The 57,671-nt window shown below is 34.2% G+C and carries 46 protein-coding genes, 14 pseudogenes and 3 riboswitches (2 of these 63 running past the window's edge); of the genes and pseudogenes, 15 read left to right on the forward strand and 45 right to left on the reverse strand.

All coding sequences use genetic code 11. The features are described 5' to 3' along the window. Both OEI98_RS13475 and thiF read left to right on the forward strand, forming a co-directional pair. Window positions 1-760 carry the 3' portion of an ATP-binding protein gene (locus tag OEI98_RS13475; RefSeq protein WP_003869725.1) on the forward strand. 143 nt of this gene lie to the left of the window's left edge, so the window shows 760 of its 903 coding nt (coding positions 144-903); its start codon lies off the left edge, out of view; it ends in the stop codon at window positions 758-760. A 112-nt stretch (window positions 761-872) separates the two neighbouring features. Next, window positions 873-1,477 (forward strand): annotated as a pseudogene (thiF, locus tag OEI98_RS13480) (sulfur carrier protein ThiS adenylyltransferase ThiF). A gap of 19 nt (window positions 1,478-1,496) precedes the next feature. Here the strand turns inward: thiF and OEI98_RS15405 are convergent. Further along, window positions 1,497-1,646: pseudogene (locus OEI98_RS15405) on the reverse strand (SHOCT domain-containing protein); the annotation flags it as partial. Continuing rightward, a pseudogene (locus OEI98_RS13485) lies at window positions 1,635-2,073 on the reverse strand (two-component sensor histidine kinase); the annotation flags it as partial. The pseudogenes OEI98_RS13485 and OEI98_RS15405, both read right to left, overlap by 12 nt. 195 nt (window positions 2,074-2,268) lie before the next feature. Between OEI98_RS13485 and OEI98_RS13490 the strand changes: the two are divergent. Then, on the forward strand, window positions 2,269-2,445 hold the full coding sequence (locus OEI98_RS13490) for a MarR family transcriptional regulator (RefSeq protein WP_003869722.1): 177 nt from the start codon (window positions 2,269-2,271) through the stop codon (window positions 2,443-2,445). Window positions 2,446-2,490: 45 nt separating this feature from the next. Here OEI98_RS13490 and OEI98_RS15410 read toward each other — a convergent pair. After that, window positions 2,491-2,648, reverse strand: a pseudogene (locus OEI98_RS15410) ([FeFe] hydrogenase H-cluster radical SAM maturase HydE); the annotation flags it as partial. A gap of 232 nt (window positions 2,649-2,880) precedes the next feature. Here OEI98_RS15410 and OEI98_RS13495 point away from each other — a divergent pair. Beyond that, a pseudogene (locus OEI98_RS13495) lies at window positions 2,881-4,094 on the forward strand (DUF438 domain-containing protein). Between the two features lie 57 nt (window positions 4,095-4,151). Here the strand turns inward: OEI98_RS13495 and OEI98_RS13505 are convergent. The 11 genes and pseudogenes from OEI98_RS13505 to OEI98_RS13560 all read right to left on the reverse strand — a co-directional run bounded on the left by OEI98_RS13505 (window position 4,152) and on the right by OEI98_RS13560 (window position 13,460). Beyond that, window positions 4,152-4,568 carry an FMN-binding protein gene (locus tag OEI98_RS13505; RefSeq protein WP_003869719.1) on the reverse strand — a complete coding sequence of 139 codons (417 nt, stop codon included), beginning with the start codon at window positions 4,566-4,568 and terminating at the stop codon, window positions 4,152-4,154. 123 nt (window positions 4,569-4,691) lie between these two features. Next, complete coding sequence (menA, locus tag OEI98_RS13510) at window positions 4,692-5,627, reverse strand: 1,4-dihydroxy-2-naphthoate octaprenyltransferase (protein WP_003869718.1); 936 nt, start codon at window positions 5,625-5,627, stop codon at window positions 4,692-4,694. A gap of 26 nt (window positions 5,628-5,653) precedes the next feature. Further along, window positions 5,654-6,691: an FAD:protein FMN transferase gene (locus OEI98_RS13515; protein ID WP_266038453.1), complete on the reverse strand. Its 1,038-nt coding sequence runs from the start codon at window positions 6,689-6,691 to the stop codon at window positions 5,654-5,656. Between the two features lie 33 nt (window positions 6,692-6,724). Further along, a complete protein-coding gene (locus OEI98_RS13520) occupies window positions 6,725-7,693 on the reverse strand; it encodes a polyprenyl synthetase family protein (protein WP_266038455.1) in 969 nt (322 codons plus the stop codon). A gap of 13 nt (window positions 7,694-7,706) precedes the next feature. After that, a complete protein-coding gene (locus OEI98_RS13525) occupies window positions 7,707-8,261 on the reverse strand; it encodes a Gx transporter family protein (RefSeq protein ID WP_050984240.1) in 555 nt (184 codons plus the stop codon). Next, the gene (locus OEI98_RS13530) at window positions 8,233-8,613 is read right to left on the reverse strand and encodes a NusG domain II-containing protein (RefSeq protein ID WP_003869714.1); all 381 of its coding nucleotides are present in this window, start codon (window positions 8,611-8,613) and stop codon (window positions 8,233-8,235) included. Before OEI98_RS13530 ends, OEI98_RS13525 begins: the two co-directional genes overlap by 29 nt. A 26-nt stretch (window positions 8,614-8,639) precedes the next feature. Continuing rightward, a pseudogene (locus tag OEI98_RS15185) lies at window positions 8,640-10,429 on the reverse strand (FAD-dependent oxidoreductase). Between the two features lie 242 nt (window positions 10,430-10,671). Then, the gene (locus OEI98_RS13545) at window positions 10,672-11,196 is read right to left on the reverse strand and encodes a ferritin (RefSeq protein ID WP_003869712.1); all 525 of its coding nucleotides are present in this window, start codon (window positions 11,194-11,196) and stop codon (window positions 10,672-10,674) included. A gap of 105 nt (window positions 11,197-11,301) precedes the next feature. Beyond that, a complete protein-coding gene (gene gpmA / locus OEI98_RS13550) occupies window positions 11,302-12,045 on the reverse strand; it encodes a 2,3-diphosphoglycerate-dependent phosphoglycerate mutase (RefSeq protein ID WP_003869711.1) in 744 nt (247 codons plus the stop codon). 289 nt (window positions 12,046-12,334) lie between these two features. Further along, entirely contained in the window at window positions 12,335-12,811 is a 477-nt protein-coding gene (locus OEI98_RS13555) for a GNAT family N-acetyltransferase (RefSeq protein ID WP_006569716.1), read from the reverse strand. 400 nt (window positions 12,812-13,211) lie between these two features. Continuing rightward, window positions 13,212-13,460, reverse strand: coding sequence for a hypothetical protein (locus OEI98_RS13560; RefSeq protein ID WP_050984239.1), 249 nt, complete (start codon window positions 13,458-13,460; stop codon window positions 13,212-13,214). Between the two features lie 161 nt (window positions 13,461-13,621). On the opposite strand from OEI98_RS13560, the gene OEI98_RS13565 reads away from it, so the two are divergent. Beyond that, window positions 13,622-13,822: a type II toxin-antitoxin system VapB family antitoxin gene (locus tag OEI98_RS13565; RefSeq protein ID WP_003869707.1), complete on the forward strand. Its 201-nt coding sequence runs from the start codon at window positions 13,622-13,624 to the stop codon at window positions 13,820-13,822. Further along, complete coding sequence (locus OEI98_RS13570; RefSeq protein WP_004398853.1) at window positions 13,819-14,217, forward strand: PIN domain nuclease; 399 nt, start codon at window positions 13,819-13,821, stop codon at window positions 14,215-14,217. Before OEI98_RS13565 ends, OEI98_RS13570 begins: the two co-directional genes overlap by 4 nt. A gap of 130 nt (window positions 14,218-14,347) precedes the next feature. On the opposite strand, the gene OEI98_RS13575 is transcribed toward OEI98_RS13570, so the two are convergent. Together OEI98_RS13575 and OEI98_RS15415 are read right to left on the reverse strand one after the other, a co-directional pair. Continuing rightward, a complete protein-coding gene (locus OEI98_RS13575; RefSeq protein WP_004398856.1) occupies window positions 14,348-15,850 on the reverse strand; it encodes a MutS-related protein in 1,503 nt (500 codons plus the stop codon). Beyond that, window positions 15,847-17,381: pseudogene (locus OEI98_RS15415) on the reverse strand (MutS-related protein). The gene OEI98_RS13575 and the pseudogene OEI98_RS15415 overlap by 4 nt, the downstream one beginning before the upstream one ends. Window positions 17,382-17,451: 70 nt before the next feature. Further along, a riboswitch (Fluoride riboswitch) is annotated at window positions 17,452-17,525 on the reverse strand. A gap of 244 nt (window positions 17,526-17,769) precedes the next feature. On the opposite strand from OEI98_RS15415, the gene OEI98_RS13590 reads away from it, so the two are divergent. Then, window positions 17,770-19,335, forward strand: coding sequence for a ClC family H(+)/Cl(-) exchange transporter (locus OEI98_RS13590; protein ID WP_004398861.1), 1,566 nt, complete (start codon window positions 17,770-17,772; stop codon window positions 19,333-19,335). A gap of 74 nt (window positions 19,336-19,409) precedes the next feature. Continuing rightward, window positions 19,410-19,547 (forward strand): annotated as a pseudogene (locus OEI98_RS13595) (twitching motility protein PilT); the annotation flags it as partial. 44 nt (window positions 19,548-19,591) lie between these two features. Here the strand turns inward: OEI98_RS13595 and OEI98_RS13600 are convergent. Next, window positions 19,592-20,461, reverse strand: a complete 870-nt coding sequence (locus tag OEI98_RS13600; RefSeq protein WP_004398869.1) for a copper amine oxidase N-terminal domain-containing protein — start codon at window positions 20,459-20,461, stop codon at window positions 19,592-19,594. 285 nt (window positions 20,462-20,746) lie between these two features. On the opposite strand from OEI98_RS13600, the gene OEI98_RS13605 reads away from it, so the two are divergent. Both OEI98_RS13605 and OEI98_RS13610 read left to right on the forward strand, forming a co-directional pair. Further along, window positions 20,747-21,280 (forward strand): sigma-70 family RNA polymerase sigma factor, encoded by a 534-nt coding sequence (locus tag OEI98_RS13605; protein WP_004398872.1) that lies wholly within the window; start codon window positions 20,747-20,749, stop codon window positions 21,278-21,280. Further along, window positions 21,264-22,352 carry a DUF4179 domain-containing protein gene (locus tag OEI98_RS13610; protein WP_228378944.1) on the forward strand — a complete coding sequence of 363 codons (1,089 nt, stop codon included), beginning with the start codon at window positions 21,264-21,266 and terminating at the stop codon, window positions 22,350-22,352. The genes OEI98_RS13605 and OEI98_RS13610 overlap by 17 nt, the downstream gene beginning before the upstream one ends. A 53-nt stretch (window positions 22,353-22,405) precedes the next feature. On the opposite strand, the gene OEI98_RS13615 is transcribed toward OEI98_RS13610, so the two are convergent. The 3 genes from OEI98_RS13615 to OEI98_RS13625 are packed head-to-tail and all read right to left on the reverse strand — an operon-like array spanning window position 22,406 to window position 24,294. Continuing rightward, window positions 22,406-23,056, reverse strand: coding sequence for an ABC-2 transporter permease (locus tag OEI98_RS13615; RefSeq protein ID WP_266038476.1), 651 nt, complete (start codon window positions 23,054-23,056; stop codon window positions 22,406-22,408). Further along, on the reverse strand, window positions 23,044-23,916 hold the full coding sequence (locus OEI98_RS13620; protein WP_004398877.1) for an ABC transporter ATP-binding protein: 873 nt from the start codon (window positions 23,914-23,916) through the stop codon (window positions 23,044-23,046). The genes OEI98_RS13615 and OEI98_RS13620 overlap by 13 nt, the downstream gene beginning before the upstream one ends. A gap of 3 nt (window positions 23,917-23,919) precedes the next feature. Then, a complete protein-coding gene (locus OEI98_RS13625; protein ID WP_004398880.1) occupies window positions 23,920-24,294 on the reverse strand; it encodes a GntR family transcriptional regulator in 375 nt (124 codons plus the stop codon). A 281-nt stretch (window positions 24,295-24,575) separates the two neighbouring features. On the opposite strand from OEI98_RS13625, the pseudogene OEI98_RS13635 reads away from it, so the two are divergent. Further along, window positions 24,576-26,338 (forward strand): annotated as a pseudogene (locus OEI98_RS13635) (M3 family oligoendopeptidase). A 77-nt stretch (window positions 26,339-26,415) separates the two neighbouring features. On the opposite strand, the gene argH reads toward OEI98_RS13635, so the two are convergent. The 8 genes and pseudogenes from argH to argC form a co-directional block, all read right to left on the reverse strand. Then, entirely contained in the window at window positions 26,416-27,732 is a 1,317-nt protein-coding gene (gene argH, locus OEI98_RS13640; RefSeq protein WP_004398882.1) for an argininosuccinate lyase, read from the reverse strand. Beyond that, window positions 27,713-28,944 (reverse strand): annotated as a pseudogene (locus tag OEI98_RS13645) (argininosuccinate synthase). The gene argH and the pseudogene OEI98_RS13645 overlap by 20 nt, the downstream one beginning before the upstream one ends. A gap of 13 nt (window positions 28,945-28,957) precedes the next feature. Further along, a complete protein-coding gene (gene carB, locus OEI98_RS13650; RefSeq protein ID WP_266038485.1) occupies window positions 28,958-32,176 on the reverse strand; it encodes a carbamoyl-phosphate synthase (glutamine-hydrolyzing) large subunit in 3,219 nt (1,072 codons plus the stop codon). Then, window positions 32,163-33,231 (reverse strand): annotated as a pseudogene (gene carA, locus OEI98_RS13655) (glutamine-hydrolyzing carbamoyl-phosphate synthase small subunit). The gene carB and the pseudogene carA overlap by 14 nt, the downstream one beginning before the upstream one ends. 1 nt (window position 33,232) lies before the next feature. Further along, window positions 33,233-34,416, reverse strand: a pseudogene (locus OEI98_RS13660) (acetylornithine transaminase). Next, the gene (gene argB / locus OEI98_RS13665) at window positions 34,403-35,302 is read right to left on the reverse strand and encodes an acetylglutamate kinase (RefSeq protein ID WP_004398895.1); all 900 of its coding nucleotides are present in this window, start codon (window positions 35,300-35,302) and stop codon (window positions 34,403-34,405) included. The pseudogene OEI98_RS13660 and the gene argB overlap by 14 nt, the downstream one beginning before the upstream one ends. Beyond that, window positions 35,299-36,518 (reverse strand): annotated as a pseudogene (gene argJ, locus OEI98_RS13670) (bifunctional glutamate N-acetyltransferase/amino-acid acetyltransferase ArgJ). The gene argB and the pseudogene argJ overlap by 4 nt, the downstream one beginning before the upstream one ends. Before the next feature lie 44 nt (window positions 36,519-36,562). Further along, window positions 36,563-37,597 carry an N-acetyl-gamma-glutamyl-phosphate reductase gene (gene argC / locus OEI98_RS13675; RefSeq protein WP_266038488.1) on the reverse strand — a complete coding sequence of 345 codons (1,035 nt, stop codon included), beginning with the start codon at window positions 37,595-37,597 and terminating at the stop codon, window positions 36,563-36,565. A gap of 361 nt (window positions 37,598-37,958) precedes the next feature. On the opposite strand from argC, the gene OEI98_RS13680 reads away from it, so the two are divergent. The 3 genes from OEI98_RS13680 (at window position 37,959) to gltA (ending at window position 41,475) form a co-directional block, all read left to right on the forward strand. Continuing rightward, window positions 37,959-39,017: an NADP-dependent isopropanol dehydrogenase gene (locus OEI98_RS13680; protein WP_003869686.1), complete on the forward strand. Its 1,059-nt coding sequence runs from the start codon at window positions 37,959-37,961 to the stop codon at window positions 39,015-39,017. 192 nt (window positions 39,018-39,209) lie between these two features. Next, the gene (locus OEI98_RS13685) at window positions 39,210-40,088 is read left to right on the forward strand and encodes a sulfide/dihydroorotate dehydrogenase-like FAD/NAD-binding protein (RefSeq protein WP_003869685.1); all 879 of its coding nucleotides are present in this window, start codon (window positions 39,210-39,212) and stop codon (window positions 40,086-40,088) included. Then, window positions 40,075-41,475 carry an NADPH-dependent glutamate synthase gene (gltA, locus tag OEI98_RS13690; RefSeq protein ID WP_266038492.1) on the forward strand — a complete coding sequence of 467 codons (1,401 nt, stop codon included), beginning with the start codon at window positions 40,075-40,077 and terminating at the stop codon, window positions 41,473-41,475. Before OEI98_RS13685 ends, gltA begins: the two co-directional genes overlap by 14 nt. Before the next feature lie 315 nt (window positions 41,476-41,790). Here gltA and OEI98_RS13695 read toward each other — a convergent pair. The 7 genes and pseudogenes from OEI98_RS13695 to sigY all read right to left on the reverse strand — a co-directional run. Next, window positions 41,791-42,636, reverse strand: a pseudogene (locus tag OEI98_RS13695) (helix-hairpin-helix domain-containing protein); the annotation flags it as partial. Window positions 42,637-42,799: 163 nt separating this feature from the next. After that, window positions 42,800-43,555, reverse strand: coding sequence for an ABC transporter permease (locus OEI98_RS13700; RefSeq protein WP_003869682.1), 756 nt, complete (start codon window positions 43,553-43,555; stop codon window positions 42,800-42,802). Further along, window positions 43,542-44,468: an ABC transporter ATP-binding protein gene (locus OEI98_RS13705; RefSeq protein ID WP_003869681.1), complete on the reverse strand. Its 927-nt coding sequence runs from the start codon at window positions 44,466-44,468 to the stop codon at window positions 43,542-43,544. Before OEI98_RS13705 ends, OEI98_RS13700 begins: the two co-directional genes overlap by 14 nt. A 1-nt stretch (window position 44,469) precedes the next feature. Beyond that, on the reverse strand, window positions 44,470-44,676 hold the full coding sequence (locus OEI98_RS13710; protein WP_003868125.1) for a PLDc N-terminal domain-containing protein: 207 nt from the start codon (window positions 44,674-44,676) through the stop codon (window positions 44,470-44,472). 19 nt (window positions 44,677-44,695) lie between these two features. Then, window positions 44,696-45,028: a zinc ribbon domain-containing protein gene (locus tag OEI98_RS13715; RefSeq protein WP_003868124.1), complete on the reverse strand. Its 333-nt coding sequence runs from the start codon at window positions 45,026-45,028 to the stop codon at window positions 44,696-44,698. A gap of 4 nt (window positions 45,029-45,032) precedes the next feature. Beyond that, the gene (locus OEI98_RS13720; protein WP_266038499.1) at window positions 45,033-45,296 is read right to left on the reverse strand and encodes a hypothetical protein; all 264 of its coding nucleotides are present in this window, start codon (window positions 45,294-45,296) and stop codon (window positions 45,033-45,035) included. Window positions 45,297-45,438: 142 nt separating this feature from the next. Then, window positions 45,439-45,969, reverse strand: coding sequence for an RNA polymerase sigma factor SigY (gene sigY, locus OEI98_RS13725; protein ID WP_003869679.1), 531 nt, complete (start codon window positions 45,967-45,969; stop codon window positions 45,439-45,441). Window positions 45,970-46,142: 173 nt separating this feature from the next. On the opposite strand from sigY, the gene OEI98_RS13730 reads away from it, so the two are divergent. After that, window positions 46,143-46,721, forward strand: a complete 579-nt coding sequence (locus OEI98_RS13730; RefSeq protein WP_003869678.1) for a YdcF family protein — start codon at window positions 46,143-46,145, stop codon at window positions 46,719-46,721. A 162-nt stretch (window positions 46,722-46,883) separates the two neighbouring features. Here the strand turns inward: OEI98_RS13730 and OEI98_RS13735 are convergent, their stop codons facing one another. The 10 genes from OEI98_RS13735 to OEI98_RS13780 all read right to left on the reverse strand — a co-directional run. Next, window positions 46,884-47,288: a hypothetical protein gene (locus tag OEI98_RS13735; RefSeq protein WP_003869677.1), complete on the reverse strand. Its 405-nt coding sequence runs from the start codon at window positions 47,286-47,288 to the stop codon at window positions 46,884-46,886. Window positions 47,289-47,304: 16 nt separating this feature from the next. Continuing rightward, a complete protein-coding gene (locus tag OEI98_RS13740) occupies window positions 47,305-47,769 on the reverse strand; it encodes a type II toxin-antitoxin system HicB family antitoxin (protein WP_003869676.1) in 465 nt (154 codons plus the stop codon). A 2-nt stretch (window positions 47,770-47,771) separates the two neighbouring features. Next, window positions 47,772-48,038 carry a type II toxin-antitoxin system HicA family toxin gene (locus tag OEI98_RS13745; protein WP_003869675.1) on the reverse strand — a complete coding sequence of 89 codons (267 nt, stop codon included), beginning with the start codon at window positions 48,036-48,038 and terminating at the stop codon, window positions 47,772-47,774. Window positions 48,039-48,178: 140 nt separating this feature from the next. Further along, entirely contained in the window at window positions 48,179-48,397 is a 219-nt protein-coding gene (locus OEI98_RS13750) for a hypothetical protein (RefSeq protein WP_266038506.1), read from the reverse strand. A gap of 28 nt (window positions 48,398-48,425) precedes the next feature. Next, entirely contained in the window at window positions 48,426-49,055 is a 630-nt protein-coding gene (locus OEI98_RS13755) for a hypothetical protein (protein WP_003869674.1), read from the reverse strand. A gap of 302 nt (window positions 49,056-49,357) precedes the next feature. Next, window positions 49,358-52,045 (reverse strand): magnesium-translocating P-type ATPase, encoded by a 2,688-nt coding sequence (gene mgtA / locus OEI98_RS13760; protein WP_004398941.1) that lies wholly within the window; start codon window positions 52,043-52,045, stop codon window positions 49,358-49,360. A gap of 369 nt (window positions 52,046-52,414) precedes the next feature. Next, window positions 52,415-52,577, reverse strand: a riboswitch (M-box (ykoK) riboswitch). A gap of 63 nt (window positions 52,578-52,640) precedes the next feature. After that, entirely contained in the window at window positions 52,641-53,177 is a 537-nt protein-coding gene (locus tag OEI98_RS13765) for a phosphatase PAP2 family protein (RefSeq protein ID WP_003869672.1), read from the reverse strand. 430 nt (window positions 53,178-53,607) lie between these two features. Beyond that, window positions 53,608-54,246: an energy-coupled thiamine transporter ThiT gene (gene thiT, locus OEI98_RS13770; protein ID WP_003869671.1), complete on the reverse strand. Its 639-nt coding sequence runs from the start codon at window positions 54,244-54,246 to the stop codon at window positions 53,608-53,610. 62 nt (window positions 54,247-54,308) lie between these two features. Then, a riboswitch (TPP riboswitch) is annotated at window positions 54,309-54,411 on the reverse strand. Between the two features lie 122 nt (window positions 54,412-54,533). Continuing rightward, window positions 54,534-56,417 carry an ABC transporter ATP-binding protein gene (locus OEI98_RS13775; protein ID WP_003869670.1) on the reverse strand — a complete coding sequence of 628 codons (1,884 nt, stop codon included), beginning with the start codon at window positions 56,415-56,417 and terminating at the stop codon, window positions 54,534-54,536. After that, window positions 56,414-57,671 carry the 3' portion of an ABC transporter ATP-binding protein gene (locus OEI98_RS13780; protein ID WP_003869669.1) on the reverse strand. The gene runs 968 nt beyond the window's last position, so the window shows 1,258 of its 2,226 coding nt (coding positions 969-2,226); its start codon lies beyond the right edge, outside the window — the gene reads right to left on this strand; it ends in the stop codon at window positions 56,414-56,416. Before OEI98_RS13780 ends, OEI98_RS13775 begins: the two co-directional genes overlap by 4 nt.

Raw genomic sequence — 57,671 nt, forward strand, 5'->3', positions numbered from 1 at the left:
TAGAGTTTTAGTGGTAGTATCTGGCGGCAAAGATAGTATGGCTCTGTGGGACGTTCTAGCCAAGGAAGGTTATAACGTTGTCGCAATGTATATAAACCTTGGAATTGGAGAGTATTCAAACAGGTCTCAAGAGGTGGTTGAAAATTTTGCAAAGAAAAATAATCTCCCACTCATTGTAAAAAATATTAAAGAAGAATTCGGGCTTGATATATACAAGCTTTCAAAGACTTTAAAACGAAGCCCCTGTTCCGTATGTGGAACAATTAAAAGATACTTGTTTAACAAAGTAGCTTACGACAATGGATTTTCAGTTATTGCAACAGGCCATAATTTAGATGACGAAGTAGCAACACTTTTAGGCAATATTTTGAATTGGGGAGAAAGCTATCTTGCAAGACAGGGACCAGTTTTACCTCAAACTCATCCGAAACTTATAAAAAAAGTAAAGCCTCTTTATACTTTAACAGAAAAAGAAAACATGTATTACGTACTTTTAAACAAAATTGAATTTTTACATGAAGAGTGTCCTTATTCAGTTGGAGCTCGTTCAATTCTTTATAAAGAATTGCTAAATGAACTGGAAGAAAAAAGTCCTGGCACAAAACAGCGTTTTTTGATTGGCTTCCTTGAAAAGGGCAAAAAACATTTTAAAGAGGTAGAAAATATTGAATTGAAGGAATGCAAAACTTGTGGCCATGTCACAACAACGGAAGAATGTTCTTTTTGCAGACTTACAAAAGTTTCTAATACCGTTGGCTAGTGTAGAGATTGTACCTAAGGCTGGTAGTATAAAAAATTTTTAAAACCAGCCTTTTTCTTACACAAAAGTCAACATTTAAAATTACAAACAAAGTAAGGAGAGTGAAAAATGCATGAATCTTTTTGATGTAATGCTTAAAAATTATTTTGATGAAAAGATGCTTGACAAGCTTTCAAGAGTAAAAATTCTTCTCATTGGCTGTGGTGGACTTGGTTCAAATGTTGCAGTAATGCTTATAAGAAGTGGCATTAAAAACCTCACAATAGTTGATTTTGATGAGGTAGACATCTTAAATCTCAACCGACAAAATTACTTTTTACACCATGTAGGAGAAAAAAGGTATTAGCCCTTAAAGATACTCTCTTTAAAATCAACCCCCACGCAAACATAGCAGCCAAAAATATAAAAATTGATGAGTCAAATTTAGATGAGTTAATCCCTCAACATGATATAGTTGTGGAAGCTGTTGACAATGAATTTACCAAAACGCTGATTTTTAAAAAAGCCCAAAAACATAATAAAAAAGTGGTTTTGGCTTCAGGTGTCGCAGGATTTGGTGATTGCGAAAATATTAAAATAAAACGGGGTAAAAACTTTTCAATTGTGGGTGATTTTGTTACATCGATTAATGAAAAGAAACCTTTGGCACCCAAAGTCATGGCAGTCGCCGCAATACAAGCAGATGAAGTATTAAGGATGATAAACGAGCTGGAGTAAAAATGATAATATAATTATTTTTTTTCAAGTATTTTTTTCTTTCAAGATATTCCTCTTCGCTTATTTCCCCTCTTGCATATCTTTCTTTTAAAATTTCTATCGCATCCCTCTCTTTGTTTCTATTTTTTGTGCCTCGAAATAATGATATAATAAAGTATATTGCAGCTGTGAGCTTAAATAGCTCTTCTTCTTTAGGTATATCATATACCTTTGCAGTAAAATCACCTTTTTCAAGCTTTTTAGCAACTTCCGTAATATTAACTAACGGTCTTGTAATATAATTTGACACATAAATACTTATAATCAATGCTATAAAAATAGCTATCACCGTTGCTATAACATTATATCTGCTAATGTCATATAAAAACTTAAAATCCAAGTCACTCATCATCATCGGCTCATAATAAATTATATCCACATATCCCACTGTTTTTTTCATCTACAATGATGGGAAGAGTTTTTTCAGAAATATTTTTCTTATTCCATTTTCCCATCATATTCATCATATATGACATTGAAGAAAAATCCCATATAATCTTGCCATCTTTATCTCTAAGTCTTAATCCATATCCTTCCATCATAGCTGCATGACCAATTAGAATAAAAAAAGAAAATAAAGAACTATACCCTTTGTTGAAAAGCTACAAAAGCAGTAGTTGGAGAAGCCAGTGAAGTCTTAATTTTATCGTTAAAAAATTATTTTAGAAGTTCTTGTCAAAAATAAGAATTGACATTATAATGGAATCGTAATCAATATAAAATTGTAATGTGTATTAAGGAGGAAAAATAAAATGGATGCCAAAGAGATAGTATTAAAAACTTTAAGAGAATCTTCAAAGCCTCTGCGTCCTAGTGATATTGTAGAAAAATCCGGCCTTGACAAAAAAGAAGTTGAAAAGGCTATTAAAGAATTAAAAAAAGAAGATTTAATAATGTCTCCTAAAAGATGCTATTACTCTGCAAAATAATTTGTAAAAAAAGAGAGTGCAGGTTTTACACTCTCTGATTTTTTATTACCTTTTTCTATAGCCAAAACTTTTTGAAACTACTCTTCCAATACTATTTATTCTGGCAGTTATACAAAAGCAATGAGTCGGAGTATCAGCAACACAATTTTCCTCGGATAGAATGCATACAATTTTCTGTATTCTCCCTCTGTCATATTGGGTAGACTCCTCACAAAATTCACCCGCCCTAATGTTCATTACTGCTTTTTCTAATTATGATTTTATTTTAAGATATCACAATCTCAGCAGATTTTCAACAGTTTAACAACTCTTTATAAGGCCTTTTAGATACAAAAATTCATAAAAATTATTTAAATTTGTGATATACGTTACAGTAAAATTTTCAATACAGGGTAAAATATAATCAGGTATGTTAGAGAAAAGGAGGTATTTCCCATGAGTGAACTTATTAATAATAGGGAATACAGAAGGAAACTTTTAAAAGAAGTTATAAAAGAACTTCATAGGGGTAAAAGCGTTGCGGAAGTTAAGGAAAAATTTAAAGATGTCATAAATGGAATAACTTCTACAGAATTGCCAGCAATAGAACAAGAACTAATAAACGAGGGACTAGACGTAAAAGAAGTACAGAGGCTATGTGATGTCCATGCTGAAGTGTTTAGAGATTCATTAGAACAACTAAAAAAGCCCGAAACAATTCCGGGGCATCCAGTGCACACCTTTAAAGAAGAAAATAGAGCAATAGAAAAGCACATTAATGAAAATATAAAACCTACTCTTGAAAAGTTGAAAAACAGCGGAAGTTTTGAAGACGCTCAAAAGCTTTTAGAGCATATTAATCTTTTAATGGACATAGACAAGCATTATTCGAGAAAAGAAAACCTGCTTTTTCCGTACCTTGAAAAATACGGTATAACGGGACCTCCCTCTGTCATGTGGGGTGTTGATGATGAAATAAGGAAAATGCTCAAAGACTTGAGAACAAGCCTTATTAATTACGATAATTCGAAAAAAGAAGAAATATTACAACATGCCAATGCTACATTAAACAAAATATTAGACATGATTTTTAAAGAAGAAAATATACTTTTGCCTATGGCATTAGACACCTTCACAGAAGATGAATGGATAAGTATAATGGAAGAAAGTGATGAAATAGGATATTGCCTTATTGAACCAGAGATAAAATGGCACCCAGAACGTGTCAATGTTGAAAAAAAGAAAAATTTAGTAATAAAGCATTCCTTGGTTATATAAAATTTGACACAGGTATTTTAAAACCAGAAGAAATAAGTGCCATATTTGATAATCTCCCTTTTGACATAACCTTTGTAGACAAAGATGACATAGTAAAATATTTTTCCAACACAAAAGACAGAATATTTGCAAGGACAAAATCCGTCATTGGCAGAAAAGTTCAATATTGTCACCCACCTACAAGTGTCCATATTGTTGAACAGCTGCTTCAGGACTTCAAGTCAGGCAAAAAAAGTCATGAAGACTTCTGGATAAAGTTGGGTGACAAATATGTATTTATAAGATATTTTGCTTTAAGGGACAAAAATGGTGAATATATAGGTACTTTAGAGGTAACACAGGATATCGCTCCTATAAAAGCAATAGAAGGAGAAAAGAGGCTTATGTCTTAATAAATTTTAAAGGGGTCAGCTTTAAAAACTGTCCCCTTTATTTTCTCTACTCAAAAATTACTTTGCACTCTTTAAAGCCTCTGTAGCTAATTCTTTAAAAGTTTTCGAAGTTTCTGTAGCCCCTGTTACTGTATCTACTTTAGCAGGATCTTGCTTTTCTATTAGTTGTTGCTCTAACTTTTCATCTGCTTCTTTTGGAGTAATATTAGTTTTTTCTTTCATCTTTTCGGCATATTGTTGATCATTTCTCTTAAATTGCCCATCTTTGTTAACTTCATTATAGGTTACAGATGCTATTTTGCCATCCTTTACAGTTATTTCTATTTGTCCCTTCCAGCCATGACTGTCAAAATTAGGCTGTTCTGCTTTGTAAGTACCATCTTTGTAACCACCGCTTGCTGTTTTTGAAGAACAGCCACTCAGTACAAACAAAGCAAACACCCCTACCAACATAAGAACCAAAATCCTTTTCATACAATTACACCTCTCCTCAATATAAATTTTTATTTAAGAATATTATACCATTACGTTAAAATAATATCAAGATATATAAATTAAAAACGTTTCCTTTACAAAAAACTCCATCAATTTGTCTCACTAAAATTTTGTTTTGGACAGCAATGAAGCTAAAATCATCATAATTCCTGTAATTTGATATATCTTCACAGTATTAGCATTCGCTTTTACTAACTGTGGTATATTGTCATAATATTTACGAGCAATATTTACAGATTGTACTGCTAATGGAATTGTTATAAAAGATAATAACCATAGTAAGTTTTTGGTAACAACAGCTATTACAATGAAAGAGAGATATGCTGCTCCATAAAGGGCTGCATATACCTTTACTCCTTTTTCTTTGCCTATCCTTACTAATAAATTGTATTTATGGCCTTTAAGGTCAGCCTCATAATCGGGATATTGATTAATCCAAAGAACATTGGTTATTAAAAAGCCTATAGGCAAGGAAATCAGTAAAACATCTATACTTACGCGATGTGTCATCACCAAATACATCCCCATCACTATTAAAGGTCCAAATGTCACTCCCACAGCTATTTCTCCAAGTCCATTATAACTAAATTTAAAAGGAGGTAAACTATAAAAAATTGACATCAAAACTCCTAATAATCCTACAATTAACACCAAAGGTTCCCTAAAGATTACAATAACCAATCCTATGATACAAGCGGCAAGCATTGTTATAATTGCAATAAGTATTGTCTCTTCAACTGTGAGTTTACCTTCGACTATGGTCTTTTTTCCACCGCTAAAAGGAGTCCTTTTATCTGGAGTTACAAAAGTATCTACTCCAGACTTATAATCAATAAATTCATTAACTGCATTTTTGCCAATTTCAATAAAATAAATACCTATCAAAGATATAACAAACCATAAAAAGTTAAATTCTCCAGTTTTGCCATATGCATAGGCAGCTGCAACAAACATAGGTACAGTAGATGCTACCCATATCTTAGGATCTGCCAATTGCCAAAATCCCTTCCAAGCCCTCAAAAATTCTGATTTGTTCATAAAATTTCTCCCCTCCAAAGCCAAAATTATCTAGTCATTAAACTATACTCAGGGTCAGTGATTTTGAAATTGCCTTTTAATCCGGAAGTTATATATACTTTTTTGTCATCTGTGACAAAAATAGCTTGTACTCCTGGTAAACTTTCTGCAAGTTTTAAACCTTCTTCTAATCCCATAACAAAAATTTTTGAAAGCGCATCGCCATCAATAGAAGTGTCTGTTATTATTGTCACACTGTAGAGATGGTTATCTGCAGGATACCCTGTAAAAGGATTCAATATATGATGATATAATTTTCCATCTTTTTCAAAGTATCTTTCATAAACTCCAGAAGTAACAACTGCTTTATTTGAAACTTCTACTATACCTAAATATTCGCCTCTCGGTTTAAAAGGAGTTTGAATACCTATACGCCAGTTGCGACCATCAGGTTTTGTTCCGATTGTAAGAACATCACCTCCTAAATTTATTATGGCATGTTTTACACCTTCTTTTTTTAAAACTTGTGCAACTTTATCTGCCGCATATCCTTTGGCAATACCTCCTAAATCTATGCTCATACCTTTGTTTTTTAACATAATAGTCATATTTTTTTCATCCAGTATTATATTTTTATAACTTACAAGAGGAAGTTTAGCTTTTATTTCTTCAGGTGAAGGTACTCTGGCTTTATCAGTGCCTATATTCCAAAGTTTTACTATAGGTCCTACTGTAATATCAAAATACCCCTTTTCAACATTAGAAAAATGTACCGCTTTTTTTATCACATAAAAGGTGTCAGGTGAAACCTTAACAGGTCTAACACCTGCATTCTCATTAATTTGATTCACTTCACTGCCTTTGATGGCAACACTCATCTTGTCCTCTACATCTCTTATAGCTTTAAATCCATCATCTAATACTTTTTTCGGAGCTTTATCGTATATGGTTATTGTGCAATAAGTATCTAAAGCAAATTGGGTATCAGATATAGGCTGTGAATTTTTATTTGAACATCCAGATAGTATAATGGCGGCATTAAATATTAGAAAAAAAATTACAAAAGAAGTTATGGATTTTTTCATATAATCTCCTCCAAAAATAGCTTTACATATTTTTTAATAATTCCTATATAAAAGCTTACCCGTAACTTCAATTAAAATTTGTTTAGGTGGAGAGTCTTTCAACATAGATATTTTATCAAAGGCTTTTTTAGTATATTTTTCTGCCAGCATTTTTGACCGGTCTACACCACCATTTTCCTGAACGAATTCAACTATGCGTTTTATGTCTTCCTCACAATAACTCTCTTTTTTAAGTAATGCTATCATTTTTTCGTCTTTATTCTTTTCTAAAGAATATATTAAAGGCAGTGTAAAAACTCCTTGTCTTATATCATTGCACAAAGGTTTGCCAACCACATTTTCTTCTCCAGTATAGTCCAGAACATCGTCTATAATTTGAAAAGCCATGCCAATATTGTATCCTATACTTCCCAATATTTTAGCCAACTTTTCTCCACAGTTGCTTTCATAAGCTCCCACGTAAAAACTTAAGGCAAAAAGTGCAGCAGTTTTTGCAGCTATCCGCTTCAAATAATCATTTATTGTGATATCTATATTGTATCGGCTTTCAAATTGTCCAATTTCACCTTTGCATATTCTAGACACCACTTTTGACACTTTCTTAAGATTTTCAATAGTAATGTTATCGGATAAAAGCAAAAAGCATTCAGAAAAAAGAAAATCCCCTATAAATACCGCATAATTTTTCCCATATTCTGCTTGGATAGTAGGTTTACTGCGTCTTATTAAAGCATTGTCAATTATATCATCGTGTACTAAAGTTGCCATGTGGAGCATCTCAACAGCAGCAGCTAAAGGTAATATCCTTTTTCTATCGTATTCTCCAAATTTCCCAGACAAGATTACAAAAGCAGGCCTAAGCATCTTTCCGCTGTTACGAATCATATCTAACAATATATTTCTAATTGACCTATTGGAGTTTTTTATACGTTTTTCCATTATTTTTATAACTTCATCAAGCTCATTTTTTATTTCTAAATTATTATTCCAAAACTTATCCATCTGACCACCTTAATCAATGTAAATTTAGATTTTTTAATTTCTTCCAATGCTTTAGAATAAATTTTGAAGACAATCCCACAAAAATGCCAGTCCCAACTCCAGCTATCATTAATACAGGTATATAAACCATTATATTGATATTTTGCACTATAAGAGAAGCTACCAGCATCTGACCAATGTTGTGAAATACAGCACCTATAACACTGACCCCAACTTCAGTTATATTTTCTTTGCCTACTTTTTTTGCGAAAAACATGGCAAAAAGGCTTAATAAACCTCCGCCTATGCTATAAAAAAAGGAAGATGGCGAGGAAGCAAAAAATGTTGCTAGCAATATCCTTACAGCAAGCACAATAAATGTATCAAAAAAGCCAAACAAATACAAAGATACGACTGTGATTATGTTAGCAAGTCCTAACTTAGCACCGGGAGCAATAAAAGGGACAGGTAATATTCCTTCTATAATGTATAAGACTAAAGAATTAGCAACTAATATAGCCAGAAAAACCATTCTCTGAGTCTTTGACATAGTTGTATGCTCAATAGACGACTTGGTCAACTTTGTCATTTTTAACACCCCGTATTTCTACAACTATCCTAAACGGCAAACATATTATACTTTGCCCCGGTTTATCAATAAATCCTTCTTTTATACAAATTTTATCTGGGCACTCAGCGTAAATAACCTTTACCCCACCATCTTCAACCAGCAATACATCTTTCCCATATTTTGTAACTATAGGTATCTCTTCTCGATAATTAACATCATCTAAGGACACCTCTTTATATATCTTACCGTCTACCATTATTGCCGCATATTTGTGGGGATAATGTTGGGTTGTTGATACTTTGTAAAATATCAACAACCCGATAGACAAAATCGCCACAAAAAGTACTATGAGGATATCACCTTTTTTCACTATAAATAACCCTCTTTCATATTACATCAGCTAACATAAAGATACGTTCTTCTGGCAAAAGAAGTCTTTTTCCACCAATTTTTTATCCACGGTATCACATAATAATCCAGTCCAAAAGCTCTCCCCGCTCCTCCCATAAGAGCTATAGCTGAAAAAATATACCACAATATAGACTTATCTGCCATCGCAGATAATATGAAGTTCAGTGCCAAGAATATAGAACCAGCTGATGCTAAGGCGGTAAACAAACCTGCTATTAAAGCCAGACCTATCGCTACTTCTGCAAGCACTACCATTGCTTGGAATAAGAAGGCATGTGGTGCTACAAAAGTATCCATAAACCATTTGTAGAAAGCTGGAGGCTCTTTTAACAATGGCTGCAAGGCCTGCGCTGCAGTTGCAGCTTCGCCAGCTTTAGCTGTAGCACCGGATACATCAGAGGTAGTTATAATAAATATTTTTGAAGGGTCAAGCCATCCTTGCTGTATCTTATTTATGCCTTCTATAAGCCACAATGCACCCACATATATTCTTAAAAGAACAAGCCAAAAGATAGGAATATGCGCGGCAATATGTCCTCCCAATATTGAGCGATTGCTTTTAACTTCAAAGAACTCATGGTAAATGTATGATAACACGGCATCAACGCCTGCTACTCCAAAAAGGTAATGCATATTTACAAGGTGCTTCATAGCCATTGCTAAAAAGCCTGTCAAAGACACACCCATAAGTTCTGCTACTGCATATCTACTTCCTATAGAAACCATAAAACCATGGTATCTAGGTTTAAAAGGCTTTTTTCTTCTCCTTTTATATCAGCCACTATATTGTGTACTGCAGTTTCAGCTGACTGTAGTGCTGTCTCTACAACTTGAGGAATAGGTTTTCCATCTAACTCATAGTATGCTAAATCGCCTATTACATAGATATTTTCTTTGCCTACTGCTTGCATGTATTCATTTGTCTGGACTCTACATCTTCTACCTAACTCTAAGCCAAAATTCTCAACGCATTTGTTACCTTGAACTCCACAGGTCCATATAAGCGTTTTTGTTTCAATCTTTCTTTCATCTTTTAAAACTATATAATCCTTTGCTACTTCCACTATAGGAGCATTAGTCAAAACTTCTACTCCTTTTCTGTTCAAAAACTTTTGAGCTTTGGCAGCTAATCTTGCATTTAAGTTGGGAAGTATGGTATTCAGCGCTTCTACCACCATAATTTTAACATCATTGCGATCTAAATGATATTTGTCACACAAGCTTTTTGTCCATTCCATTAATTCGCCTGCAGTTTCAATTCCCGTAAACCCTGCGCCAGCTACCACAAAGGTAAGCATTTTTCTTTTCTTTTCTGCATTACTTTCAACACTCGCTTTTCTAAACATCTCCTCAATATGTTCCCTTGTCTTAATAGCAGCTTCTAACGTTCCTACCGTAAACCCATACTCAAACACACCGGGTATGCCAAAATCACATGGTTCACTTCCAATCCCTAAAATCAAATAATCATAGTTATACTCCCCATCTTTTCCAATTACGCTTTGCTTTTCATAATCAATCTTTTCCACTTCATCTGTTATGACTTTTACTTTTTTGTTTGCGAAAATTTTGTGTAAGTACACACGAACGCTATCAGGTTCTATTCTGGAACCAGCCACTTCATGTAAATCTGTTAACAATGTATGATAGGGTTTTTTGTCAATAAGAGTTATTTCTACAGTGCTATCATTTTTAAATTTTTTGTTTAATAGTTTGGCGGCGTGTACGCCCCCATACCCGGCCCCAATGATAACAATTCTTTTATGACTACTCATAAAAAACACCTCTTATTTGATATAATTATAACAGTATTCCTTACATAAATTTTACTATATAAATTACGCTTTGTCTATAGTTTAACAACGAAAACCTTATCTTATATTTTTTAAAAAAATTCATGGGGATATACCTTATCAAAAAAGCATACCCCCATACTGTATTTCCGCGATTTCGTTAAGTTTCCATAAGCAGAGTCATCGTTTTAAAAATGCCTAAATTTAAACAAACAACGAACCGTTTATTGCTGTCCTTGCGCAAGTGGAGCAGGTAATACAAATGTCCTTTGAGCCAATTCAGCATTCAGCATGAATATAGGCTGTATGTTATCTCCTATAAGCTCTAACTTGTCAACAAGCCTCTGGAAGCTCTCTTCTTCTTCTACCTGCTCATTAACAAACCACTGCAAAAATGCATTTGTGGCATGGTCTTTATCCTCAATTGCTATATCAACAAGCTTGTAAATCCTTTCAGTTACAGTTTTTTCATGACTCAAAGCCTTTTTAAAAAGGTCTAAAATACTTTCAAAGTTTCCCTCTGGTTTTTCTATCGGGTACAGAGTCACTTTCCCACCCATGCGATATATGTACTCGTAAAAAATTCTCGCATGTGCAAGTTCTTCTTGTGTCTGAACCTTGAAGAAATTAGCAAAACCTTCTAAGTTTTTCTCTTGAAAATAATTTTCCATTGCTACATATAGATATGCAGAATAAATTTCGTAATTCAACTGTTTATTTAATCCTTCCAACATTTTGTTGCTTAACATACAAAACCCACCTTTCAATCTAGAACTTCCTTATATTTCTATTGTACACTTTTAAAAGCCAAAAAACAAGTAAAAATAAGACAAACCAGTATTTTAAGAATTTCCTTAAATCTTTCCTTGGTTTTCTACTAATTTCTTTTTCTCTTTTACTTTCTCTTCATCGGCAAGATAATAATGCCTTATAGGCTTTAAATCATCATCAAGCTCATAAACTAAGGGAATTCCTGTAGGGATGTTTAGCTCCATTATCTCCTCATTTGAAAGATTGTCAAGGTATTTTATCAGCCCTCTTAAACTGTTTCCATGGGCAACTATGAGGACTTTTTTACCGGATTTTATCGTCGGCGCAATTGTTGATTTCCAATACGGAATAACCCTATTAATTGTGTCAATCAAGTTTTCAGTGAGGGGAATTTCATCTTCAGAAAGGTCAGCATATCTGGGGTCAAAACCGGGGTATCTTGGGTCATCTTTTGTCAATGCAGGAGGCCTTACATCAGCAGACCTTCTCCATATTTTTACCTGCTCTTCTCCGTATTTCTTGGCAGTCTCAGCTTTATTGAGCCCTTGAAGTGCTCCGTAATGTCTTTCATTGAGCCTCCATGATTTGTAAACCGGTATCCACATCCTGTCCAATTCATCAAGAACAATCCACAAAGTCCTTATAGCCCTTTTAAGTACAGAAGTAAAAGCACAATCAAAAGTGTATCCTTCTGCCTTTAAAGTCTTGCCACTCTCTCTTGCCTCTTCAATACCTCTCGGTGACAGATCCACATCCGTCCAGCCAGTAAATCTATTTTCCATATTCCACAGGCTTTCTCCATGCCGCAGTAAAACAACCTTATGCATACTTTTTCCCACCTTTCACATATTATATATCAAAAATTTATACAAAGATTTTCTGTCTTTTCATACTCTATCCTGTTTTCTTAATTATATCTCACTTAAAACTTAAATACAATAGTATTGATAATTATTCTTATTTAAGATTTATATGTATCCGAAAATCTATATTTATAAAATACTATTTATTTACGCAATTTTTTGCAAAATAATGGGTATTGCCAGATTATTTTACTTTGACAATGCCATCTCCCGGTTTATCAACCATTATAACAAGCAAATAGATTTATTTAAATTATAGTTTTATTTCAAATTCAATTTCATGCAATATCGGTATATTATCATATCCATATAAAGGAATTTCGGGTTTTATCTTTCGTGCTTCCTGAACTGCATTTACATAAAGTGCAACCATATTGAATCCTCTTTTTTGGTAAAAACGAATCGCTCTTATATTATCATTGGTTGTAATAAGCCAAATTCTTTTACATTCTTGCTCCTTTGCTTTATGTATTACACGCTCTAACAATTTACTACCGATACCTTGATTTTCAATTAAACTATCAAGGGATACTATTTCACATTCCTCATTATCAATATTATAGGTTATTAAACCTTTTATATCATTATTTACAATAGCCACATACCCTGGTAATTTGTCCATTGAATGAACTTTACCTTTTGAAACCATTATTGGCGAACCCCAATTGCGTATTATAAAATCTATTACTTTTTTCTTTAACTTTTCATCAATTGGCTTAATAACAAGCATGACATTTCACCTCTACTATCTTCTTGAATCTTTTCATCGGAAAATTATATCTTTTTTGCGCTATTAATTTCAACTGTTGCTTCCTTTCTCTCGCATTTTCACTATTACTAATTCTCAACACATAGTCTCTGCTTACTATACCCTATCCTGTTTTCTAAATTATATCTCAATTATTCTCCTGATTCCAACAATATTGATAATTATTCTTATTAGGTGAATTTATAATGAGAAAAGCCAATTTTAAGGAATGTATTGATAAAATTGATAAAATAAAATCAAAAAAAGAAATAATTTTTAAAAACATTTAAATTCTAAAGGAAAACGTCTTTTTTCTACATATCCATACCCTTTTTCAGCAGTATATTTTCTTCTAAAAGTTAATTCCTTTAATGCTGTAACTTTATTCTGATTCTGTATTCTCGACATATCTAAATAGGGGGGTTATATCTATATACTCCATTTTCAAGTAAGCTTTATACTGTGTATCGTAAAATCTCTCAATTGTATTTTTGATTAAATCCTTATCATCTTTAAGAATATAAGAACAACCAGATAGCAAATTAATTAAGACAAATAGAATAACTGCCAATTTGAAAAATTTTTCAAGCCAACTCATCTTTTCCCTCCCATCTCCTTCTTCCTTTTCCATTATAACTTCTTAAATGTTAAAATTTATTAAAAAACTATTAAGTTTTGATTACAAAATGGTTACAGTATAAATTTTTATTTTTATTTAAGAAATATAAAATTCCATTCTCCCTTGACTTAAAAGATTAAGTGTATTACAATACACATTAGGAGGTGTATGTGATGAGAACAAATATAGTCATAGATGAAAATCTCATCAAAGAAGCGTTAAAAATCTCAGGATTAAAAACTAAAAAAGAAGTTGTCAATTTGGCTTTAAAAGAATTTGTAGAAAATCGCAGAAGAAAAAATTTAATGGAGATAAAAGGAAAAATACAGTTTGATGAAAATTATGATTACAAAAAAATGAGGGAAGGCAAATGATTTTGGTAGATACATCTGTTCTAATATCTTTTCTGAAAGGCATAGAAAATAAAAAAGTAAAAAAATTTGAAGAAATAATACAGAATAATATCCCCTTTGGAATAAACAATTTTATCTATCAAGAATTATTACAAGGAGCAAAAACTGAAAATGAATTTAACTTAATTAAAGAATATTTAAGCACACAAAAATTCTATGACCTAAAATATGGCACCAAATCTTATGAAAACGCTGCAAAATTGTATTTCAAGTGTAAGAAAAAAGGAATCACTATTCGCAGCACCATAGATTTACTCATAGCAGAAACAGCCATTGAAAATAATTTATATTTGTTACACGATGATAAAGATTTTTCTTTAATTGCACAAGTTGATGAAAGATTAAAAGAGTATTGATTAAGGGCTGTCTTTTTTATTGACAGCCCATTTTTCTTCAAACTATTGTTTATTACACACCCAAGCATAAAAGCAAAAGACTTTAAATTACTCACAAAAAGGTTTGTCAACAACCTGTTCCTAAATAAATTTAATAGCTTTCTCCAAAAATCTTTTTATACAAATCTTCACCATAGCTTGTTTGAAGTGGTTTGCCTTCGGTTATTTTAAAAGTACGTTTTCCGTCGTTTCGTCTTTCGGCTCGTAGAAAAATGACATTCTCCAGTTTTTTATTATAAAAACTATAGGCAAATTCAAACAAATGTGTCACAAAGAAAACTTTGATGCGTTTTTCAATCAATGCAGTAATTATTTGCCTTGCAATTTCCGAACCTTCTCTTTCATTTGTCGCAGCAAATGATTCATTAAACAGTACCATGGAATTTGGCTTTATATTGTCTACTATATCACTCATCCTGCTAAGCTCTTCATCAAGCTTTCCACTTTTCATGGTAGCATCTTCTTTCCGTTTATAGTGGGTAAAAATCCCATCACATATGTTAGCAGAAAAATACTCGGCTGGCACAAACATACCACATTGCATCATCAACTGAGCCAAACCTATGCTTCGCAAAAAGGTAGATTTACCCCCTTGGTTGGCACCTGTAATTATTGCCAGATCTTTATTATCAGCATTTAAATCGTTGCCCACGATTTTTTGTTTCATTGTCAAAGCCAAACAGACATCGTATAATCCTTTAAAAGAATGCCTACGTTCACTGGATGCTACCGGAATAGGAAAAGACACCGGCTCTCCAATTTGGGCAAGTTTCTCATATAAATTCAAACAGCCAATGTAAAAAGCCAATTCAGTCCGCAATATGTTAAAAAAACTGAGAATATGATCAGCAGACTGAGCAAGTGCATTTGCCACGAGGTTGATTCCTCTGTCTTTTAAGTCAGATAAAGCTCTTGCCCCGCTTTCATCGCGCTCACTTATATAAAAAGTATAAGCATCCGGTCTTTTTGAAAAAATCCTGTCTATTAGACTTTGTTTTTTATCCTCCTGTTTGCGGAGGATATAATTGACGCCTTTATTGCCTTTACCCAACTCAGCACTGATCAAAATTCCATCGCGAAATTCCAGTTCTTTTAAATGATTTTGGATACTTTCAAAATATTCATCATCAAGTTCTTTTTTGAGCATTGCAAAAAACCTTTTAAAGCCCTCTGATTCGAATTTATCAGCATGTTGGTCGGCAATACTCTTTAGTTTTTTCAGCATTTCCATAAACATATGCAATACATCCATTGAGCTATGAAGTATAGCTGCAGGGTACCTGGTGAAAATGCTAAAATAATACTTTTTCTCGTTTTCAATTGCTTCTACTGCTATATTATAGATATTCCTAACAATGGAAGAATTTTTTAGAGAATCCTTCAGAACATCTTGGCGATATAATATTGTAGCCAGATCACTATACACGCTGGATAAAACAGATTTTTTGGCTACTTCAAATAAAAAATTATCACCAAGGGACATAGCATTGAACAAAGTGTTTAATTCTAAATCCTGTATCAATGCTTCTTCGTTCGAGGGCAATTTTTGTTGCAGGTCAAAATCATGATCTCTATACATAAGTAAAACTTTCATGATTTTATCCTCTCCTTTAAGCAGTTATACGTAAGCCTATATTTTTCAGCAATTGATATGGCGTATGAAAGCCCATCAGGAGGTCTTCTAACAATTTTATATGTGCGCAATGCCGGATTCTCAGGAACTACCGTACTGACCATACTTACAATTTTTTCGCTTAAGAATGCCAATTCATCTATAAATGTTACCCAGACGCACAGCACATCTAATTGTATTATTTTTTCCATTATCTTCTTACTTAAAAATAATGCGTCTTTTGCTGTGGTAGATGTAAAAATTTCATTCATTATTATAATACTGTTTGATGTGGCCTGGGCAAGAATATTGTAAATTCTAAGCAATTCATCTTCCAGTTTTCCACGAAGATCTTTAATATTTTCTTCCTTTTCAAAATGTGTAAATAGTTTATCAAAAAGAAAGAGTTGCGCTTCCTTTCCGGGAACAGGGCAGCCTATACTGGCCAAATAATGCAATTGTCCGAAAGTGCGTGCAAATGTTGTTTTGCCTCCCTGGTTCGGACCGGTAATTACAAATATACGCTCTTTACCTTTTAAATAAAAATCATTACAAACAACAGCCGAATTTTCGTTGATGAGTTTATAAGCCAGAGCTAAATCAAATCCTTCGTAATTATAAACTTCCTTGCATTTACTAGATATTTGTGGATAACAAAATTTTAGTCCAGGCGCTTGAATAGTGCCATATATTCCAAATAAGCAATATAAAATTGTACTTCCCTATCAAAAGTAGCTATTGTCTCATCTAAATAATCACTATTTTTCATACAATAATTATCAAGATTAGAAAATATATCATGATATAACTGAGCTACTAAATCCAATATTTTTGCTTCGACATGGTTCATATCTGGCCAATCAGAAAATTTGACTTTATAATCCTTTGCTGCTTCCTGTTTGAATTTTTCAAACGTTTTTTCTACTTCTATACTGTAATCAATTTCAGATTCATATTTACGGACCGTCACACGGTTACCTTTTATTAACAAGCAATATTTTACTGTAGACAAATCAGCTTTAAGTTTTTTCGTTTCACTCAGTAGCAGCTGAAAACGGTCAGAATTGATATAATCCATCAAATATTGACGAAATGCTAAAAAACCACGAGATTTTAACTCTACAGAAGACAAGTCTTCTACTAAATCAGTAATTGCATCACAGTAGATTTCTACAGCATCCAAAAACCATCTTTCTTTCTGGTATTTGTAGTAAAGTTTGTCTGCTTGAGCAAGGTGTTTGCGCATTTCTTGCATTTTTTCCGCAAATGATTTTATATCCTCAAGCAAAACTTCATTTTCAAGATCTTGCATTATTTCATGGCGATACTTGATAGTATCAATATCGTTTAAAGGAGTGTAAAAAAACAGTTTTAAATTATATTCTTCTTTGCCTCTTGTTATGACATCTATAATTTGATCAAGATTTAAGTCAACAAAAAAATCAGGCGCTTCGAATGTTTCTTTTTTTACTCCATCTTCGTTTTTTTCAAATAATATGCTATGGAAAGGCATAAGAAAGTACCTCCCTTTCAAAGTTGTAGGCAAATGCACTAAATATAAAAAAGCTGACAACCCCTACGTTTTTACCGTAGAAGCCATCAGCTGTTTATCAGCAGTTCGGATTTTCCAAAAGGGGGCTTCATCCCTTTTTGAATATTATATCACTTTTTTATGAAGCCTGCAAGAATATGTGAAAATTTACTTCAAAGCATAATGTTTATGTTTATTTGTTTAAAATAAAAAAATTTTTGTATTGTTTTATATCCAAATTTTGTAATACTGCTTATTATTCTATAAGTAAACTTAACAATATAAAATACTTGATATCATTATTTTGTAGTATAATGATAATATGAGAAAAATAAATATTCATTCATTTTATGTTTTGGGAGGGATCTTATTGAATAAAGGTAAAAGTATAACATTCAATACTTTAATACATTGGGAAGAATTTCGCAAGCGTATTATAGTTGAAGGCATTATAACAGGTTTCTTTGTTGGATTGATTATTGCTATTTTAAGATATATTCTTGAAAAAACAAATATTCTTGTAATAAGTGTATACAAAATTCTTCATACAAATCCTTACTTGTTAATTGGCTGGATAATTTTCCTTTCTCTAATAGGCTTATTATTGGGTATAATAGTGAAAAAAGAACCTATGATAAGCGGTAGCGGTATACCTCAAGTTGAAGGCATGATTATCGGTTATATAAAAGTTAATTGGTTACGAGTTTTATTGTTAAAGCTCATAGGTACTATTTTAGCGATAGGTGCAGGACTTTCTTTAGGGCGCGAAGGTCCATGTGTGCAAATTGGTTCTTCAATCGGACAAGGAATAAGTAGGTTGTTTGGTAGATTTAGAGTTGAAGAAAAATACCTTCTTACATGCGGAGCTAGTGCAGGGCTTGCAGCAGCTTTTAATGCACCACTTGCAGGAGTTATTTTTGCTCTTGAAGAACTGCATAAAAATTTCTCACCATTGGTACTTGTATCTAGTATGGTTTCATCACTTACATCAACTTTTGTAGCTGGTGAACTATTAGGAATCAAACCTATTTTTAATCTGAAAAATCTAGCAGTAATGCCGCTTAATAATTATCTTTATCTTATTTTACTTGGAATTATCGTTGGGTTATGTGGAATTGTATTTAATAAAACTCTTTTAAAAACTCAAGATATATACAACATGTTAAAAATAAAATCACATATGAAGCCAATAATACCTCTTATTATATCTGTTGCAGTTGGACTATGGATACCTATGGCACTTGGCGGCGGTGAAAGTCTTGTCGATACATTAAGTAAAGATAGTTTTAGTTTAAAATTTTTAATTTTGCTATTGATTGTTAAATTTTTATTTACTATGGTAAGCTATGGCTCAGGTGTACCAGGAGGTATTTTTATGCCCCTCCTTATAATAGGTTCACTGATTGGCAACATATACGGAACTGTAATAATTAAAATAATGCATATAAACCCTATTTATATCAAAAATTTTATTGTATTTGCTATGGCAGGATATTTTGCTGCTATAGTTAGGGCACCGATAACAGGTAGTTTGCTCGTAACTGAAATGACCGGTTCATTTTCTCATTTGTTGGCCCTAAGCACTGTCTCTATAACGGCATACCTTTCATCAGATTTGTTCTCAAATATGCCGATTTATGAATCTTTGTTAGAACGTCTGCCAATAAAGAAAGGACAAAAATCTATTACCGCCAATAAAAAAAGAAAGACGATTTTCGAAATGCCTGTTTGTGTAGGCTCAAGTTTAGATGGCAAAAAATTAAAGGATATTAGTTTGCCCCAAAGTTGCTTACTTGTTGGCATAAAGAGGGGAACGCATGAATTAATACCAAAGGGAAATACGAAAATTCTAGCCGGCGATTATCTAGTAGTCCTTGCAGATGAAGATAAAGCTACAGAAATTAGAGAAATTTTGTTGAATATGACACAGAAGTGAACAAATCTTAAATAGACACGGGGACGGTTTCTTTGTCCGAGTCGGACAAAGAAACCGTCCCCGTATCTATTGGGAAAAAGGGAATCACCATTCGCAGCACTATAGATTTACTCATAGCACAAACAGCCATTGAAAACAATTTATATTTGTTGCACGATGATAAAGATTTTTCCTTAATTGCACAAGTTGATGAAAGATTAAAAGAGTACTAAAAAGAAGTCTGTATAAAAAAGTGGCAGCCTTTTTTATTATGTATTTATTGCACTGGAAGAACTTCAGCAGCACGTTCCAATTCGTAACCTTCCGGAGTAACCATTCGAAAAAGCATTATTCGGCTCTTTGTTTCTTTATCCACCATTATCCCAGCATCACTATAGTTTATCCTCACCGTTTGGTAACCTTGAAGTTGAGGTTCAACTACCACCAACCATTCATCATCCAATCGGTAGATTTCTTTAACCTTATGAGATAATAGCCATAGTTCAAAAGAATGTGATGAATTAAAAGAACTGCCGACTGGTTTTTCCCAGTCTTCTGAAAATCCAATCATGTAATACAACCCTGCTCCTTCAGAAAGTCCTCCGGTATAAATGAAAAAGTTGCGTTGAGCACAACTAATAAGTTGTGTTATGTCACTATATTTTCCTCCCATAAAGGTACTATGCCAGGCTTTAGAGTAAATAGGTCGAATCCAGCTATCATCTTCGCTGGTAATTTCAAAAGGAACTTTACAACCAAGCGAACGGATATCTTGAATAGAATGAATCGTATTTTGTTCTAAGAACTGTTTAATTTGTTCTCTGTTCCAATCGTTCACTATTGTGTTAGGTTGTTCTGGCTCAATGGCATGTAACCTCTCCAACAGCTTTGAAGTTATTTTTACTGTATAACCTTCACTGCTCTGTTCCAACTGGACATCAGCACCTAATGATTCAGCAATCCACTTTACAGGGACCATAGTTCTTCCGTTAATAATTTGCGGTGGAACGTCTGGTTTGATTTCTTGGCCGTTAACAATGATCTTAATATAATTAGAGATCTTAATATGATTAGATGCGAAAGCACCTGCAGCAAAGGCTAGTATTAACATGACAACACCTGTAACTACTGACCACTTCTTCCTCACAGGTAAAATCCCCCTGCTTGTATTTTTTATTTCATTATACCACTTTAAATGTTAAAATTTATTAAAAAATTATTAAGTTTTGGTTACAAAATGGTTACAGAGTAAATTGTTCCTTCCCTAGTATCCTTAGTATAAAGTACATAGGTATACTTGTATCCTTCTAAAAACAATCACTTATCCAACAAGATATAATCTTATCCGAGAACCAAACTCCTTCCACAATCATCTATAAAGTGAGAAGGTCATCCGGATGACTCATCTCATCGCAAAATAGGAGGTGTAAGATTGGAAATCATACAAGAAGTAAAGAAAGCCAAGCAAGGAGACAAGTCTTCCTTTGCAAAACTCATATACCATTTTGAAAAAGACATGTATATAGTGGCAAAAAGCATATTGCAGGACGACAATGACTGTGCTGATGCCGTATCTGAAACTGTACTAAAAGCTTATGAGTCTATTTCTCAATTAAAACATCCAAAGTATTTTAAAACATGGCTTATGAAAATTTTAGTAAACAATTGCTACCAAATAAAACGCCTCCAGAAAAGAGTAATAACAGTAGATGACTTCCATGATATTCCTGTACCCCAGGAAGAATACAACAACACAGAATTGTATCAAGTGTTAAACAAATTAGAAGATGATTTAAAAGTAATAGTGGTAATGTATTATTTACAAGACATGTCAGTTAAAGAAATTTCTAAAATATTGGATATTCCGGCGGGTACTGTAAAGTCACGACTTTCAAGGGCACGAAAGCGAATGAGAGAAATATTAAGTTTGGAGGGAGGTAATGTATCCTATGAACCGAAAATTTGACAGACAAATACGTGACCTTTTACAAAAGAGCAATATTGAAGTGCCTGAAAACTTTCATAAAAGAATAGAAAATACCTTAAATATGATAAAAGAAAGGAAAGGAGACAACAAAGTGCCAAAAAATAATAATTCTAAAAAAATCACCTTAGGAGCACTTTTAAAAGTAGCTTCCCTTTTAATCGTAGCAATACTGACAGTAGGAATAATAGACCCTGCTATAGGGAAAAATATTCCTATAATCAATTCTGTATTTGAATATCTATCAAATAAAGGTATAGAAAAGGCTGAGTATCAAAAATACGCTGTAGGAATAGGGGCTTCGCAAATCTCTAAAGGTGTTGAAGTGACACTGAATGAAGCAGCTTTTGATGGATCCAGATTGGTGGTGGGATATATAATAAAAGATAACCATCTCCCAAAAAAAATAGAAAAAGATAAAATTTTTGTTGATAGCAGTGCTGAAACAACAATAAATAATGAAAATTTATCTGCTGGCAGTAACACTGTTTCAGGAATTTTAACTAATGACAATACTTTTATAGCATCGGCAAAATATGAACTTGTAAGAGGATATCTCGATAAAATCCCCTCTTCTATAGATGTAAAAATCAATATAAGAGAAATAACTTTTTATGAAGGAACAAATAGACACACTATTAAAGGCAATTGGAATTTTAATTTTACAATTCCTGCCTCCAAAACTAAAGTAGATTTAAAAATACTCGAACCAAAAATTGTAATCAATGACAAGTTAGGTGAAATCAAATTTAATAAAATAATTCTTTCACCCTTTTCCACCAGCATAGAAATTGAAGCTCCACAAGACCCTGTAGTAGGTTGGTACGAATACACAGACGAATATCAATATATGCAGCCAAGTCTATGGACTGTAACTGATGATAAAGGCAATATCCTAAAGTGGGAAGCAGAGTATAATCTTTTTGATATAAATGGCAAAGTAAAAAAAGACAAAGCCTATCCAAGGTTAATAAAATTCTCACCTGTAAGTCCTGATATTGCATATATAAATATCAAATCCAGTAAATTTGAAGTAAAATTGCCTGTAAAATAACACTTAAATAGGAGGCCGGTTCTTTTAACAAAGAACTGCCCCTATCTATATTATTAAAACTCCCTATTTTTATAAAACTTAACAGATAATAAACATGAAACCGTCAGTATAATAAGCGCTAAAGCAGTTATAAACAACATTTTCACTGTATCTGATTGATTCATTATAAAAGATACAATATTTTGAAACCAATCATAATTTACAAGTTTTTCAAAAAGTCTTATAACATAAGATATGCCATAAGAAAATCCAAAAATCAAAATAATGTACATAATCCCAGAAAAACCATGTCCAAATTTAAACATTAAAGGAAGGTATATGGCATTTAGAAAACTCACCGCCAGTATGCCGTAAATTACAGCTTTAAAATTGATAGGATATACATAAATAGGAAAGCCTAGTACTTTTGTAGCTGCTGCAACTAACAAATAAATAGCTATGCCTATTGCTGAATAGACAAATATAGACAGGTATTTTGCCAATACAATTTCATGCCTTCTTAGAGGCAAACTATTTAACAAAATATCAGCTTTGTTTGTCTCATCAGCTGAGCTTGTTACTATCAGCCCCATGTATGCCATACCCACCATTATTACTACCGCTGCGAAATTTCGGAAAGTCGGCATCCATACTATAAGAAAAGCAGCAGTAAGCAATAAAATTTTTTTGCTTATTAGTATATCTTTTAAAATCAAACTGAACATTTAAATTCCTCCTTTGTAAAATATAACATCACGTCTTCTAAAGTAGGTTTCTCAACAATGACAGTATCTTTTAAAAGCTTTTTTATTTGCTTTTTATCCTTCACTAATCCTTCAAATCCAAACTTATTTTCCTTGATTCCCACAAAATATTTTTTAATATTCTCATCCAAAATGTCTTTGCTCCCCTTGACAATCCCGTAATTTTCTATAATTTCATCTTTTGTGCTACTAAATATTATTTCACCTCTATTAATCAAAGTGATGTAATCAGCAATTTTATCCAAATCAGAGGTTATATGAGTTGAAAAGAAAATACTTTTGTTTTCATCTTGTATTAAAGAAGAAAAAATGTCCAAAAGCTCACTTCTTATCAAAGGATCCAGCCCTGAAGTCGGCTCATCCATAATGAGAAGTTCAGCCCTATGGGACAACGCTATGGCAAGGGCAAATTTTATTTTCATTCCCCTGGATAAACTCTTTATTTTTCTTTTAGCTGGCAAATCAAATTCTTTTAAATACTTCATAAAAGCTTCCTCATCCCAGCTTTTATACAGGTGGGCTATAACTCTTTTCATTTCAGAAATAGTTAAGTCCCCATAAAAATAACTCTCTTCATATACAAAACCAATTTTCTCCTTTATTTCCCTTTCATGTTTTATATTATCCAACCCAAAAACTTTGATTTCCCCTCCATCTCTTTTTAGCAAATTCATAATAAGCTTAATAGTCGTACTTTTCCCTGCCCCATTAGGTCCAATGAAGCCCATAATAAACCCTCTTGGCAATGAAAAACTGACATCTTTTAATGTAAACCCTCTAAAATTCTTCCTTAAATTCTTAACCTCCAAAATTGGCTCCACCTTTTAGACCTCCTTATACAAAATCTCTAACATCTCTTTTATCTCTTCTAAGGATAAGTTTACTGCTTTTGCAGCTATAATCGCTTCTACTAATTTTTCTTCTACAATTTTTAGCCGTTTCTCACGCATTAATTCCTTGTTTTGCGCTGCTACGTAAGTACCCTTTCCCGGAATTGTAGTAATGAATCCTTCTTTTTCCAATTCGTCATAAGCCCTTTTTGCAGTAATCACGCTAATCTGCAACTCTTTTGCTAGGTTTCTAATAGAAGGAAGCAATTCCTCCTCTTCCAACTCCCCTTTCAAAATTGCTTCTTTGATTTGCCTGACAATTTGCTCATATATAGGCTCTTCCGCAGAATTTGAAATGATAATGTTCATCTATTACAACCATCCCCTTTGTGTTATTACTGTATATTAACATTATATACAGTAATAACGGTTTTGTCAATACTTTATTGTGAAAATTTACCTCAGAGCGTGATACAGCAGCTATTAAAAATAAAATAGCATATTCTTTAAAAAGAGGAACATAATAAAACGCTCAAAAATCCTTAAAAAAGCAATATTGACCAGTTTGTTAATCTTACAATTTGACTTCTTTTTTGAATTGGTTTACAATCAAATTGATAAAAATTATATAAAAATGGGGGAAAAGTAAAATGAGATGGTCGTTAGAAAAGCTTTATACCTCCTTTGACAGCGAAGAATTTAAAAAAGACAACGAAAAGATACTTTCATCAATTGAACACATAAAAAAGTGGTGCGAGAAAAACCTCCAAACAGATGAAAATGCAAAAGAAAAGCTTGAGTACTACATAAAGTTTAAAAATGAACTGGGAGACCTTTTAGTAAAAGTGAGGGGCTTTTCTTTGCTCTCTTTAAGTGTAGATGTTAAAAATGAAAAAGCCCTCAAAGCAGTTGAAACCCTTGAAAATGTTACAACAATGCTGGCAGAGCCTGAAACAAAATTCAAAAGGTGGCTTTTAAACCTCAAAAACGTAGATGAAATAATAGAATCCTCTTCATACCTCAAATCTCATGAGTTTTACGTAAAAGAAACAATAAAGGAAGCCGAACACCTCCTATCAGAAAAAGAAGAAATAATACTGGCAAAAATGAAAAACACGGGTTCAGAAGCATGGGCAAAGTTACATGAGTTTTTAACCTCCACACTACTTGTAGATATAAACATAAATGGAGAAGAAAAAAACTGCCTCTTTCAGTTGTCAGAAACATGGCTTATGACAAGGACCCTTACATAAGGAAGACTGCCTACTTTGCAGAGTTAAATTCCTACAAAAAGATAGAAGAAGCCTCAGCCGCCTGTCTAAACGGAATAAAAGGTGAAGTCCTCACTGTAACAGAATTGAGAAAATACTCTTCTCCCCTCGAAATGACGTTACAGCGCTCTCGTATGAATTTTGAAACCTTTGATGCAATGTTAAAAGCCATAGAAGAATATTTACCAGTATTTAGAAAGTATTTAAAAGAAAAAGCAAAGCTTTTAGGTCACAAAGAAGGACTTCCTTTCTATGACCTCTTTGCCCCTGTAGGAAAACTGGACAAAAAACTTACCTTTGAAGAGGCTAGAGAATTCATTGTAGAAAACTTCAAGTCTTTCAGTGAAGACCTGGCAGAATTTGCAGATAACGCTTTTAGAAATAATTGGATTGATGCAGAACCTAGAGAAGGCAAGAGAGGAGGAGCCTTTTGCTTTAACCTGCATCCAATAAAAGAAAGCAGAATTCTCGCAAACTTTGATGGAAATTTTTCTAATGTTTTGACATTAGCCCACGAATTAGGACATGGATACCACGGCCATCTACTGGCAGATGAAACATTAATCAACTCAAGGTACCCTATGCCCATAGCTGAAACTGCCTCTATCTTTAATGAGCACATAATAGTAAACTCCGCATTAAAAACGGCAACTAATGAAGAAAAACTGTCAATTATAGAAAATTCTCTCCAGCGCTCCACTCAAACCATAGTCGATATTTACTCAAGATTTTTATTTGAAAATGAACTCCTAAAAAGGCGAAAAGACCATTCCTTATCTGTGGAAGAACTAAAACAAATGATGATAGATGCTCAGAAAAAAACTTATGGAGATGGACTTGACCAAAATTATATGCACCCTTACATGTGGATAAATAAACCCCACTATTACGATGCTGACTTAAACTATTACAATTTCCCTTACGCTTTTGGTGAACTATTTGTAAAAGGCCTAATTTGCAAGTACAATCAAGAAGGAGAAAAATTCGTAGAGGAGTACAAAGAACTTTTATCCCAAACAGGCAAGAAAAATCTTTACGAATTAGGAAAAATCGTGGGATTTGACATACATTCTATCGACTTCTGGAGAAAATCTCTCGATGTCATAAAAGAAGAAATAGAACAATTTATTTCACTGATATGACCCCAAACCCAAACAAAAGGGGTGGTTCCTTTTGTTTGGGTTCTGAACTGTCCCCTTTGTTTGGGAGGGCTAAGTTTTTATATCTTTGGTGCACCTATAGTTTTTCTTTTCTTCAATATATTTTTAAGATCTATCGCCCCATATATATCTTTTTCTATTACATCGCTGAATTTTTTAAGTTCTTCAAGTGATAACTCTTCAATTGGTAAGTTTCGTTCTATCGCATATAAGACAACTTTGCCTGCAATTTCATGGGCGGTCCTAAAAGGAATACCTTTTTGTACAAGATAGTCTGCAAAATCTGTAGCATTCATGTAACCATATTTTGCGGCCTTTCCCATGTTGTCAGTCTTTACTTTAATTGTCTTTATCATTTCTGTAAAAACTCTTAAAGACATTTTTAAAGTGTCTATTCCATCAAACAAAGCCTCTTTATCCTCCTGCATGTCTTTGTTATATGCAAGAGGGAGTCCTTTCATCACAGTAAGTATTGTAATCAAATCGCCGTAAACCCTGCCGGTTTTGCCCCTTATTAGTTCTGCTGCATCGGGGTTTTTCTTTTGTGGCATCATACTGCTTCCTGTTGAAAATCTGTCGTCCATCTCAATAAAATCAAATTCTTTGGTGGACCACAAAATTAATTCCTCACAGAATCTGCTCAAATGCATCATTGTTATAGAGGCAAAGCTTAAAAATTCTATTACAAAGTCTCTATCGCTTACACCATCCATGCTGTTTAAAGTTATATCATCGAACCCTAAAAGAGATGCCACGTATTTTCTATCAATATCAAAGGTGGTACCAGCAAGTGCACCAGAGCCCAAAGGCATCACATTGACTCTTTTTTTCATATCTAAAAGCCTTGATAAATCTCTTTTAAACATTTCAACATAGGCAAGAAGATAATGGCCAAAAGTCACAGGCTGTGCCCTTTGCAGATGCGTATATCCCGGCATAATCGCTTCTTTATAAGTTTCAGCCATTTCTTTTAATGTATCTATAAGTTTTATTAAATCCTCTTTTATTTTGTCTATCTCATCTCTTAAATAAAGCCTTTCATCTGTCGCAACTTGGTCGTTTCGACTTCTTCCTGTGTGAAGTTTGCGCCCTGTATCGCCTATTTTCTCAGTTAAAAGCCTTTCAACATAAGAATGAACATCTTCATCATTTGGTATCTCTCCAACATTGGTTTCATCAAGAATTTCCTTTAACCCTTTTTCTATTAAATTGAGTTCATCTTCTGTCAGCACTCCAGCTTTATAAAGTCCTTTTGCATGGGCAATTGAGCCTAATATGTCATGCTTTAAAAGCCTAATATCAAAAGAAATGGAGGAATTAAACTCCTCCATTAGTTTGTCCGTCTCGCTTTTAAACCTACCTCCCCACAGCTTCATCCATATCCTTCCTCTCCATTTCCCTCAACGCCTTAATTTTTAAAGAAAGTCCAAAGAGATTTATGAATCCTTCTGCATCTTTTTGATTATAAACCTCATCTTTACCAAAAGTTACAAATTCTTCATTGTAAAGAGAATAAGGAGATTTTGCACCAGCGTTTATGACATTTCCTTTATAAAGCTTTAGCCTCACAACACCAGTTACATTTTTTTGGGTCTCCTCAACGAAGGCATCCAGAGCCGTTTTAAGTGGTGAAAACCACAAACCGTTGTAAACAAGGTCTGCATATTTTTGTGAAACCAAATCCTTAAACCTCATTGTTTCCTTATCAAGCACAAGATATTCAAGTTCTTTGTGAGCAGCGTGAAGCAGTGTCCCTGCAGGAGTTTCATAAACACCGCGAGATTTCATCCCTACAAGCCTATTTTCAACAATGTCGGCTATCCCCACACCGTTTCTTCCTGCAATTACGTTTAATTCTTCTATTAATTTGACAGGTTCTAAAGCTTTGCCGTTTACTTTCACAGGTATGCCCTTTTCAAATTCTATAACTACATATTCCGGCTTATCTGGGGCTTTGTCAGGTGGGGTGGTTATATCGTAAAGGTCGCTTTTAGGCTCATTCCAGGGGTCTTCAAGGTCGCCACCTTCATGGCTTATATGCCACAAGTTATTATCGACACTGTATATTTTTTCTTTAGTAACAGGGATTGGAATCCCTTTCTTTTTCGCATAGTCTATTTCATCTTCCCTTGATTTTAAATCCCATATCCTCCACGGGGCTATGATTTTTATTGAAGGGTCAAGAGCATGTATTGATACCTCAAACCTCACCTGGTCATTGCCTTTGCCTGTCGCACCATGAGCTATTGCCTTTGCACCTCTTTGTGGGCAATCTCCACAAGTTTTTTGGCAATTAAAGGTCTCGCCATTGAAGTGCCTAAAAGGTATTTCCCTTCGTAAACAGCACCAGCCTTTAAAGTAGGAAATATATAATCTTTGACAAATTCTTCTTTTACGTCTTCAATATATACTTTACTGGCACCACTCGCTAAAGCCTTGTCTTTTATATGTTTAAGTTCTTCTCCCTGTCCTACATCAATGCAAGCCGCTATTATCTCACATTCATAGTTTTCTTTAAGCCATGGTATAATTACTGATGTGTCAAGTCCTCCTGAATAAGCAAGTACCACTTTTTCGCCTTTTAACATTTTTAAACACTCCTTACAAAACCAAATTTTTGACATTATCCTTTTGTATTTCTTGATATTCATTTACAGATAAAATGGACAAGCCGTTTATATTTACTTTTGACACAGCATTTAATGCCGCTTTTATAGTATCTATAGATGTAAAAAGAGGAATTCTATATTCTACTGATGTTCTTCTTAACTTAAATCCCGTATTATCAGGTTTTTTACCTTTTGTCGGTGTATTTACTACAGCGTCAAAATATCCATCCTTCAGCAATTTTATTGCATTGTCAAGAGACATAATATTTACATGAATACCCATCAAACTCAAATACTTACCTGTCCTGTATGTGGCATATATTTCATAACTTAAGCCCTGCAATTTTTCTACTAAAGATACTGCTTCTTGAAAATCTCTTTCCGCTATTGAAAGAAGAATCTTACCTTTTTTAGGTATTTTAAGGCCTGCTCCTTCTAAAGCTTTGTAAAGTGCTCCTTCATAGCTTAAATCTATACCCATTATTTCTCCAGTTGATTTCATTTCAGGACTTAGTGAAACTTCAACATCTGTCAATTTTTCCATAGAAAATACGGGAGCTTTTACAACCGTATATGGGGTCTGCGGCCATAAACCGCCTTTATAACTTAACTCTTTTAGCCTTTTGCCTAAGGCCACTTCTACTGCGAGTTTTACCATAGGTATACCCGTTGCTTTGCTCATAATAGGTACAGTACGTGAAGCTCTGGGATTTACTTCTAACACGTATACAGTGCCTTCTTTTACAGCAAATTGAATATTTATAAGTCCTTTTACATTTAAAGCTTTTGAAATCTTCTCTGTGTATTCGATAATAGTGTTTATCTCCCGTTCAGACAAATTTCTTGCAGGATATATTGAGAAACTATCTCCTGAATGCACTCCAGCTCTTTCTATGTGCTCCATTATTCCGGGTATTAATACACACTCACCATCTGAAACTGCATCAACTTCTACTTCTCTTCCATCTATATATTTATCTATTAAAACAGGTTTGCCTGGAGATACTTGGGTTGCATTTGAAACATAGTCGATTATCTCTTGAAGTGTGTTAACTTTTTCCATGGATTGACCGCCTATAACATAGGATGGCCTTACAAGAAGTGGAAAACCAAGTTTTAAGGCTATATCTTTTGCATCTCCTACTGTTAATGCATATTCGCCTTTAGGTTGATTGATGTTTAGCTCTTTTAAAAGTTTTGAGAATTTTTCCCTGTCTTCACTTATGTCAATACTTTCATGCGATGTGCCTAATATTTTCACTCCGTTTTTGACTAACTCTTCTGTAAGATTTATCGCTGTCTGGCCGCCAAACATTACCATTACACCAAGTGGTTTTTCTTTTTCATATATGTTTAAAACATCCTCCAATGTAATAGGCTCAAAGTACAACCTGTCTCCCGTGTCAAAGTCTGTGCTGACAGTTTCAGGATTGTTGTTTATTATGATAGATTTAATTCCAGCATCTCTTAAAGCCCACAAGGCTTTAACAGAACAGTAATCAAACTCAATTCCCTGACCAATTCTTATAGGACCAGAACCTATTACAATTACCTTTGGTATATCATGGGTCTCAACTTCGTCTTCCTCACAATAAGTTGAATATATATATTGTGTAATTGATTCAAACTCTGCTGCACAGGTATCTACCATTTTATAAGAAGGATATATACCATATTTTTTCCTCAATGTTCTCACATCTTCTTCTTTAATTCCCTTTATCGTTGCAATCTCTCTATCTGAAAAGCCCATTCTCTTTGCTTTTTTAAGAATCTCTTCCCTTAACTCATTTTTCTCTATTTCCCTTTCCATATTTATAATATTTAAAAGCTTATTTAAAAACCATTTGTCTATTTTTGTAACGTCATTTATATAATCAATGTCTATATCGCGGCGAAGAGCTTCTGCTATATAAAATAGCCTCATGTCATTAGGAACTGATATGCCTTTTAGTATTTCTTCTGTTTTCATGCCTTTTATATTGTTTAATCGAAGGCCGTAAGCTTTTATCTCTAATGACCTTACGGCCTTCAAGAGGGAGGCTTCAAAAGACCTTTCTATTGCCATTACTTCTCCTGTCGCCTTCATCTGTGTACCTATTTTTCTATCAGTAGTATAAAATTTGTCAAAAGGCCATCTCGGTATTTTTGTCACAACATAATCCAGTGCAGGTTCAAAAAATGCAGTTGTTTTACCTGTTACAGGATTTTTTATTTCATCAAGTCTAAGCCCTATTGCAATTTTTGCAGCAACCTTTGCAATAGGATAACCTGTCGCTTTTGATGCCAGTGCGCTTGAACGACTAACCCTTGGGTTTACTTCTATAACGTAGTATTTGTGGCTTTGGGGATCTAAAGCAAATTGGATATTACATCCTCCCTCAATTTTTAAAGCCTTGATTATTTTAATACTTGCACTTCTTAACATTTGATATTCGTAATCTGACAAAGTCTGCACTGGCGCTACAACTATACTATCTCCTGTATGAACTCCTACAGGATCAAAATTTTCCATGCTACAGATGGTAATACAATTATCAGCAGCATCTCTCATTACTTCAAACTCTATTTCTTTCCATCCATACAGAGATTTTTCAACAAGTACTTCTTGAGCCATGCTTTTTTTAAGACCTAAATCCACAATCGATATAAGTTCTTCGTCATTGTGGGCTATACCACCGCCTGTACCTCCGAGTGTATATGCAGGCCTTATTATCAAAGGATAACCGTAATTTTTAGCAAATTTAAGTGCATCCTCTACATTTGTGACTGTGATACTTTCAGCAACTGGCTCTCTTATTTCCTGCATTTTTCTTTTAAAAAGTTCTCTATCTTCTGCAGTTTTTATTGACTCAAAAGAAGTTCCTAAAAGTTTTACATTATATTTATCTAAAATTCCTTCTTCTTTAAGTTTGACAGCAAGATTAAGCCCTGTCTGTCCTCCTAAGGTAGCAAGAATTCCATCGGGTTTTTCTTTAGCTATTATTTTTTCAACTACAGAAACAGTAGGATTTTCAATATAAACAATATCTGCTATATCAGTATCAGTCATTATGGTAGCTGGATTGTTGTTTACCAGAACGACTTGTACCCCTTCTTCTTTTAAGGATTTACAGGCTTGGGTTCCTGAATAATCAAACTCCGCTGCTTGCCCTATTATAATAGGGCCTGAGCCTATTACCAGAACCTTACTAATATCCTTATACTTCGGCAAAATAAGACCTCCTTTTGTAAACCATGACTATATCCATGAATTTATCAAAAATATCTGTTGAATCACGGGGTCCAGGACATGCCTCAGGATGATACTGCACAGAAAAAACTGGCAGAAACTTATGCATAATGCCTTCTACTGTTCCATCGTTTAAGTTTATATGGGTTACAGTTATCTTGTCTTTATCTATTGACTCATCTTCAACAGCGTATCCGTGGTTTTGAGAAGTTATATAGTCTTTATTTGTTAGTAAATCCTTAACAGGTTGATTTGCACCTCTGTGGCCAAATTTCATCTTTACTGTATTACATCCAAGAGCAATGGCTATTATTTGATGCCCTAAGCATATTCCAAGCACAGGTTTTATACCTATAAATTGTTTAGTAAGTTCTATTGCATAAACTGCATCTTTAGGGTCTCCTGGTCCATTTGAAAGAAATATTGCATCGGGATTTATTTGCATAACATCATCATAACTTGTATTATAAGGAAACACATAAATATCAAACCCAACAGAATTTAGCATCTTTAAAATACTTTTTTGTGCCAAGGTCAATAAAAGCAAGTTTTGGGCCAATACCCGCTATACGATATGACCTTTTTGTAGAAACTTCTTCTAAAAGATTTGTTTGGTCAAATTCTATGTCGTCGTCAGGGTTACAAGTTATAATTCCTCTCATAGTTCCATTTTCTCTAAGCTTTTTTGTCAAAGCCCTTGTATCAATTCCCGATAATACTGGTATGTTGTGCTTATCAAGATAGCTTAAAAGCGACTCCTCACTTTGAAAATTACTAGGCTTATCGCAATATTCCCGTACCACAAATCCTCTTATATAAGGCTTTTCTGATTGAAAGTCGTATTTGTTAATGCCGTAATTTCCTATTAAAGGATATGTCATGACAACTATTTGACCTGCATAAGATGGATCTGTTATGGCTTCTTGATAGCCTGTCATACCTGTGGTAAAAACAACCTCTCCATATCCTTTTTTGTTTTTGCTTATTAACTCACCTTCAAATATGCTTCCATCCTCAAGTTTTAAATAACCTTTCATGCTAAAACCCCATTTCACAAAGTACATCCTCCAGTATTATTAACGCCGTATCTATTTCCTCTTCTGTCACAGTAAGAGGAGGGACAAATCTTAAAACATTGTGACTGATACAATTTATAAGTAAGCCTTTTTCCATTGCCTTTGTCACAATATCCGAAGCCTCTTCCATATCCATTTGACAGCCTATCATAAGGCCCTTTCCTCTCACCTCTTTTATGACACTGTATTTCTCCTTTAAATTTTTAAGTTTTCTCCTAAAATACTCGCCTTTTTGAGCCACACTATCTAAAAAGCCTTCCTTTGTTATTTCATTCATAACCGCAATTCCTGCGGCACAAGCAAGGGGATTTCCTCCAAATGTGGAGGCATGGTCTCCCGGTTGAAAAACAGCTTTATCCTCTTTTGCGACAATAGCTCCTATTGGGAAGCCTCCCCCAATCCCTTTGCCAAAGTCATAATGTCAGGAGTTATGCCGTAATGTTCATATCCAAAAAGTTTTCCTGTACGACCTATACCTGTCTGAACTTCGTCTATTATAAAGAGAATGTCATTTTCATCACATATCTCTCTTGCCGCCTTTATATACTCTGGTATAGCTTCATGGATACCGCCTTCACCTTGCACTACTTCAAGCATAATCGCACACACTTCATCATCAATAGCTTCATAAAGAGCATCAATATCATTAAAAGGTACATATTTAAAACCAGAGAGAAGTGGGCCAAAACCTTTGTGATACTTCTCTTGACCTGTCGCAGTAAGTGCCCCAAAAGTTCTACCGTGAAAAGAATTTTTGGCAGATATAACTTTATACCTTTTATCACCGTATTTTAATGAGGCATATTTTCTGGCAAGTTTTATTGCGCCTTCATTTGCTTCTGCACCACTATTTGCAAAAAATACCTTATTCCCAAAGGAGTTTTCCGCGATTATCTTTGCAAGTTGTATCTGATTCTCATTCCAATAAAGATTAGAACAGTGTATAAGTTTTTCGGATTGGTTCTTTATAGCATCAACTAATGCCGGATGACAATGCCCCAATGAATTTACTGCAATGCCTGCAACAAAATCGAGATAAACATTCCCTTTGTCATCCCACACTTTTGTCCCTTTCCCCTCCACCAGGGTAATAGGGTATCTGCTGTAAGTATTCATTACATATTTCTTATCATCAACGCTTATCATCATCAAAACATTCCTTTCCTATCATAGTTCCTATTCCTTCATCAGTAAAAATTTCAAGAAGCAGTGAATGTGTAAGCCTTCCGTCAATGATGTGAGCTCTTTTTACTCCATTTTCAACAGCTTTTATGCAACATTCAAGTTTTGGTATCATTCCACCGTTTATGCGTCCCGAATTCATAAATTCTTTTGCGTGCTCTAAGTCCATTCGGGATATTAGGCTACTTTTATCATTTATATTTGATAGAATTCCTTCGACATCTGTAAGTAAAATTAGTTTTTCAGCCTTTAATGCTTCTGCGATTTTTCCTGCTGCAGTATCCGCATTTACATTGTACGTTTTGCCGTCATCTCCGAAAGATGTCGGTGCAATAACAGGTATATAGCCTTTTTCCAGCATCATCGTTATTACATCTATGTTTACATCTACAATTTTTCCTACGTATCCTATGTCGCCATTCGATGTGTCCTTTTCCGCCTTTAAAAGTTTGCCATCTTTTCCACTTATGCCAATCGCCTGACCGCCTAATTCATTGATCATAGATACAATTTCCTTATTAATGCGCCCCACTAGTACCATTTCAACAACTTCCATAGTTACCTCGTCAGTAACCCGCAGTCCCTTCACAAACTTTGACTCTATGCCTAATCTTTTTAGCATGTTATTTATTTCTGGTCCACCGCCATGTACAACTACAGGATTTAATCCTACAAATTTCATCAATACAATGTCCTGCATTACCATTCTTTTTAAATTGCAGTCTAACATTGCACTTCCACCATATTTTATTACAACAGTCTTGCCAGAAAACTTCTTAATGTATGGGAGTGCTTCTATTAAAACATGGGCTTTTGCAATTTCATCGCCAAACTTCTCTTTTCTAATCATGTCCTGTAACTCCCATTGATTTTCACATAGTCATAGCTTAAATCGCACCCCCAAGAAGTCGCAGTACATTCCCCGGCTTTCATATCTACAGTTAGAGTAATTTCTTTTTCTTTTAAAATTTCTTTGGCTAAAGCCTCATCAAAAAAGATGTATCCGCCGTTTTCACAAACTTTAACCTCTCCCTTCACGCTTTTTAAATATATGTCAACTCTACTTACGTCAAAATCTGCCCCTGAATACCCCACTGCCGCGAGAATCCTTCCCCAGTTGGCATCTTCACCGAATATAGCTGTCTTTACAAGATTTGAGTTTACGATAGACTTTGCAGCTAATCTTGCATCTTTTTCAGTTTTTGCATTTATTACATTTACTTCCATGAATTTAGTTGCTCCTTCCCCATCCTTCACAATAAGTTTTGCAAGAGTTTTATTCACATACTCTAAGGCTTTATAAAACACATCAAATTCATGAGTCCCTTCTTCTATTGTTTTGTTTTGCGCTTCCCCATTTGCAAGTATTATCGCTGTATCATTTGTGCTCATATCTCCATCAACAGAAATCATGTTATAAGTTTTGTCTACAGTTTCTTTAAAAGCTTTATTTAATGCAACCTTAGTTATATTAGCATCTGTAAGTATAAAAGAAAGCATTGTGGCCATATTTGGATGTATCATACCTGACCCTTTCGCAAACCCTGTCATTGTAACAATTTTACCTTCTATTACAAACTTGGCTGTCACACCTTTTAAAAAGGTATCTGTTGTCATTATAGCTTCAGCCGCCTGGTACCCACCCTCTGTTGAAAGATTTTCTGCCGCAGCCTCAATCCCTTTTAAAACTTTTTCCATAGGAAGAGGTACTCCAATAACTCCTGTAGAACATACCAGCACATTTTCTTCATCTATTTTAAGAAGTTGTGACACTTTTTTTGCCATGTTAACCGCATCCTCAAAGCCTTTTTCTCCTGTGCAGGCATTGGCATTGCCACTGTTTATAATGATCGCCTGTGCTATACCTTTTTCTATTCTTTTCATATCAAGAAGGACTGGCGCCGCTTTAACCTTATTCGTTGTAAATACTGCTGCTGCATTTGCCACTTTTTCTGAATATATTAATGCAATATCCTTTTTACTTTTTTTATCCCTGCAAAAATGCCTGAGGCTAAAAAGCCTTTTGGCAGTTCAATGCTTCCTTCTAAAATCTCCAACTCTTCCATTATCAAATCCTCCAAATCCCTTTATTTTTTGTTTGTGGTTTTATCTAAGGATATATTGGAACTATATCAAGTCCAGTATTTTCATTTATTCCAAACATAATATTCATATTTTGCACTGCCTGGCCTGACGCTCCTTTGACAAGATTGTCAATAGCAGACATAACTATTAGAGTACTTGTATGTTTATCAATCTCAAACCCTATGTGGCAAAAGTTTGAACCATACACGTTTTTTGTTGCGGGGTAATTACCAGGTTGTAACACTTTTACAAAATACTCATTTTTATAAAAATCGGTGTAAACATTATAAACAGTGTTTACATCCATATCTTTTTTTAGTTTGCAATACATAGTACTTAAAATTCCTCTTGTCATTGGCGTAAGGTGGGGAGTAAACACAACTGACACTTTTTCACCAAAAACTTTTGAAAGCTCTTGCTCAATCTCTGGGATATGTCTATGCTTTGCAACATTATACGCTTTTATGTTTTCATTGCATTCTGCATACATATTGTTATGGGAGAGATTGTGACCTGCACCTGATACACCTGACTTTGAATCAACAATTACATTCCCCTCTATTATGCCATTTTTCAAAAGAGGCATAAGTCCTAATATAACGCTTGTAGGATAACATCCAGGATTTCCTACAACTTGAGCCTCTTTTATAGTATCTCTGTAAACTTCCGGAAGACCATATACCCTTTTAATACCTTCATAATTTTCATAATCTCCACCATACCATTCTTTATAGACAGAGTAATCGTCAAATCTAAAGTCAGCTCCTAAGTCAATCACCTTTACTCCTTTTTTTACAGCTTCTCTGGCGATTTTTGAAGCATGACCTGAAGGCAAAGCCGTAAATATGACATCGCATTCTGACATTGCCTTTTCTAGGCTTAACTCTTCCAACTCTTTGTCGCAAAAACCAATGAGGGATGAATAAACATCCGAAATTGCTTTGGTATTATAACTTTGAGAAGAAAGATATTTTATCTCTACTTTTTCATGCTTTGAGAGAATTCTTATAAGTTCGACTCCTGTATAACCCGTTGCCCCAAATATTCCTACTCTCACCATTTAAAGTGCCTCCCTCTTTTACATCCCCTGTCATTTATTAATATATATACGCTTTGATTTATATTTATGCATAAAGTGTTAAAAAAATATTTTTTAATGCATAAATACAATATTTAATTTATAATTATACAACTTTTATTTTACATTATACCACCATAAAAAATTTTTTCAAGAGTTTTTCATAAAAAATTTCGTTAAATTATTTCGCAAAAATAAAAAATAATGATTGACAAATTCCTAACGATGTGTTATATTATAAATTGTATACTGTATACAATTATAAAATAAATTATTAATAATTAACGGGTTAGCTAGTATTCACATTAATAACTTTCCCAGTATTTCAGGAGGTGTCTTAATAATGAAAGGTTTTGCAATGCTCAGTATCGGTAAAGTCGGTTGGATTGAAAAAGAAAAGCCTACTCCCGGCCCTTTTGACGCTATCGTAAGACCTCTAGCTGTGGCCCCTTGCACTTCGGACGTTCATACCGTTTTTGAAGGTGCTATTGGCGAAAGACATAACATGATACTCGGTCACGAAGCTGTAGGTGAAGTAGTTGAAGTAGGTAGTGAGGTAAAAGATTTTAAACCTGGTGATCGCGTTGTTGTACCAGCTATTACCCCTGATTGGCGAACCTCTGAAGTACAAAGAGGATATCACCAACACTCTGGTGGAATGCTGGCAGGCTGGAAATTTTCGAATATAAAAGATGGTGTTTTTGGTGAATTTTTTCATGTGAACGATGCTGATATGAATTTAGCACATCTGCCTAAGGAAATTCCATTGGAAGCTGCAGTTATGATTCCCGATATGATGACTACTGGCTTTCACGGAGCCGAACTGGCAGAAATAGAATTAGGTGCAACGGTAGCGGTTTTGGGTATTGGTCCAGTAGGTCTTATGGCAGTCGCTGGTGCCAAATTGCGGGGTGCTGGAAGAATTATTGCAGTAGGCAGTAGACCTGTTTGTGTAGATGCTGCAAAATACTATGGAGCTACTGATATTGTAAACTATAAAAATGGTCCTATCGAAAGCCAGATTATGGATTTAACGGAAGGCAAAGGTGTTGATGCTGCCATCATCGCTGGAGGAAATGCTGACATTATGGCTACAGCAGTTAAGATTGTTAAACCAGGCGGCACCATCGCTAATGTAAATTATTTTGGCGAAGGAGATGTTCTGCCTGTTCCTCGTCTTGAATGGGGTTGCGGCATGGCTCATAAAGCTATAAAAGGCGGTTTATGCCCTGGTGGACGTCTAAGAATGGAAAGACTGATTGACCTTGTTTTTTATAAGCGTGTCGATCCTTCCAAACTCGTCACTCATGTTTTTCAAGGATTTGATAATATTGAAAAAGCTCTAATGCTGATGAAAGATAAACCAAAAGACCTAATCAAACCTGTTGTGATATTAACATAAAAATGGGGACTTAAACCCCCATTTTTATGTTGATAAAGCTAAATACAACGGTTTTTTTGTGACACATCGGCCTTTTGTTAAAAAATAACAATAAATAGTTATTTTCGTAACATTTTTATTGTCATTAATACTAATAATATCTTCGAAAGTGATAAAATATTGCTGAAATCTTAATAGAAGAGGAGGATTATCATGTTCAAAATTTTAGAAAAAAGAGAATTGGCACCTTCCATCAAGTTGTTTGTAATAGAGGCACCACTAGTGGCTAAAAAAGCAAGGCCAGGCCAATTCGTTATACTAAGGATAAAAGAAGGAGGAGAGCGGATTCCCCTTACTATTGCGGACTACGATGCCCAGAATGGCACTGTTACAATAGTATTCCAAGAGGTAGGTAAAACCACCCGTGAGCTGGGGACTTTGGAAGCGGGAGACTATATAGAGGACTTTGTTGGCCCATTAGGAGTTCCAGTGGAGTTTCCTAATCACAAGAAAGTTTTAGGAATAGGCGGAGGCCTTGGTATTGCTCCACTTTATCCTAAACTCAAAATGCTTCATCAGCAGGGGGTAGAAGTAGTTTCTATTATAGGTGCTAGGACAGCTGAATTGCTAATCTTGGAAGAAGAGATAAAAGCTGTAAGTGACAGGATGTATATCTGCACCGACGATGGCTCAAAAGGCCGCCATGGGTTTGTCACAGTAGTACTTAAAGAGCTTTTAGAACAAGGTGAAAAATTTGATGAGATTATTATCATAGGTCCCCCGATTTTGATGAAAATAGGAAGCGAAATTACCAAGCCCTATGGCATACCCACTATGGTGAGCCTTAATCCCATAATGGTAGACGGCACAGGCATGTGCGGTGGGTGTCGTGTCACCGTAGACGGAGAAATCAAATTTGCTTGCGTTGATGGTCCGGCTTTCGACGGCCATAAAGTAGATTTCGATGAACTAATAAAAAGATTGGCCACTTATAAGGAGGAAGAAAAAATTTCCCTCGAAAGATTTAATGAAGCTCATGAATGCAAATTAATCAACAAAATAGAAGGAGCTGATAAAGATGCCGTTAAATAGAAGCAAAAAGAAAACACCCATGCCTACCCAAAAGCCTGAAGTCCGCAGGCGTAATTTTAACGAAGTAGCTTTGGGCTATTCGGAAGAAGAGGCAGTTAGTGAAGCCCAGAGGTGCCTTCAGTGTAAAAAACCAGGATGTGTTGAAGGGTGCCCCGTTCAGGTACAAATTCCCCAGTTTATAAAACGTATTGCAGAAAGAGATTTTGAAGGAGCTATAAAGATTATAAAAGAAACCAACAGCTTGCCCGCCATATGTGGCAGAGTCTGTCCACAAGAAGCACAATGCGAGAAAAACTGTGTTTTGGGCAAAGTAGGTGAACCTGTGGCCATAGGTCGCCTAGAACGGTTCGCAGCAGACTGGGAGAGAACAAAAGGTATCCGTCCCCCGGTAATTCCTAAAAAGCTTGGTAAAAAAGTGGCCATCATCGGTTCCGGGCCCGCCGGTCTCACCTGTGCAGGAGATTTGGCTAAACTCGGCTATGATGTAACGATCTTTGAAGCTCTTCACAAACCCGGCGGCGTACTGGTATACGGTATTCCTGAATTCAGGCTACCGAAAATTATAGTGGAACAAGAAGTAAAGTTTATACAACAGCTGGGCGTAGAAATTAAAACCAACATGGTTATGGGCAAAGTTCTGACGATAGACGACCTTTTTGAAATGGGGTATGAGGCTGTCTTTATCAGCACCGGAGCTGGCCTCCCGAAATTTATGGGCATACCTGGTGAAAACTACCTTGGCGTGTATTCAGCCAACGAGTTTCTAACCAGAATAAACCTGATGAAAGCCTATTCTTTTCCCAACACTGACACCCCCATAAAGGTAGGCAAAAAAGTAGCAGTAATAGGGGGTGGCAATGTAGCTATGGATGCAGCCAGGTCTGCTCTAAGAATGGGAGCTGACGAAGTTCATATTGTGTATCGCCGTTCTGAAGAAGAAATGCCCGCAAGAAAAGAAGAATTCGAGAACGCTAAAGAGGAAAGTATTATATTTGATTTCCTCACAAATCCAGTGAGAATAATAGGTAACGAAAATGGTTGGGTCAAAGGTATTGAGTGTATCCGCATGGAACTTGGAGAACCTAACGCTTCGGGTCGTCGTCGTCCAGTTCCTATAACGGGTTCTGAATTTATTATGGATGTTGATACGGTAGTAATCGCCATAGGTACTGGCCCTAATCCCCTCCTCACAAAGACCACTGAAGGCTTAGAACTTACAAAACACGGTTATATCGCTGTCGATGAAGAGGGAAGAACTTCCAGAGAAGGGGTATGGGCTGGAGGCGATATTGTAACGGGTTCAGCTACTGTAATTTTGGCCATGGGTGCCGGAAAAAAAGCAGCTCGCTCCATCCATGAATACTTACAAAACAAAAAATGGCGGTAAACATCTTTCGGTAAACTAAAGAGACGATAGCAAGTCGGTGCTGTGGAAGGACATACATCCAGCTATCGTCTCTTTTATTTATGAATTTATCGTTTTGCCTGCTCATTTATTTCCTGTTCAGCAATCGTTTTTAAAATTTTGTTGCTTGCATCTATTAATAAAAACTACCTTCTATTTTGCATCTTTCAAAAGCAAAAAGCCGCCTTTAGGCTAACTCATTATTCCTTTACTACCCATTGATTTATTCATCTCACTTCAATTGGAATAATTTGTAGATTTCATGAACTTCATAAGTGTTTATTACATCTTTTGCCTACCGTATTCGTTCATTTTGATACCCATTTGCTTCGCCCTATGCCTCATTGCAGTATTGTGCTCTTTGCTGCCTGTAAAGTGGTGAAGTGCATAAGGGAATTCTTTTTCCGTTACAACTCTTAAATCTGCATTTATACCTGACTTTAAAATGACACTGGTTTTTGTATCTCCTTTTGCTATAACTTCCTTTACCCCTGGATAATTTACAAAGGCTTCCATAACTTTTGAGGAATCTGATGCCGCAGCCAAAATATCAATATCTTTTACTATCTCTTTTTTCCTTCGTAAACTACCTGCAATTTTCGTCACTAATGCAGTTTTAGTCATATCTAAATATTCCTTTAATTTAAGCGCTTCTGTGTAAGCTTCTGGATATAAATGCTGACCGCTGAATTGCTTTACAAACTGTATCCCTTCCAAAATTTTCTTTTGAGTTTTTTCCCCAAAACCCGCAAGATCTATCAATCTATTTTCTATACAAGCATATTCCAACTCTCTAATTGTGGTAATATTTAATTTTTCGTATATAGTCTTTATCTTTTTTGGACCAAGACCGGGAATTTTAAGCATTTCAACAAGCCCTTCAGGAATAGAGGCTTTTAAATCCTCATAATATTTCATTTTACCTGTTAAAACTAGCTCCGTAATCTTTTTATTAATTGCCTCCCCTATCCCTTTTATGTCTTTTAATCTATCCTCTTTAACAAGGATTTCTATATCTTCATCTAATAATTCTATTGTCCTCGCAGCATTATAATAAGCTCTCGACTTAAAAGGATTTTCCCCTTTAAGCTCCAGCAATAACCCTATATCGTTTAAAATATTCGCAATCTCCTTTTTATCCATTTTATACTTCCCTTTAGCACACAAAATCTTTAGTACATTATACCACAGAAAAAATAAAAAAGAGAGGATTAAATATAGCCTCTCTTTATAAAAGACAAGGGGACGGTTCTTTTGTCTTATTTCAATATGAAACAAAAAAACCGTCTCCTTGTTCGGGAAAAAGTTATATTATTTCAATTTTGTTCATTATTTTCATTGTAAATATGGACAATATTATGCAATATAGTATTGCCGATATAATTGTAGTTAAAATATTTTCTGTACTAAAGGAATTCGCAAGTGAAATTAAGTTGTAGGGAATAAATTTAGCTATTTTATCAATATTTACTAATATTGATGAGACTATATGAAGTATTAATACTAATAATGCAGCTATTATACCTTTTTTCAAAATGCTACTCAAAAATATAAGCAATGTTATTATGAAAATATAATAAATTGACATTAAGATAGATGATATTAATATTTTATTGAAAGCTATGACGTTGTTATGGAAAAGTGTTGTTGCGTAATAGTAATTAATAGCAAATCCAGTTATTATGAAAATTGACAAAGTAACGGAATAATGAAGTATTTTTGATATGACAATAGCTGAAAGGTTAGCACCTTTAGAATAAGGGAATACTAATTTTTGTGAAGACACTTCTTCTCTTAGGGTTCCCATGAGTGTTAAAAGCACTATCAGTAATGATATTTGATTTAAATCCTTTATATAATTTTGTACTGCAGATTTCATATCAATTTGTATTAAAGAAGCTAAATCACCATTTATTTCATTTTTAAGCATTTCTGGAAGCAATTTAAGGATTATAGGATCAAGTATAGCAAATAGAACAATGCCAATTAGAAGTATTAGATATTTGTAATGCCTCCACGATTCTATTATTTCCTTTTTCAGATATGCTTTAAAGGTGTTCATTTTGCTTCACCATCCTTATAAATATGTCCTCTAGAGTATTTTCTCTTCTTTGCAGTGATATAACAGGTATACTAAGTTTTGATATTTCATTGAGGATATTCTTTTTTGCTGCTTCAATGTCATTTACGTAAATACTTATAATATCATTCTCTATTTTAATATCATCAATCCATTTTACATTATTAAGTTTTTCTTCAGCATTGGTAGGTAAATTTTCAAAGACAATATCATACACAGGCTGAATATATTTTTGCTTTAATTCTTTTAATCTTCCTGAAAAGATAATTTTACCTTTATCAAGTATGCCAACATAGTCGCAAACTCTCTCAGCATCACTTAATATATGGGTAGATAAGAATATGGTTTTTCCATTTTTCTTCATTTCCAAGATTTGATTAAGTATATCATATCTGCTTTCTGGATCTAAGGCAGATGTAGGTTCATCTAAAAAAATTATTTCAGGGTTATCTAAAAGAGCCACCGCCAGTCCTAATTTTTGCTTCATTCCTCTTGAATAACCTTGTATTTTTTTGTTGGCGGCTTCTTTTAATTTAACTGTATTAAGGAGTTCTTCCACTTCTGTTCTAACTTTTTGATGAGGAATACCTCTTATTTTACTTATAAAATACAGGTATTCGCTACCAGTCATGTAGTTATAAAAAGTAGGATTTTCAGGAAGGTATCCTATTTCGTTAATTAGTTTCCTATTATTTCTATTTAACATTTTACCATTGATATATATTTCTCCCTCATCATAATCAATAAGCCCTGTTAAAATATTCATTGTGGTAGTTTTGCCAGCACCATTTCGCCCTAATAAGCCGTAAATATTTCCTTTTTCAACTTCAAAACTTATCCCTTTTAAAACTTCATATTTACCGTATTTTTTTGTTAGATTAAAAGCTTTTATCATGTTATTCTCTCTCCCTGCCTATAGTTAAAAATATCAAGCAACCTAATATTTCTCCAAAGATTATAATTAAAAACCATGCCCATTTTGGAAGATATTTAACTTTGTCTTTTGAAAGTCTGTAAATTGAAAATACAGTAAGTCCTAACTGGATTATAGCTAAAGGAAGAAGTAGTTTTATTAATTCAGGATTGCTTAATTTATCAATCATTAATTTAGACCTCCTCAGATTATTTTAATTTTGTTGAACATTCAGGACAGTATTTCCAATCATCTTTTATTTCAGCTCCACATTTTGGACATGTTTTCTTTAAAGAAGTACCACAATAAGGACAGAATTTGTAATCATTTCTTACTGTTTTCCCACAATTAGGACATTTAAGATATCCATACCTTGTTACAAAAAGGTATATGATTAAAGAGGTAGGTATATTTAGGAGTCCAAAAATCCCCCATGCCCAGTAGTATTTTTCACCACGTTTTTTTGCATCCATAAAAATCCATAAAGCTTGAAGAAATAATAGGGGTATTACAATTATTAAAATTAATGTGTTTTTGGACATTTTATCATCTCCTTGAAGTCTTTAATTTGTAAAAGGGTATTAAGATTAATGGCAGATTGAAATAAAGGAAAATTTGCGTGTATAGGAGCAACCTAACATCCAAATTTGCCATAAATAATACTGATGATATTAAGAAAATTATTGATGTGGTTATAAAAATAAGCAATTCAAGTCTATCTTTTCGTTTATTTCTTATTTGCTCTGCCTTTTCTATAATTTCTGCGATATTTACTTGCAAGTCTGACATATCAATATCTAAGGTATCCATGTAATTTAATGTTAGTTTTAAATTTTTTTGAATGTATAACAGTCACTGCAATTTTCAATATGTGAAATTACTTCTGTATTGTCACTAAGTTCATTGTAGTGAATATCAATTATTTTGTCTTGTATTTTTTTACATTCTCTTTTCACAATATACCCCTTCTTCCCATTTCTGACATTATTTCTTTTATAGCATTGTGTAAACGTGACCGTACTGTGCCAACAGGGCAGTCCATTATTTTCGCAATTTCTTGGTATTTATATCCATAATAGTGTTTTAAAATGAATACTGCTCTTTTCTCATAAGGCAGTTTCATTAAAATATTCATTAGTTCGCTGTATTGAATATTTGTCATAGCGGTCTCTTCTACATCTTCTTCAGTATTTGAAAATATTTCTTCTACAAGTTCAATATTTTTGTGTTTTCTTAAATAATCTTTAAATGTATTAGTTGCGATTTTTAAAAGCCATGTTGAGAACTTGACTTCAGGAGTAAAATTTTTAATATTTAAAATAGCTTTGAGCATTGTTTCCTGTACTATATCCTGGGCAAGCATCGGATTACCTGTCATTTTAATGCAATATCCTAATAAAGTATTATAGTTTTGGGAGAGTAACTCATTTAGAGCATATTTATTACCATTTTTTGCTTTATATATTAGTTCTTTCTCTTCCATCACCTGCCCACCCTTCTACAAATTAAACGTGACTAAGTAAAAAGTTCATAATTTTATTTTATCAAAAACTGGTTATTTATAAGTGTATTGTGAAGAATTGTTTTAGTAATAGGATATATGTTGTATAATGATATAAAGGGTTTTATTATAATAATTTTCTGGAGGAAAGTTTAATGAAATTATTATTGAGGTTTATAGGGATTTTAATAGTAATTTTTGTTACAGTGGTAATAACATTAGAATATCAGATAATTTCTTTTGCACTTTATGAAAAACCAAAAAAATCTGATGTGATAATAGTTTTAGGCTGTGCAGTATATGGAAAGACGCCAAGTCCTTTTTTCAAAGAAAGGCTTGATGAGGCTTTGAGACTTTATAAAGAAGGGTATGGTAAGTATATAATAGTATCTGGAGGGAAAGGTCCTGGAGAGAATATTTCGGAAGCTGAGGCAGGGAAAGAATATCTTTTAAAAAATGGCATACCTGAAAAGATTATTTTAACTGATGATAAATCTTTTTCTACATATGAGAATTTACTTTTTTCCAAGGAAATTATGGATAAAAATTCATTAAAAACAGCAATAATTATTTCAAATAAATTTCATTTAAAAAGGGCAAGTGTAATAGCAAAGCGTATTGATATAAATGCGAGTTTTTCAGGAGTTTTTATAAAAAGATATATGTTAAGTGATGAAGCTTATGGTTTTTTACGTGAAATACCTGCACTTTTATATACATATTTAAAGGAATGAGGAATATGGTTGTCTCTTATTGCAAATACTATGCAAGCAAAATTAACCGCAATAGCGGCGTAAAAACAGGGCTTTTTCATCAATTTCGGACGGTTCTTTTGTCTGCAGACAAAAGAACCGTCCCCTTGTCTGTTGTCTATTGTCTACTTGTCTATAACATTTTTATTCTTTCAACTCGACTATTGGAGGGAAAATATATGGCTTACCAAACATTTTATCAGTAATAAAACTAACAATAAAGCTCATTTCACTAGCCATAAAATTCAAAAGGTCTGAAATATTTTCTTTAATTTTGTCTTCTGTAATTACTTCACTAAAATGAAAAGTACCAATCAATTCGATCTTAATATTAAATATCTTTTGTGGATCAAATCCTATTTCTGCACTCAACTTGATTTCAGCTTCATTGTTGTTAATACCTATAATTTCATAATCAAATTTTTCTTTTAATTTTACGCCTTTTCCATCTGATATCATAGTATATGGCAGACTTTCAGCTATAATTCTATTAAGTTTAATGTTGCTTTTTTCTATCTTTTTAATAATATTTGTTCTCTTTTTAGGCATGATACCACCTTCATTATTAATTTACCAATTCTACATTATCTACCTTTTTCCATTTTCCTATTAACGACTCAATTATTATGTCATTAAATGCTGGTCTATAATCACTGCTTATATCTTTTTTTGCTCTTTTATAACCAATGGCAAATGAGAGTAGATTTTGAATTAAATTATTTAAACTTACCCCTTCCTCTTCAGCCATTTCTGAAAGTGTTTTGTGCATGCTCTTAGGAATTCTTAAAAGAAGTTTACCACTATGTTCGCTTTCTTCCCTATACTCTTCTTCTGGAGGAATTTTCTTTCCCTTTTCTTTGGCTGTTTTAATCCAACATTTTATTGCATCCTGAACATTTTTTAATGCGTCTTCTGGGGTTTCTCCATCACTTATACAACCATGCAATCTTGGTACAATAGCCAAATAACCACCTCCATCTTCTTCAGAAAGCTTAACAATTTCAACTCTGTAGTTTAACTCATTTGGCATTATTATTCCTCCTCATCTTCAAATTTAACATCAAGCAATTCAATAAGCTTCAAAGCCTTTTTTACATAAACCGCCTTAATGTGAGGCCTTCCTTTTGGAATAGTTAATATGTCTTCTAGGTCAGCATGAGAATAAGTTATATGACTTGAACCACTTCCTGGCTCTCGAGCTTCAAATCCAAAATATTTTAAAATTTTATCTATTTCTTCGAATCTAACATTTTTAGGATTTTCTTTTATTTTTTTATACAGTTTTTTAATCTGGCTCATGAAAATCCTCCGTAATATTAAATATAGCCATAATAAATTGCTTTATTCATTTAGTACTATATATGATATCATTTTTTATGTATCAATTCAATAACCTTAAACACTTTTGGTAATATAAAGTTTTTGTAGCAGATATAGTTTTAGATAAACTTACCATTGAAAAATTTTAACATCATTTTCCTAATGGTTAAGAGTTTCATTACCGAACGGTAAGCATCTAATATTTCCCCTTTTTTAATTTTATTGATAAGCTTTTGTTGAGTAGCATTGTCTATTCCTAATAGTGGCCAATATTTTTTTGCAAATTCCTCTGAGGGCTTTCTTTTATTAAAAAAGCCCTCACTTGTTCTATATACCACAATAGAATAGGGAGTAAAGTCATATTTTTTAATACAAACTATAACGATACCCCAAATCAATATTTTTTCTTATAAATTCATAGTTTTTTTTCAAAAAAAGCGAATTTATATCTCTATATACCCTATTTTTAACAATAGTAACTGTGCCACCCGTTTCTATTTCTGTAGTAGGAAAATTCCCCGTTGTAGAAATAGTAACTACATGCTGATTTTCTATATACCAACCACTTCGCGACATTATATCCCAATACTTACCTACTACTTTGCCAATTTCTTTATTCCCATTTTCTTCTTGGGTTTCAAAAATTGTATACAATCGCAGAATTCCAAAATCATTTTCTTTTTCACGATATACTATATATTGGCTCCTACCATTATCCAAAGATTTGATTTCTTCACCATAGGCATCTAATAGCTTTCCTGTTTTTTTATCTATAACTTCAATTCTATCATCACCTATTTTTAACATCTTCACTTGAGAAAAGTCGTAAGATAAGCCTATATACCCGCCATTCAATTTCACTCTTCCAAATATGTCTGGAGTTACAACTATTTTTTCTCTACTAGATTTTTCGGATAATGAAAATTTTGCAAAAAGGATCATAGCCGAAGCTAAAATGGCAACCAAGACCAATAAAAATATTACTCTTTTTTTCATCTAATTCCCCCTTTGATTAGATCCTTTAAAAGAAGGCAAATACTCAGTAAATTACAGGTATCTATTAGCTCTTATAATTCCACTGGTAGTTATAATGATTTTGTATCCCATGGCACCATTTTACTTTAATTCTATTATTATGTCAAATTACTTCCTTAATTTAATTTCCATCTCAGTAGGATATTCTCTTGTTTTCACAAATTTGTAAAAAAGCCCAGACAGTGCTTTCTGTCCAGGCTTTTTAAATTTCAGACAAAGGGAACCGTCCCCTTTGTCTGACTTGGCTAATCTATTGTCCAAAATTACAGCAAACTTCCAAATTTTTTTACAAATCTCGTTTTAACGTATTGCGCCAAAGTCAAGTATGCAAGAAGCGTAGCTGCCAAGAACAAGAAGTATATTGCTGGTAGAGGCGTCATCCCAAGTTTAGCTCCAAAAGAAGTAAATGGCACAATCGTTCCTACTGTAACAGCTGCTGAGGTAAAAAGTAATAGTGGCCATGAAGCAATGCTTTGTATAAAAGGAATCTTCTCGGTCCTAAGCATGTGAACTACCATTGTTTGCGTCCATAAGCTTTCTACAAACCAGCCTGTTTGGAAAAGTGAAACAAATTGGAGTTTAAGTGCTTCAGGCAACAAGAAGTAAGAGCCACCTATAACCAACGGACCAATTACAAAAAACATCAAAGCATAAGTGGTTATATCAAAAATTGAACTAGTAGGTCCAAACCATACCATGAAATTGCCTATATTTGCAGCATCCCATTTTCTTGGCTTTTGTATATACTCTTTATCCATTGTATCCCAAGGCACTGATGTCATTGACAAATCATAAGTTAAATTAAGGAAAAGAAGTTGCAATGGCTGCATTGGCAAAAAAGGCAAAAATGCACTTGCTACTAAAACTGAAAATACATTACCAAAATTAGAACTCGATGTAATTGCAATGTATTTCATAATATTTCCAAAAATTCTGCGTCCTTCTACAACTCCCTCTTCTAATACCGTAAGACTTTTTTCTAAAAGTATTATATCTGCTGATTCTTTTGCAATATCTACTGCAGAGTCAACAGAAATTCCAACATCGGCTTCTCTTAGTGCAGACGCATCATTGATACCGTCTCCCATATATCCAACAATGTGGCCTTTGCTTTGTAAAGCCTTTATTATTCTCGATTTTTGCATAGGAGAAAGTTTTGCAAAAATTGTCGTCTTTTCTGCTACTTCTGCTAATTCTTCATCTGTCATATTCTCTATTTCATTTCCTAATAGAATATTCTCTACAGCAATCCCCACTTCTTTACAGATTTTCTTTGTCACTATTTCATTGTCACCAGTAAGAATTTTTACATCTACTCCATGTTCTTTTAAGGCTTTTATCGCATAAGGTGCAGATTCTTTTGGCGGGTCTAGAAAACCTATATAACCCATGAGAACCATCTTACTTTCATCCGCCACACTGAAAACTCCCTCTGGTGGAACATCATTTTTTTGAGCTACGGCAAGCACCCTCATTCCGTCTTCATTTAATTTTCTTACCATTTCTCTTACTTCTTGGCGTATTTCATCTGTCAAAGGAACAACTTCACCTTTGTACTCAGCGTATTCGCAGATGGAAAGCACTTCTTCAACGGCGCCTTTCGTTACAAGCTGCCTTTTCCCACCTTCGCTCTCTAAAACTACAGACATTCTTCGCCTTACAAAATCAAAGGGTATCTCATCAACTTTTTTGTATATTTTATCTAAACCATTAAAGCCCTTTTCAACTCCATACTCTAAAATAGCTACATCCATCAAGTTCCTTAGACCTGTTTGATAATAACTGTTAAGATATGCATGTCTTAAAACTCTGTCATCTTCATTTCCATGTATATCAAGATGTTTTTCTACAACTATTTTGTTTAATGTCAAAGTGCCAGTCTTATCAGTACAAAGTATATCCATTGCTCCGAAATTTTGAATAGCATCTAATCTCTTGACAATTGTCTTATGTTTTGCCATTGTCACAGCACCTTTAGCAAGGTTTGTAGTGACTATCATTGGAAGCATTTCGGGAGTAAGTCCAACAGCTACAGCCAAGGCAAAAAGCAATGCATCCAACCAATTACCCTTTGTAAGGCCATTTATCACAAAAACAATTGGAAACATAACTGCCATAAACTTGATAAGCACTTTGCTGACATTGTTAATACCCTTTTCAAAACTTGTCATTGCCCTATGCCCTACAAGGGACTTTGCCATTGAACCAAAATAAGTACGGTCACCTGTTGAAAGAACTACAGCAATAGCAGAGCCACTTACTACATTGGTACCCATAAAGCATATATTTTCTAAGTCTGAGAGGTTTAAATCCTTAGCTTTCCTTTTTTCTTCTTTTAAATCCGGATATTTCTCAACTGGTTCAGATTCTCCTGACAAGGTCGCTTGGTTTATGAATAAGTCCTTGGAAGTAATAACCCTAACATCTGCAGGTACCATATCTCCTGCTGCCAAATGTATTATATCACCAGGTACTATTTCTTCCATTTTTATTTCTCTCTCACCTGTATCTTTGCGAATAACTGCAGCAGTCGTGTGAACAAGGGCTTTCAATTTTTCCGCTTCTATATTGGAGCGGTACTCTTGAACAAAGCGAAGCAGTCCACTAACCGTTACCATTATAGAGATAATAATTATGGTGCTCCAATCTCTGTCTTGAGGTGCAGTAAAAAGTACATCAGTTATATATGACACAATTGCCAAAAATACCAATATACCTATGAAGGGATTAATAAAAGCTTTAATCAATTGAATATACCAAGGAGCTGGTTTTTCATGGGCTACTTCATTTAACCCATACATTTCAAGTCTATCTTCTGCTTCCTCAGAAGTCAAACCTTCTCTGTCTGTGCCTAATTGTGCCAAAACTTCATCTACATCTTTTTTCGCAAACTCAATTAATTGGGTAAGTATCGTATCTGTGAATCCATTTTTCTTTGCGATTTTGATCATTTCCATACACCTCCAAAACACAATAATAGACTAAGGCTGCTGAGTCTTTTGCAACCTTACAGTTACAGTATTTGTTTTTTTGTGAAAAACTTTCGCACTTAGACGATGGAATTAAAAGGAATTGTTTTGGAGGTATATGTAATAGGACATCAAAAGAAGGGATAAATAGGCATTTTAAGAAATAGCAAAATTTATTGAAAAGGCCACGTGTGAGAAGAATGGACGTGGCCTCAAACTATGCCCATCCTTCTTCAATGTCATATTACATATACCTTTATAGCTTTTACTACTACCTCCACCGTCCATTCTTCTCACCTCCGTTTTTTCGCAAATTAAAAAACCTCTCAACGAATGAAAGAGGTTTTTTAACATTTCAATTCGTTGAGCTTTGGCACTATACAGCTTTGGAGCATCCTCCAGCTGCATTAAGTAAAACCTTAATTCGGTAATACTTGTTGACCCGTTAGCATCTCTCGATGTTTCCGGGCAGCAGCGTATATCTGTATAGGAGCCTCACCTAACGATTGTATTAACTTGTGCCCTTCTACATTATATTCTTCTATTTACAATCTGTCAATCTATTTTGAAAAATTTTTTACAAAAACAACTTTGTAGCTATAAAATGGGTTAGATAAGAAAAAGTAATACCTATCGTTGAGCCCATTAATACATCTGAAGGATAATGCAGTCCAATGTATATCCTTGAAATCCCTACAAGTACTGCCAGCGAAATAAAGAACAGTGCAAGGCTTGGAAAAAACATTGAAAAAGTCATAGCAAGTGAAAAACTGGCAGTAGCGTGACCTGAAGGAAAAGAATAATCTTTTAAAAGATGTTTAAAAGTATTTGTATTAGCTAATACCATATAAGGCCTTGGTCTTGTATATTTTCTTTTTAAGAGCTGAACAAACAAATGGCTGCTTACAAGAGCAGTTAAAGCTTCTAAAGCAGAGGCTTTCACATTGTTTTTTCCGAAAAATATTAAAGATAAGCAAGAAAATATTGTAAAAAAAGGACCTCCTATATGAGTTATTTTAGGCATTATTTTGTCCAATATATTACATTTTATTCTTTTGTTTATATAGAAAAAAATGTTTTTGTCTTTGTCAAGAAGCACTCTTTTTATTTGCATCAGCAAAATCCCCTCCCTATAATCTCATTTCACTAATGCTTTCATCGAAATTTTTCAGCACAATTTCACACACTCTATCAGCGGAATTTTTATAAACCAATTCTTCCATTCTTTTTTCATATACTTAAGTTTATCAAGGTTTTCAAACAACAATTCTCTTAACTTTCAAAAGGATTTTATATTCTTTATATCTACAATTATATATACATTATCGTACTTTTCAAAAGCTTTTTCAACAGCCTTTGCTACTCTTTTATGGCCTGTTCCTATTTATCCATGGGCTTTCCCATAACCTTTGATTAAATTATCTTATGATAACATTAAAAAAACATTATAGGGATGTTAATTTTATGTTAAATTTTTTCTTACAAAATATTATACCATTATTTTGGCTATCCATTGAAAAAAATAAAAAAGGGGAAATACCCCTTTAAGCAATTGCTTTCTTTTTAATTTCCTCGATAGCATTTCTAACTTGAGGAATTAGTGAAACTGCAAAACATATTGCCACTTCTACACCTATTATGCTTCCATTAACTAAAAGTGAATAAACTATAGGACTCATTCCTTTTGGCGCATAGCTTGCAAAAAAGAATACTCCGGATAAAAAGTGAGAGAAAAATCGTCCAAATCCGCCGACTAAAATTCCCAAACTCAGGTTTTTTCTAAAAAAGCCAGCAAGTCCTAATGCACCAAAAGCCAAAGGATAGTCGAGAAGTACTTGCACCCATTGGACTATAAAGGGGTCTTGAATAAGTTGCAAAAGTCCATATGCCATGCCAACAATCACACCAGGACCTGGTCCATAATAATACGCAAATATAAAAAGTGGAAGCATGCTGGCAGGCGTTATGGAACCACCCTGTGGCCAATGGTAAAACCTTATATATGACAGCACAAAAGAAATAGCGATTGAAAGTGCTCCGTAGACAAGCATCTTTGTGTCAAATTTGACACTTCTTCGCATCAGATATAAAAGAAAAGCTGCCAATAAAATTGCCAATATAACTGATAAGGTCACTGGTTTTATTTTGGCAAAATCAGAAAATATACTTATAATGTAGGACATAATAAAAAACACCTCCATGATATTTAGAGGCTATGTTCGCTGAAAAAAATACCGCGAAATGCGGTATTTTTGAGCCGCATTCCCTACGGAGGCATTACCCTCATCAGGTTCCAAGGGTTTGGCATCAATGCCATCTCAGCCATTAAGGCTCCCCCAGCGGACATAACCACCTATTTTGTTTTCACCTTTAATTTATCATTTTCTGTAGTCTGTGTCAAGAATAATTATCAAATGCGGATGGCCAAGCTTTGTAGGTTGCTGACGTTTTGCACACACATCAAATGGTATTAACTTGCCATCTCTTCCTCTTTTTCAAACTGACTGTTATAGAGACTTGCATAAAAACCGCCTTTTTTAAGAAGCTCTTCGTGGGTACCTTGCTCTATAATATCTCCATGGTTCATGACAAGTATCAAGTCAGCATCCCTTATCGTAGAAAGCCTATGAGCGATTATAAAGCTTGTGCGTCCTTTCATAAGGTAATCCATCGCTTTTTGTATTTGTATTTCTGTAAGGGTATCTACAGAGCTTGTAGCCTCATCGAGTATGAGAATTTTGGGATCTTTCAAAATAGCTCTTGCTATAGTTAGTAACTGCTTTTGCCCTTGAGAAATATTTGTGGTCTCTTCATTTAATACCATGTTATAGCCCCCTGGCAATGTCCTTACAAAACTGTCAACATGAGCTGCCTTAGCAGCTTTTATAACTTCCTCATCAGTAGCATCGAGACGGCCATATCTTATATTGTCCATAATAGTACCATTGTAAAGCCAAGTATCCTGAAGCACCATGCCAAAAAGTGAACGCAAATCTTCTCTCGTAAAATCTCTTATATCATGCCCGTCAATCAAAATAGCTCCTTCATTCACATCGTAAAAGCGCATTAAAAGTTTCACTATAGTAGTCTTTCCTGCACCAGTAGGACCGACAATTGCAACTTTTTGTCCTGCCTTAATAGAAGCAGAAAAGTTATTTATCACCATTTTATCAGGTCTATATCCAAAACGAACATTTCTAAACTCCACATTCCCTTTTATATCTTCAATTTTTACAGGCTGTGGATTATCTGGAACTTCCTCTTCTTCCTCCAAAAACTCAAATACTCTTTCTGCACAGGCAGCAGTTTGTTGCAGTATATTGGAAATATTTGCAATCTGAGCAATAGGCTGTGTAAAAGATCGGATGTACTGTATAAACGCCTGAATATCCCCCACTTCTATTGCATTTTTTATGACCAACCAACTACCCAAAACTGTAACCGCCACATAACCCAAGTTTCCTATTACATTCATAAGTGGCATCATAATACCTGTCAAAAACTGTGACTTCCAAGCTGCTCCGTACAAAGTGTTATTTAATACATCAAACTTTTCAATGCTCTTTTTCTCTCCATTAAAAGCCTTTACTATATTATGGCCTCCATATACTTCCTCCACATGACCATTTACATGCCCTAAATAATCCTGCTGCTCTCTAAAATACATTTGTGAATGTTTGACAATAAAGGCAATTACCAAAGAAGACAAAGGAATTATCAAAAGCGCCACTAAAGTCATAAGCCAGTTTATGGTAAACATCATAATCAAAACGCCTACTACTGTCGTCACAGAAGTGATTATCTGAGTCAAGCTTTGATTGAGAGTCTGAGTAATTGTATCCACGTCATTTGTAATACGTGACAATATTTCCCCTTGATTTGTGCTTTCAAAATATTTCAAAGGCAGGCGGTTAATTTTTTCAGAAATTTCTTTTCTAAATCTATAGGTAACTTTCATCGCAACCCCAGACATTATCCATCCTTGCAGGTATCCGAATAAAGCACTTAAACCATATAAGCCTATGAGAATTAGAATTATCTTTCCTACATATTCAAAGTCTATGCCACTGCCTTGCCCTGTTATTTTATTCATTACACCTTCAAAAATTTTGGTTATGGCTTTACTGAGTATTTTAGGACCCGCAATGGAGAAGGAAGCACTAAGAGCTGCTAATATAAATACACTTATTATAGAAATTTTATAAGCTGATAAATATTTTATCAACTTTTTCATTGTGCCTTTAAAATCTCGCGCTTTTTCTCCACCGCGAACCATGCCATGGGGACCGCCTCCCATTCCTGGCCCGCGAAGTCTGGGCATCTGTTTGGGGTCTATTCTTCTATTTTCACTCATGCCAATTCCTCCTCCGACAGCTGTGATAAAGCTATTTCTCTGTAAGTTTGACAGTTTTTAAGTAGGTCTTTGTGTTTCCCTATGCCCACAATTTTACCTTCTTCAAGCACTATTATTTGGTCTGCATGCAAAAGAGTTGACACCCTTTGTGACACCATTATAACAGTGCTTGATTTTAGCCTTTCTCTTAAGGCTTTCCTTAAAGCTGACTCTGTTTTGAAGTCAAGAGCTGAAAAACTTTCATCAAAAATGTATATTTCAGGCTTTTTAACAAGAGCACGAGCAATGGAAAGCCTCTGCTTTTGCCCTCCTGAAACGTTTGTTCCTCCTTGTGCAATCTCTGAATCAAATTTCTTGGTCTTTTCATTTATAAATTCCATTGCTTGTGCAATTTCTGCTGCTTCTTTTACTTCCTCGTCCGTAGCCTGGTCATTTCCGTATTTCAAATTTGATTTAATTGTACCACTGAAAAGCCAACTTTTTTGGGGTACATATCCTATTCTGCTGCGTAAATCTTCCTGCCTTACCTCTCTTACATCTACACCATCAACCAAAACCTGTCCTTCTGTCACATCGTAAAATCTCAAGATCAAATTCACTAAGGTACTCTTTCCAGAACCTGTTCTTCCTATTATGCCTACTGTCTGCCCTGGCAAAACCTTGAAGTTTATATCCTTTAAAGCGTATTCTTCAGCACCTGGATATTTAAAAGATACATTCCTAAATTCTACAGTTCCAGCCATATTTTCATTAAATTGTTTTGGATTTTCTGGGTCTTTTATAGAAGGCTCTGTAGCCAAAACCTCAGCAATACGCTCTGCCGATACTGATGCTCTTGGTATCATTATAAACAGCATTGAGAACATCAAAAATGCAAAGATAATCTGTATAGCGTATTGCATAAATGCCATCATGTCTCCAACTTGCATGCTGGAATTTTGGATTTGGTGAGCTCCTACCCATACTATCAAAAGAGTAATTCCATTCATCACAAGCATCATAGATGGAAATATAAATGCCATAGCACGATTTACAAAAAGCCCTACTTTTGTAATATCTTGATTAGCTTTGTCAAAGCGCTCTTCTTCAAATTTTTGATTATTAAAAGCTCTTACCACCATTATTCCTGACAAATTTTCACGAGTAACTAAGTTTAATCTATCAATCAATTTTTGCATTAGCATAAACTTGGGCATCGCAATGGAGTACAATGCTGATATTATACCTAAAAGTACTATTACTGCTAAAGCTATA

It is taken from the genome of Thermoanaerobacter sp. RKWS2, from assembly GCF_026240795.1.
In the GTDB taxonomy this organism is placed as follows: domain Bacteria; phylum Bacillota; class Thermoanaerobacteria; order Thermoanaerobacterales; family Thermoanaerobacteraceae; genus Thermoanaerobacter; species Thermoanaerobacter ethanolicus.

Bases quoted from the DNA above. Each gene is read 5' to 3' on its own strand.
- OEI98_RS13735 (WP_003869677.1), bottom strand. From the start codon at position 47,288: ATGCCTAAAAAGAGAACAAATATTATTAAAAAGATAGAAAAAAGCAAC.
- OEI98_RS13560 (WP_050984239.1), bottom strand. From the start codon at position 13,460: ATGGAAAAGGAAGAAGGAGATGGGAGGGAAAAGATGAGTTGGCTTGAA.
- argC (WP_266038488.1), bottom strand. From the start codon at position 37,597: ATGGTGAGAGTAGGAATATTTGGGGCAACGGGTTATACAGGAGTCGAA.
- OEI98_RS13565 (WP_003869707.1), top strand. From the start codon at position 13,622: ATGAGAACAAATATAGTCATAGATGAAAATCTCATCAAAGAAGCGTTA.
- sigY (WP_003869679.1), bottom strand. From the start codon at position 45,969: ATGGAAGAGAAAGAACTAATATATAAAGCAAAAAATGGTAATAAATAT.
- OEI98_RS13715 (WP_003868124.1), bottom strand. From the start codon at position 45,028: ATGTCCAAAAACACATTAATTTTAATAATTGTAATACCCCTATTATTT.
- argB (WP_004398895.1), bottom strand. From the start codon at position 35,302: ATGATTAGAAAAGAGAAGTTTGGCGATGAAATTGCAAAAGCCCATGTT.
- OEI98_RS13775 (WP_003869670.1), bottom strand. From the start codon at position 56,417: ATGAGTGAAAATAGAAGAATAGACCCCAAACAGATGCCCAGACTTCGC.
- OEI98_RS13490 (WP_003869722.1), top strand. From the start codon at position 2,269: ATGGATGCCAAAGAGATAGTATTAAAAACTTTAAGAGAATCTTCAAAG.
- OEI98_RS13685 (WP_003869685.1), top strand. From the start codon at position 39,210: ATGTTCAAAATTTTAGAAAAAAGAGAATTGGCACCTTCCATCAAGTTG.
- OEI98_RS13680 (WP_003869686.1), top strand. From the start codon at position 37,959: ATGAAAGGTTTTGCAATGCTCAGTATCGGTAAAGTCGGTTGGATTGAA.
- argH (WP_004398882.1), bottom strand. From the start codon at position 27,732: ATGAAGCTGTGGGGAGGTAGGTTTAAAAGCGAGACGGACAAACTAATG.
- OEI98_RS13610 (WP_228378944.1), top strand. From the start codon at position 21,264: ATGAACCGAAAATTTGACAGACAAATACGTGACCTTTTACAAAAGAGC.
- OEI98_RS13705 (WP_003869681.1), bottom strand. From the start codon at position 44,468: ATGATAAAAGCTTTTAATCTAACAAAAAAATACGGTAAATATGAAGTT.
- OEI98_RS13520 (WP_266038455.1), bottom strand. From the start codon at position 7,693: ATGGATAAGTTTTGGAATAATAATTTAGAAATAAAAAATGAGCTTGAT.
- OEI98_RS13545 (WP_003869712.1), bottom strand. From the start codon at position 11,196: ATGTTAAGCAACAAAATGTTGGAAGGATTAAATAAACAGTTGAATTAC.
- OEI98_RS13575 (WP_004398856.1), bottom strand. From the start codon at position 15,850: ATGAAAGTTTTACTTATGTATAGAGATCATGATTTTGACCTGCAACAA.
- OEI98_RS13625 (WP_004398880.1), bottom strand. From the start codon at position 24,294: ATGAACATTATCATTTCAAATTCTGCGGAAGAGCCTATATATGAGCAA.
- OEI98_RS13710 (WP_003868125.1), bottom strand. From the start codon at position 44,676: ATGATTGATAAATTAAGCAATCCTGAATTAATAAAACTACTTCTTCCT.
- OEI98_RS13525 (WP_050984240.1), bottom strand. From the start codon at position 8,261: ATGACAAAGTTGACCAAGTCGTCTATTGAGCATACAACTATGTCAAAG.
- OEI98_RS13745 (WP_003869675.1), bottom strand. From the start codon at position 48,038: ATGAGCCAGATTAAAAAACTGTATAAAAAAATAAAAGAAAATCCTAAA.
- OEI98_RS13720 (WP_266038499.1), bottom strand. From the start codon at position 45,296: ATGGATACCTTAGATATTGATATGTCAGACTTGCAAGTAAATATCGCA.
- OEI98_RS13515 (WP_266038453.1), bottom strand. From the start codon at position 6,691: ATGAAAAAATCCATAACTTCTTTTGTAATTTTTTTTCTAATATTTAAT.
- gltA (WP_266038492.1), top strand. From the start codon at position 40,075: ATGCCGTTAAATAGAAGCAAAAAGAAAACACCCATGCCTACCCAAAAG.
- OEI98_RS13570 (WP_004398853.1), top strand. From the start codon at position 13,819: ATGATTTTGGTAGATACATCTGTTCTAATATCTTTTCTGAAAGGCATA.
- thiT (WP_003869671.1), bottom strand. From the start codon at position 54,246: ATGTCCTACATTATAAGTATATTTTCTGATTTTGCCAAAATAAAACCA.
- menA (WP_003869718.1), bottom strand. From the start codon at position 5,627: ATGAACAAATCAGAATTTTTGAGGGCTTGGAAGGGATTTTGGCAATTG.
- gpmA (WP_003869711.1), bottom strand. From the start codon at position 12,045: ATGCATAAGGTTGTTTTACTGCGGCATGGAGAAAGCCTGTGGAATATG.
- OEI98_RS13730 (WP_003869678.1), top strand. From the start codon at position 46,143: ATGAAATTATTATTGAGGTTTATAGGGATTTTAATAGTAATTTTTGTT.
- OEI98_RS13765 (WP_003869672.1), bottom strand. From the start codon at position 53,177: ATGCAAATAAAAAGAGTGCTTCTTGACAAAGACAAAAACATTTTTTTC.
- mgtA (WP_004398941.1), bottom strand. From the start codon at position 52,045: ATGATCAAAATCGCAAAGAAAAATGGATTCACAGATACGATACTTACC.
- OEI98_RS13505 (WP_003869719.1), bottom strand. From the start codon at position 4,568: ATGAAAAGGATTTTGGTTCTTATGTTGGTAGGGGTGTTTGCTTTGTTT.
- OEI98_RS13755 (WP_003869674.1), bottom strand. From the start codon at position 49,055: ATGAAAAAAAGAGTAATATTTTTATTGGTCTTGGTTGCCATTTTAGCT.
- OEI98_RS13615 (WP_266038476.1), bottom strand. From the start codon at position 23,056: ATGTTCAGTTTGATTTTAAAAGATATACTAATAAGCAAAAAAATTTTA.
- OEI98_RS13555 (WP_006569716.1), bottom strand. From the start codon at position 12,811: ATGCTTGTTATTAAGCCAATTGATGAAAAGTTAAAGAAAAAAGTAATA.
- OEI98_RS13740 (WP_003869676.1), bottom strand. From the start codon at position 47,769: ATGCCAAATGAGTTAAACTACAGAGTTGAAATTGTTAAGCTTTCTGAA.
- OEI98_RS13700 (WP_003869682.1), bottom strand. From the start codon at position 43,555: ATGAACACCTTTAAAGCATATCTGAAAAAGGAAATAATAGAATCGTGG.